This window comes from Streptomyces sp. SID14515 (genome assembly GCF_010548505.1).
Lineage (GTDB): Bacteria > Actinomycetota > Actinomycetes > Streptomycetales > Streptomycetaceae > Streptomyces > Streptomyces caviscabies.
Map to the genome: position 1 here is coordinate 1 of NZ_JAAGMH010000101.1, position 55,915 is coordinate 55,915.

Below are 55,915 nucleotides of genomic sequence, written 5' to 3' on the forward strand. Positions count from 1 at the left end.
GGCCCCGCTCGCCGCGCACACCGCCGCGCTGTACGCCCAGGAGAAGGCGGCCCCGCACCTCGCCGCCGCCGTCGCGCTCGGCGCGGACCGGGCCCACCTGCTGCGCCGCCACGTCCTGCCCGGCGTCCTGCCACCGGTCGCCCGCCACGCCCTGCTCCGCGTCCCCGCCATCGCGCTCGCCCTGGCCTCCCTCGGCTTCCTCGGCCTCGGCACGCAGGCGCCCGCGCCGGAGTGGGGCCGGATGCTGTCGGAGAACATGCCGTACGCGGAACGCGCCCCGTGGGCCGTCCTCGCCCCCGCCGCCGCGCTCGCCGTCCTCGGCGCACTGGCCGTCCTCACCTCGGCCGCTGTGCGTGGGCGCACCCCGGCGGGCCTGAAGTGAACCGGCCCGAGTCCGCGCCGGTGCCCGCGCCCGCACTCGGGTCTGCGCCCGCGCCCGGCGATGCGCCCGCCGAGAGCCGCCGGTTCCGGCCCCGCCTCGCGAGCGCGCCCACCCCCTACCTCCGGCTCCTCACCGCCACCCAGTTCGCCTTCAACATCGGCTTCTACGCCGTCCTGCCCTACCTGGCCACCCACCTCGGCAGCGGTCTCGGCATGGCGGGCTGGCTCGTCGGACTCGTCCTCGGGCTGCGCACCTTCAGCCAGCAGGGCCTGTTCGTCGTCGGCGGCGCGCTCACCGACCGGTACGGCCCGCGCCCGGTCGTGCTGACGGGCTGCGCCCTGCGGATCGCCGGGTTCGGCTGGCTCGCCCTAGCCGGATCCACGGCCACCGTCATCGGTGCCGTCCTCCTCATCGGCTTCGCCGCCGCCCTGTTCTCCCCGGCCGTCGAGTCCGAGGCCGCCCGCGAGGCCGTCCGGCACGAACGGGACACCGGCGCCCCGCGCGCCCACGTCCTCGCCCTGTTCTCCGCCGCCGGACAGGCCGGAGCGTTCCTCGGGCCGCTGCTCGGCTCGCTGCTCCTGCTCCTGGGCGGTGGCTTCCGGGCCGCCTGCCTCGCCGGAGCCCTCGTCTTCGTCGCCGTACTGACCGGGCACGCCCGCCTGATGCCGCGCGCCGACCCCGTACGGGAGCGGAAGCGGGCACCGGCCCCGGACGGCGTCACCCGTACGGCTCAACCGGTGCGGTCGTCCCGGCGCGCGGTCTTCGCCAACCGCCCCTTCCTGCTGCTCTGCCTCACGTACTCCACCTACCTCGTCGCCTACAACCAGCTCTACCTCTCGCTGCCCGTCGAGGTGGAGCGCGCCACCGGGTCACAGGCCGCGCTCGGCTGGCTCTTCGCGCTCTCCTCGCTGCTGGTCGTCGTCGCCCAGCTGCCGCTGACCCGCTTCTCCGCCCGCCGGATCGCCCCGCGCACCGCGCTCGTCACCGGCCTCGTGATCGTCGCCACCGGCTTCGCCGCCGTACCGCTCACGCCTGCGGGCCCCGGCGGCCTGCTGCCCGGCGCCGCGCTCGTCGTCCTGCTCACCCTGGGCCAGATGCTGCTGGTCCCGGCCGCCCGGGGCCTGGTGCCGGACCTGGTCGAGGACCGGCACCTGGGGCTGGCCACCGGAGCGCTGTCCTCCGTCTCCGGGATCGCCGTCCTCGGCGGCAGCGCGGCGACCGGCGCACTGCTGGAGGCGCCCGCGCCCGTACGGTGGGCGGCGCTCGCGGCGGTCCCGCTGGCGGGGGCGGCGCTGGCGTTCACCCTTCCGGCGGGACGCGGCGGGAAGGATCAGGGAACGCGCACGGTTACGGGGTAGAAGCATCGGACCCATCGCCCCGCAGGCACTCAGGAGGACGTACGCCATGACCGCCGCACTCTCCACCGAGCTCAAGAACCTGCTCGACACCCCCGTGTTCGTCAACATCGCCACCATCCAGCCCGACGGCAGCCCCCAGGTCTCACCGGTCTGGGTCAAGCGCGACGGCGACGACGTCCTGATCTCCACCACCGTCGGCCGCCGCAAGGAGAAGAACCTCCGCCGCGACCCGCGCGTCACCGTCGTCGTCCAGCCCTTCGACGCCCCGTACAGCTACGCCGAGATCCGCGGCGAGGCGACGCTGACGACGGACGGCGGGCAGGAACTGATCGACGAGCTCTCGGTGAAGTACACCGGCAAGCCGTACGCGGAGTTCAACCCGAACTCCGGCTCCGACGACCCCCGCGTGGTCGTCCGCATCTCCGCGCGCAAGGTCGTCGGCAGCATCTGAGGCCTGCCCGGGCCCGGAGAGCGCCCCGCGCACACCGGAAACGCAAGCCGGAAACGCACGCCGGAAAACGCTCTCCGGGCCGCTTCGGACCATCCCGGTATCAGAAAGTTGTCCCCGCGATCCCCAAGGGTCGCGGGGCACTGGTGCGGGCCTACTACCCTTGAGACGTGACTATTCGCCTGCACGACACCAGCGCCCGGCAGATCCGTGACTTCGTCCCGCTCACAGCGGGCTGTGTCTCGATCTACCTCTGTGGCGCTACCGTCCAGGCGGCGCCGCACATCGGCCACATCCGCTCGGGCCTGAACTTCGACATCATGCGCCGCTGGTTCACCTACCGCGGCTACGACGTCACGTTCATCCGGAACGTCACCGACATCGACGACAAGATCATCGCGAAGTCCGCCGAACAGGGCCGCCCCTGGTGGTCGATCGGCTACGAGAACGAGCGCGCGTTCAACGACGGCTACGACGTGCTCGGCTGCCTGCCGCCCACCTACGAGCCCCGCGCCACCGGCCACATCCCCGAGATGATCGAGATGATGACCGGCCTGATCGAGCGCGGTCACGCCTACGAGGCCGACGGCAACGTCTACTTCGACGTGCGCTCCCTGCCCAGCTATCTGGAGCTCTCCAACCAGGAGCTGGACGATCTGCGCCAGCCCTCCGGCGAGGGCGAGACCGGCAAGCGCGACCAGCGCGACTTCGCCATGTGGAAGGCCGCGAAACCGGGCGAGCCCAGCTGGGAGACGCCGTGGGGCCGCGGCCGGCCCGGCTGGCACCTGGAGTGCTCCGCGATGGCCCACAAGTACCTGGGCTCCGCCTTCGACATCCACGGCGGCGGCATCGACCTGATCTTCCCGCACCACGAGAACGAGATCGCCCAGGCCAAGGCGTACGGCGACGAGTTCGCCAAGTACTGGGTGCACAACGGCTGGGTCACCATGTCCGGCGAGAAGATGTCGAAGTCGCTGGGCAACTCCGTCCTCGTCAGCGAGATGGTCAAGCACTGGCGCCCGATCGTCCTGCGCTACTACCTCGGCACCCCGCACTACCGGTCGATGATCGAGTACAGCGAGGAGGCCCTGCGCGAGGCCGAGTCCGCGTTCGCGCGGATCGAGGGCTTCGTCCAGCGCGTCACCGAGAAGGTCGGGGAGGTCGTCGCCCCCGCCGCCGAGGTGCCGCCCGCCTTCGCCGAGGCGATGGACGAGGACCTCGGCGTACCGCAGGCGCTGGCGATCATCCACACCACCGTCCGCCAGGGCAACAGCGCGCTCGCCGCCGACGACAAGGAAGCCGCCGCCGCCCGCCTCGCCGAGGTCCGGGCCATGCTCGGCGTCCTCGGCCTGGACCCGCTCGACCCGCACTGGGCGGGCGAGGGCGACCGGGGCGAGGACCTGCACGGTGTCGTCGACACCCTCGTCCGCCTCGTCCTCGACCAGCGGCAGTCGGCCCGTACGCGCAAGGACTGGGCCGCCGCCGACGCCATCCGCGACCAGCTCAACCAGTCCGGCCTCGTCATCGAGGACAGCCCCACCGGCCCCCGGTGGACGCTGGGACCGCGCTGAGCACCCGCTCCGAGCAGTGAGATTGTGCCGCCCGGCGATCCGGGCGGCACACTTTCCTTATACGTACGTACGTCTGAAAGCAACGAAACAGGTAGATCATGGCCGGGAACAGCCAACGCAGGAACCGCCGCACGTCCAACAAGAAGGGCATGCAGGTCGGCAGCGGTGGCCAGCGACGCCGTGGTCTCGAAGGCAAGGGACCGACGCCGCCCGCCTCCGCCCGTAAGGGACACAAGAAGAACCGGATCGCCGGGGCCCAGGCCAAGCAGGCCGCGGCCCGCCGCCCCGCGCCCCGACGCGGCGGCGTCAAGGGCACCTCGGAGATGGTCGTCGGCCGCAACCCGGTCTACGAGGCCCTGCGCGACGGCGTGCCCGCGACCACGCTGTACGTCCAGCAGTACATCGACAACGACGAGCGCGTCCGCGACGCCCTCAAGCTCGCGGGCGAGCGCGGCAACATCAACCTGATGGAGGCCCCGCGCCCCGAGCTGGACCGGATGACGAACGGCCTGAACCACCAGGGCCTCGTCCTCCAGGTCCCGCCGTACGAGTACGCGCACCCGGAGGACCTCACCGCCGCCGCGTACGACAACAACGAGGACCCGCTGATCGTCGCCCTCGACGGGGTGACCGACCCGCGCAACCTCGGCGCGATCGTCCGCTCGGTCTCCGCGTTCGGCGGCCACGGCGTGGTCGTCCCCGAGCGCCGCGCGGCCGGCATGACCGCCGGAGCGTGGAAGTCCTCCGCCGGCACGGCGGCCCGCACGCCCGTCTCCCGGGTCACCAACCTCACCCGCGCGCTGGAGGGCTACCAGAAGGCGGGCCTCACGGTCGTCGGCCTGGCCGCCGACGGCGAGCACACGGTGGAGGACCTGGAGGAGCTGGCCGGTCCGGTCGTCATCGTCATCGGCAGCGAGGGCAAGGGCCTCGGCCGTCTCGTCGGCGAGACCTGCGACTACCGGGTGCGGATCTCGATGCCCGGCGGCGCGGAGTCGCTCAACGCCGGTGTCGCCGCCGGCATCGTGCTGTACGAGGTGGCGCGCCGCCGCGGATAGCCGTACGGCTCCGCACGGCTATCCGCGGCTCCGCACGGCTATCCGCGGCTCCACGCAGCTCCGCGGCTCCACGCAGCTCCACGCGGCTTCACGGCCCCGGCGGATCGATCGCCGGGGCCGCGGTGTGTGCGCGGCGTGCGCGCGGGGGTGTGCGCGGCCCGGTGCGCCGGTGGTGCGCGCCGACAACCGGCGCGTGTGCCGGGCGAGTTGACGCGCGAACGCCGAACAAAGTTCCAGGATGCCCGAGTTTGGCCTGATCTTGACGGGTCTCGGACACATCCGGTGCGGTCAAGGCAGTGTCCTAAACACACATCACTCGGTTAGATGAGTGTGGACACCAGAACGCCTCGGTTCGACGAGCAACCCGCCCTGAGCATGACCAAGGTGGACAGCGACCCCGCGCAGGTCATCGTCAACCACGCCAGCTTCCGGGTGCAGCTCGCCCCGGGCCAGCGCGCACGGCTGCGCGGTGCCCCCGCGGAAACGGCCCGCATCCCCGCCATGAGCGGCGCCGGCGGAGGCCGCAGGCGGGCGCCCGTCGTCTGGAGCGGGAAGTCCGCTCCCGGCGACCCCGGCGCGACAGGCCTCCTCCAGGCCGTGCGCAACTCCACCGCCGGACACCTCGACGCCGGACTCGGCGGGGCCTCCGGAGACGGGCACGGAGCGGGCGCGACACAGGTCATCCCGCTCCTGGAGGAGACGCAGCCCAACCCCGTGATGACCGCGCCCCACCAGCCGGGACGCACCGGACCGCTGCTGCCGCCCATGCGGCAGGCCGTCGGCGCGTACGACGACCCGGTCGACGGGCCCGACGGCCCCGGCCGCCCCGACGGCATCGACGACGACTACGACGAGGCCGAGGACCCCCGCGCCCGGCGGGGCGCGGGCGACCCCGTCCGGCACGCCTACTACCCCGGCCACCGGATGAACCTGGGCGTCGTCCTGCTCCCCATGCGGGTGCTCCTCGGCTTCATCGCCATCTACGCCGGCATGGGCAAGCTGTGCGACCCCGTCTACTTCGACGGCGGCGAGCGCGGCTCGATGGTCAAGTGGCTGACCTCCCTGCACCCGTGGGCGCTGGCCGAGCCGCTGCGCGACTTCGCGCTCTCCCACCCGGTCGGCGCCGGACTGACCGTCGCCTTCCTTCAGGTCGTGGTCGGCGTGCTCACCGTCCTCGGCCTCTGGCAGCGGGTCGCCGCCGCGTTCGGCGCGCTGCTCTCCGCCGCCCTGCTGGTCACGGTCAGCTGGCGCACGGTCGCGGTGTACGACGCCCCCGACATCATCCTGCTCGCCGCCTGGAGCCCGCTGATCATCGCCGGTGCTCCGGTCTACTCCGTGGACGGCCGGCTGGCCGGCGAAGCCTGGCGCAAGCTCGGCCCGCGCTCGGAGATCTGGGACCTGCGCCGCCGGGTCCTGCGCCGGGGCACCGTCGTCGCCACGGTCGTCGTCGGCCTCACCCTGCTCATCGGCTCCATCCTCGGCGGCGCGGTCCGCTCCACCGAGGTCGTCACCGTCCCCGGCCGCAACGACAACCCCACCAACCGCCTTCCCGGCATGCCGCTGCCCCAGGAGTCCACCGGCGAACGCCAGGCCTCCCGTACGCCGGAGCAGCAGCGCCGCCCGGAGCCCACCCGCTCCGGTGCGGCCACCACGCCCGCCACCGGCCAGGTCACGCCGGGCGCGACCCGCGACTCCGGCGGCCAGAGCACCGGTTCGGGCACCCAGCCCAGCGAGACGCAGGGCACCGGCCAGGAACCCCCGCAGCAGTCCACCCCGCAGCAGCCCCCGGCCGCCACCAGCGCCGGACCCACCGCCTCCGGCTCCACCGGCGGCGACGCCTCCTCCGGCGGCGGCGAACCGGCGCCCACCGGCGGCTCGACCTCCTCCGGCGGCGAGGGCTCGACCTCGGGCGGCGGCGGAGGAGGCCGGAACCCGATCGGCGGCCTGCTCGGCTGACCGCTGCGACCGGCAGCACGCAGGGCGGCGCCCACCCGGACGGAACGACCGGGTGGGCGCCGCCCTGTGCGTACGGGTACCTGTGTGTACGGGCTCTGCGCGTGCGGGTACCTGTTCCGGGACGGGCTCTGCGCGTGCCGGTATCTGTCAGGCGGTGTGCGCGGTATCTGTCAGGCGGTGTGCGAGCCGAGCTCGCGGGCCGCCTCGGTCAGGTCCTTGGCGGTGTCGATGGCCCGCCAGTACGCCCCGTTCGGCAGCGGATACCCGGCGAGCCGACGCTCACGGGCGAGGCGCGGGAACGTGGTCCGCTCGTGGTCGCCCCGGTCCGGCAGCAGCTTCGTGAACGCGGGCGAGAACACGTACACGCCGGCGTTGATCAGATACGGCGACGGCGGCGACTCGATGAAGTCGGTGATGTGCCCGAACGCGTCCGTCTCCACGGCGCCCCAAGGGATCCGGGGCCGGGCGAGGGCGAGAGTGGCGGTGGCGTCGCGCTCCGCGTGGAAGGCGGCCATCTCACGCAGGGAGAAGCGCGTCCAGATGTCGCCGTTGGTGGCGTACCAGGGCTGCTCCGGATCGGGCAGCCGCCCGGCCGCGTACTTCAGCCCGCCGCCGCGCCCCAGCGGCTCGGTCTCCACGACGGTGGTGACCCGGAGCGGCAGCACGGCCGCCTCCAGCCACTCCTGGAGCACCTCGGCGAGATGCCCGCAGGAGACCACGGCGTCGGTGACTCCTTCGGCGGCCAGCCAGGACAGCTGATGGCCGATGATCGGAGTCCCGGTTCCGGGGATCTCGACCATCGGCTTGGGGCGGTCGTCGGTGTACGGCCGCAGCCGCGACCCCTGGCCACCGGCAAGGATCACGGCCTGCGTCGGATACGTATGCATGGCAGGCACGATATGCGGTGCCCGCCATCGGAAGGCGGTGCTCGGCGCGAGCGCCTGCCGGGCTCAGCTGAACTGCGCGACGCCGGAGGCGAACGAGGTGTCGCAGACGGGCCGGGAGAAGCGGTGTGCACGGGTCGGGCCGTACTGCTCGACGGCCGCCTTGCCGAGCGCCTTCGCGATCGACATGCAGTGGCGGGCGAGCGAGGGGCGCTGCTCCACGGCGCGCTGGAGGCCCGTGAGCGCGGTGCCAGGGTCCTTCTCCTGAAGCTCCACGAGCAGCTTCTCGCGCAGGACGTCCTGCGGTGCGTGCGGCTTCGCGGGCTTGGACACGGTCTCCGAGGAGGCGGCCAGCAGCTGGGAGTCGCTGTCCGAGTCCGCCCACTGGACGCTGGTGACCGCGAGGGTCCCGGACAGAACCATGACGACGGGCAGGACGAGAGCGAGGGATCGGCCGATGCGGCGCGCGGTATGGGTCACGCAGCGAGCGTAGCGGCCAGTGATGACTTGGCGACATTTCGTCACCCTCTCGGGGGATGGTTCGACGCGCCCTTTCGAATACGAGGTTGACGAACCGAGGTGAAATGCCCTGTGTGCCGGGGTATTTGACACCGCCCGGCACCGAAACCCAAACCCGCCGGGACCACGCAAACGGCCCCGCACCCCTGGTCGTTGCCAGAGATGCGGGGCCGTGCGTACGGCGGGCGGCGGGTCAGTTGGTGAGACGCTCGCCGGTGGAGGTCGCGAAGACGTGCAGCTCGTCCGGGCGCGGCACGACGTGCAGCTCGGTGCCCTTCTCCGGGACGGCGCGGCCGCCGACGCGGACGACCAGGTCCTTGTGCTCCCCGGCCACCTGTGCGGCACCGTAGACGAAGCCGTCGGCGCCGAGCTCCTCGACGACGTTGACGGAGACGGCGAGACCGGCCGGCGCGTCCGAGGTGTCCTTGGTCAGCGACTTCGCGGCGGCGCCACCGTGCTCGACGATGTCGAAGTGCTCGGGGCGGATGCCGACCGTGACGGTGGTGTCACCGCGGTCCGCGGCGGCGGAGAGCGCCTCGCGGGAGACCGGGACGACGCTGTTGCCGAACTTCACGCCGCCGTCGGTGATCGGGACCTCGACGAGGTTCATCGCGGGGGAGCCGATGAAGCCGGCGACGAAGAGGTTCGCGGGGCGGTCGTACATGTTGCGCGGCGAGTCGACCTGCTGGAGCAGCCCGTCCTTCAGCACCGCGACCCGGTCGCCCATGGTGAGGGCCTCGACCTGGTCGTGGGTGACGTACACGGTGGTGATGCCGAGGCGGCGCTGCAGCGAGGCGATCTGCGTACGGGTGGAGACACGGAGCTTGGCGTCGAGGTTCGACAGCGGCTCGTCCATGAGGAAGACCTGCGGCTCACGCACGATGGCCCGGCCCATCGCCACACGCTGACGCTGACCACCGGAGAGCGCCTTCGGCTTGCGGTCCAGGTAGTCGGTGAGGTCCAGCATCTTGGCGGCCTCTTCGACCTTCGCCCGGATCTCGGTCTTGTTCACACCGGCGATCTTGAGCGCGAAGCCCATGTTGTCCGCGACGGACATGTGCGGGTAGAGCGCGTAGTTCTGGAACACCATGGCGATGTCCCGGTCCTTCGGCGGCAGGTGCGTGACGTCGCGGTCACCGATGCGGATCGCGCCGCCGTTGACGTCCTCGAGACCCGCGAGCATGCGCAGGGAGGTCGACTTGCCACAACCGGAAGGACCGACGAGGACGAGGAACTCACCGTCCGCGATGTCGATCTCGAGCTGGTCCACGGCCGGCTTCGTGGAGCCGGGGTAGACGCGGGACGCCTTGTCGAACGTGACACTGGCCATGCTGAATCTTCTCCTCAACCGGCAGGAACGTGCCGGACGATCCGAGTAGGGAGTGGTCTGGTCCACAGACGCGAACCTGCCGTGACGCTACCTGGCGTTCATGTGTCCTGTCAGTACCTCTTGGGTCACGAAAACGCCTAACAGCCCATGGAGGGATGGCAAGAGCACCGCCCTTTTGACCCGCCCCCTTTACTCGGGAACTTCCTGCTTCGGCACCCACTGCCGTCCGGATACCACCCTGAGGGCGACACCCAGCCGGTCTTACACGGACTCCACAGGCATCACGGCCGACGGCCCGTCGGTCCGACACGCACTGTCTTGTGTATCCCTGATCCGCCTACGCCATCAGCACTGCATCCGGCATCTCGGACGCCCTGATCACCGAGGGCATGGCGCGCCCGGGTGGCAGAGCGGACGCCACCAGCCTGTACAACCGCATCCCCTCGTCCCGCAGGTTCCGCGCCGCGTTCACATCCCGGTCGTGCACCGCACCGCATCCGTCACAGGACCAGCCGCGCACGGACAGATCCAGCTTCGGCCCCGTCGCCCCGCATGCGGAACACCGCCGCGTCGAAGGAAAGAACCGGTCCACGACGACCAGCGTCCGTCCGTACCACGCGCACTTGTACTGCAACTGCCGCAGCAGCGTGCCCCACGAGGCATCCAGGATCGCCCGGTTCAGCCCCGCCTTTCGCCGACGGCCCTTCCCTTTCGCGACCGTACGAGGGAGGCGACGGCCAGGTCTTCCACCACGAGCACTTGGTTCTCGCGCACGAGGCGGGTGGTGAGCTGGTCCAACGCGTCCCTGCGGACGTCACCGATCAGGGCGTACAACCGGGCGATCTCCTGCCGCGCCTTCTCTCTGTTCCTCGATCCCCACTTCTTGCGGTGCAGGCTTCGCTGGAGATCCGCGAGCCTCGCCCCCTACTTCTTGAGCAGCCGGGGATGGTCCACCTCCTCGCCGTCGTCCAGCGTGACCAGCGCCGCCAGCCCGAGGTCCAGACCGACCGCCTTGGGCGCACCGCCATCCTGCAGAAACACCGGCGGCAGCGGCTCGATCCGCTCCTCCACCAGCACGGAGACGAAGAAGCGCCCAGCCCGGTCACGGCTCACGGTCAGCTTCACCGGCCGCTCGCCTGCCGGAAGCGGCCGGGACCAGCGGATACGCAGAGGCCCGGACTGCTTGGCCAATGCGATCAGCCCCGTACCGGGCCGATCCGGGTCCTCCACCCAGCGGAAGCCCGTACGGACATAGGTCGCGGAGTCACGGGAACGGCCCTTCCTCTTACGCTTCGGCTGTCTTCCCGAGCCCTTGAAGAACCGCCCGAACGCGGCGTCGAGATGGCGGAGTGCCTGCTGGAGAACCGTCGAGGAGACCTCCTGCAGCCACCGCGACTCCTCGGCATTCCGCCAGCCCGTGAGAGCCCGGCAGGACTCGGCGAACCCGAGCGCCACCCGGTGCTCGCGCCAGGCCTTGTCCCGCAGGGCGAGGCCCTCGTTGTAGGTCCAGCGGCAGGCGCCGAAGGTCTTGATCAGTTGTTCGGCCTGGGCGGTGGTGGGGTAGCAGCGGTACCGGTAGACACGCTGGCGGGCGTCGGCCTCCGGTGTTCTCCGCTGCATCGGCACGGCCACCCGCTGCTGATGCTTGATGCGGTCGGGAACGCCCAGCGCCTCGCGCTTGACGCGCTTGGCCTCCGCGCCGGTGACGCGGATCGGCTTTCCCCTCCCTGCGGCCTCGACCACAGCCCCTCCCCTGTCCGATATTCGGATGGCACTGCAGTGCGTTCAACGAACAGGTGAGTGGGAGGTTACGGCCGTCCGATATGCCTGTCCGTGGAGGAGCGGGGCTGTGTACAGTTGTGACGTCTTTACGCGTGTCTTTGGCACGCGTGCTGCCTCCTTAGCTCAGTCCGGCCCAGAGCGGCTGTCTTGTAAACAGCAGGTCGTCGGTTCGAATCCGACAGGGGGCTCAGCGTGAAGCCCAGGTCGGACGACATCTGACCTGGGCTTCTTTGTTGCGGGCGGTGCATGCCCGTTTATTCCTCGTTTATCGGGTCCTCATCGCGGTGCCCCAGGCTCGCACTGAGCCGACTCCATGGGGGAACCACATGCTCCGCATCCACTTCGACGACGCGGATCTGGCCAGGACCCGACTCGCCCCCGCACCCGACCCCCTGTTCGAGGTCGCCGCGAGCATGCACCGGCTGCAGTCCAGCCGGGGGCGCTGGGCGCATGCCGGGTGGTATCGGACGGCGCGGCGGGAGCTGCGGGAGAAGGGGCTGGAGCGGGCGCTGCGGAGTGTGCTGCTGCCCATGTACCCCAGGGCCGCTTACTTCCCGGACTTTCTTACGCCGTCCACCGGGGTGGACGGCCTGGCGGCGGGGCTGGAGACGCTCCTGGCCACGCCCCGGGAGCGGGTCGCGGAGGAGATCGCTCTCTTCGACCGGCTCATCGGGGCGCCCGAGTGGGCCGGGCGGCTCGCCGAGCTCGAAGCGCGCCGGGAGTTCGTCGGGGTACTGCGCGCGTACTACGCCACCGTCGTCGTCCCTCAGCAGGAGCGCATCCAGGCCCGGATCGAAGCCGAGCGGGCGGTGCGTGGCCGTGGTCTTCTGCACGGTGGGGTGGAGGGGATGCTTGCCGGGCTCGGGCCCATGCTGCGCTGGCGTGCGCCCGTCCTGGAGGTCGCGTATCCCCGGCAGACGGAGGACCGGGATCTGTATCTGAACGGGCGTGGGCTCACTCTCGTACCGTCGTATTTCAACTGGGGCGAGCCCGTCGCGTTCGCCGATCCGGGGCTGCCGCCGGTGCTCTGGTACTCGTTGCTGCACGAGCCCGCGGCCCGTCTCCTGCGGGCCGAGGACCCCGAGCGGTCGCTGGCCGATCTGCTCGGGCGGGCCCGGGCGGTCGCCCTGCGGGTGGCGGCCGGTGGTGCCACCACGGGGGAGATCGCCCGTGCGGCCGGGGTTTCGGCGTCCGCCGCCAGTCGGCATGCCACCGTGCTGCGTGACGCGGGGCTCATCACGACCACCCGCAACGGGCCCGCTGTTCTGCATACGCTCACTCCCACCGGTGCGTCCGTCCTGCGCGCCGCCCAGGCCCGGGCGGGCGAGGACACCGCGGACGCGCCGCGCTGAGCCGAGGCGCTTGGTGTCGTCTCCGGGGCCGGCCACCGTTCTTCGGGTGGTGCCCCCGGTCCGTTGTGGCGGGGGCGAAGAACGGTGGCGGCCGGAATCGTCGGGGAGCGCGGGGTGTGATGCGCGGCCAGTACGACGAGGTCGTCCTCGCGTACCAGGTCGAACCGCAGGGCGAGGGAGACCAGGGTGTCCTTCTTGCCGTTGGTGCGCCGGCCGGGTTCGGCGGCTTCCGGGCCCGGCCGGACCCGCAGTTTCAGGGCGAGGTAGTCGATGTTCCAGTAGACGGCGGAGCGGCTGACCGTCGGCCATGCCGGGCGCAGTCGCCGTACGAGTTGGTCGACGGCGGGGGTCGGGGCGTGCGGTTCGCCGCGCAGGCGGGGCTCGCACAGGGCGGCCAGGACGGCGAAGCAGCGCTTGGTCCGGTCGAGCGTGAAGGCGGGTGCGGTCGCGGAGCCCGGGAGTTCGCGGGCTTCGGCGCCGGCGAAGATCTGGCGCGGCGCCCATACGTCGAAGGTCAGCAGGTCGCCCGCCGCGGGCAGGACGACGCGGGAGAACTCGAACGCCACGGGTGCGTCGACCCGGCCGGGGGGCGACCTTGATGTGCTCGCCCGCGCCTTCCGGGTTCTCCACCACGTAGGTCTGGCCGGCGCTGCGGTTGGTCAGGGGCCAGAAGTCGCGCTCTGCGGAGATCTCCCCGGCGATCCGGTGGACGCCTTCGTGGGCGATGGTGAGGCCGCCGGGTGTCTCGCGTCGGCCGAAGGCCAGACTCTCACCGGAGGCGATCCTGATCCGGCCGTCCGGGCGCGCGCATGCCGGAGGTACGACGATGACGCTGTACATGGACTTGTCCCCTCGTCAAGCCATGAGGGCCACCCTCCCCCGGTCGTGGTGGTGCTGGGCGTCCTCAGGTGCGGGTCGGGGCGCCGATGGTCAGTTCCACCTCGTCCTCCTTCTGTGTGAACTGCTTGATGTTCCAGGTGCTGTCGTCGATGGGGGTGCCGGCCGCGGTGGTGTAGGCGGCGACCGTGAGGGTCGGGCCTGTCGGGGGCTCGGTGCGGAGTTCTGCCGCGGTGGCCGTTCCGTCGGCGAAGCGCAGGTATACGTCGATCGGCTCCGGGGCCGCCGCGAAGGCCTCCGGGTGCGGGAGGCCCTGGACGCGGCAGCGTGCGCCCGGGAACAGGTGGGTGTGGGTGCAGAGGGCCTGGTGGGCGTCGGGGTGGGGCATGCGGGGCCTCTCCGTGGTGGTGCTCGGGCTGGGCGGGTGTCGTGCCGTGCGTGTGGGGCGGGTGTCGTGCCGTGCGTCGTGCCGTGTGTGTGGGGCGTGGCGCTTGGCGTCAGTACATCCGGGTTCGGCGGAGGGGTGGGTGTGCCACGCGGCGGCGTGCGTGCGCCGGTTGGTGCCATGTGGCATCGATGTGGTGCCAGTGTTGGCTGTGCGAGGCGCTTCTTCGGTGCCAATTCGGCGTTGGTGGTGAGGTTCTTGCAGGTCGGCGGCGTTTCTGAGGGGGCTGCGCCAAAGTGGCTCGACGTGGTGCCATTCGTGTGCCATCATGGCGTCATGGACCTCACCCCCTACGTCGACAATCTCCGGCGGGAACTCGCCGTCGCCGCGGAAGCCGGTGGCGACGAAGCCCGGGCCCTCGCCGAGCGGCTCAGCGCCCCGCTGGAGTCCGCCGCCCGGCTGACCCTGCTCAATGTGCTCTCCGCGGCCATGGGCGAGGTCACCCGGGAGCTGGCGCCCGGTTCGGTCGATGTGCGGCTGCGCGGGCTCGATCCGGAGTTCGTGGTGACGTCGCCGCCCGCGCCCGAGCCGGTGCGGGAGGCGCAGGAGGCGGTCGCGGTTCCCGTTGCGGCCGTCCCGCCGACGGCGGAAGCCGACGACGGGACCATGGTGCGGATCAACCTCCGCCTCCCGGCCCATCTCAAGGCGCGCGCCGAGAGCGCCGCGGCGGCGGAGGGCCTGTCGGTCAACGCCTGGCTCGTGCGCGCCGTGTCCGTCTCCCTCGACGGCGGTGGGCTCGCGAGCGCACCGGGGCGCGGCAAGGACGCGGGCGGTCGCGGCGGCTTCACCGGCTGGGTCCGCTAGCACCGGGAGCTGTCGGCTTCACTTCACCGGCTGGGTCCGCCGTCGCCGGGGCCTGCTCGGAACCACTTCACCGGCGGATCGCCGATCCCGCCGGCGTCACCGATCACGCGTCACTCGTCAGTCATCAGTCTTCACTCGTCACTGATCACCCATCACTTACCGGGCCACCGAGCCAAGAGAACGGGACCGTCATGCCTTCTTTCGATACCCCTGAGCCGATCTCCGCCGTCATCGAGCTGGACGCCGGCACCGCCCGGATCACCGCCGGCAAGCGCACCGACACCGTCGTCGAGGTGCTGCCGGGCAACGGATCCGACGAGGACGACGTACGCACCGTGCAGCAGACCCAGGTCTCCTGCACGGGCGGCCGTCTCACCGTCAGGACCCCGAAGAAGCGCTCCCTGTTCGGGAAGCCGGGCACCGTCGTGGTCAGTGTCGAACTGCCCGCCGGGTCCGATGTACGCGGCACCACCGCCCTGGGCGGCTTCTTCTGCGAAGGCCCCCTCGGGGAAGTGAAGCTCACGACCTCGCTCGGCGACCTTCAGGTGGACGAGGCGGCCCGCGCCGAGCTCAGGACCGATCACGGCGACATCCGGCTGGAACGCTCCACCGGGGACGCCGAAGTCGTCGGCTCCGGCCGGATCGAGGTCGGCGCGGTCGCCGGGGCGGCGGTCGTCAAGAACAGCAACGGTACGACCGGGATCGACGAGGTCGGTGGTGAGCTGAAGGTCAACGCGGCCAACGGCGACATCTCCGTGGGCGTCGCGCACGGCGACGTCGTCGCCAAGTCCGCCAACGGGCGGATCGAGATCGGCGTCGCCCGTGCCGGGGTCGACGCGACCTCCTCCAACGGCCGCATCCGGGTCGGCGATGTGACCCGCGGCCGCATCGCTCTGCGCACCTCCGTCGGCGACCTCGAAGTGGGCATCCACGAGGGCACCGCCGCCTGGCTCGACCTGAACCCCAAGTTCGGCACCGTACGCAACGCGCTCGGCGCCGCCGCCGGTCCCGAGGACTCCGACGAGACCGTCGAGGTGCACGCCCGGAGCGGGGCCGGCGACATCATCGTCCGCCGCGCCTGACCACGCCCGCGCCTGATCGCGCCCACACCCGACCCAGCCCATCCCCCGTCCACACCCGACCCCGCCCACGCCCGACCCACCGCTCGCGAAAGGGAACCAGCATGACTGTCATCCGGACCTCCGCGCCGCCCGCCGGCCGGGCCGCGACGCAGGCGATCACCGCCACCGGGCTGCGTAAGTCCTACGGCGACAAGCTCGTGCTCGACGGCATCGACCTGTCGGTGCCCGAGGGCACCGTCTTCTCCCTGCTCGGCCCCAACGGCGCGGGCAAGACCACCGCCGTCAGGATTCTGTCGACTCTCGTCACCGCCGACGCCGGCGAACTGCGGGTCGGTGGACACGATGTCGCCGCCGATCCGCAGGCCGTACGGGCCGCGATCGGCGTCACCGGGCAGTTCTCCGCCGTCGACGGGCTGATCACCGGTGAGGAGAACATGCTGCTGATGGCGGACCTGCACCATCTGCCCCGGCGCGAGGGGCGGCGGGTCGCCGCCGAGCTGCTGGAGCGCTTCGACCTCGTGGAGGCGGCGAAGAAGCCGGCCGCGGGCTATTCCGGCGGGATGAAGCGCCGCCTCGACATCGCCATGACGCTGGTCGGCTCGCCGCGGATCATCTTCCTCGACGAGCCGACCACGGGTCTGGACCCGCGGTCCCGTCACACCATGTGGGGGATCATCCGCGAGCTGGTCGCGGGCGGTGTCACCGTCTTCCTCACCACCCAGTACCTGGAAGAGGCCGACGAGTTGGCCGACCGTATCGCCGTGCTCAACGACGGGAGGATCGCCGCCGAGGGCACCGCGGAGGAGCTGAAGCGGATCGTTCCCGGCGGGCACGTCCGGCTCCGCTTCACCGACCCGGACGCCTACCGGTCCGCGGCCTCGGCCCTGCGCGAGGCCGCGCGCGAGGACCAGGCGCTGGCGTTGCGCCTTCCCAGCGACGGCAGTCAGCGTGAACTGCGCTCGATCCTCGACTGGTTGGACTCGGCCGGGATCGAGGCCGACGAGCTGACCGTCCACACCCCCGACCTCGACGACGTGTTCTTCGCGCTGACCGGCTCCGGCTCCGGCGCGTCCGCCCGTACCGACCAGTCGAAGGAGGCTGTCCGATGAGCTCGCTCGCCCTCGCCGTCCGTGACTCCACCACCATGTTGCGCCGCAACCTGCTGCACGCCCGGCGCTACCCCTCCCTCACCCTGAACCTGCTGCTCACACCTGTCATGCTCCTGCTGCTTTTCGTCTATGTCTTCGGCGATGTGATGAGCGCGGGCATCGGCGGCGGGGGCGCCGACCGCGCCGCCTACATCGCCTACATCGTGCCGGGCCTGCTGCTGATGACCGTCGGTTCCACCGTGGTCGGGACCGCCGTCTCGGTCTCCAACGACATGACCGAGGGCATCATGGCCCGCTTCCGCACCCTGGCGATCCACCGCGGCTCCGTGCTCGTCGGGCATGTCGTCGGCAGTGTGCTGCAGAGCGTGCTGAGCGTGATCCTGGTGGGCGCCGTCGCCGTGGCCATCGGCTTCCGGTCCGTGGACGCCACGGTCGTGGAGTGGCTGGCGGCGTTCGGGCTGCTGGTGCTCTTCGCCACCGCCCTCACCTGGATCGCCGTCGGCATGGGGCTGATCAGCCCGAACGCCGAGGCCGCCAGCAACAACGCCCTGCCGATGATCCTGCTGCCGCTGCTGTCCAGCGCCTTCATCCCGGTGGAGACGATGCCGGGCTGGTTCCGGCCGATCGCCGAGTACCAGCCGTTCACGCCCGCCATCGAGACCCTGCGCGGCCTGCTGCTCGGCAGCGGGATCGGCCACAACGGCTGGCTCGCCGTGGCGTGGAGCCTGGGGCTCGTGGTGCTCGGCTATCTCTGGGCGACCTCGAAGTTCGGCCAGGATCCGCGGTAGTCCGCTCGAAGTGCCTCAGCGGGCTGAGGAGATGCGGTGAGGGCCCGGGCCGATTTCTACCGAGGGGTAGGCGGCCCGGGATCCTTGTTATACCTTGCGTCTAACAAGCGGGTGGAGTGCTCGGGCGGCGGTGCGGGCCGTCGCCCCCGGCTCCGGACGGCCCGTCGCAGCACGGCTGTCGGCGTACGCGCATCACCACGCGGTACGCACCTGTACGCAGACAACCGCCACGATCAAGGATCACCGCACTCGACCCAAGGAGCCGCAGCATGGCCGGCAGCACCGTTCCGTCGAAGGTCCAGGAAAATCCCGAGGGCGACGACGTCGCGCGTCGGCTGCTCGACTCGGCCGCGCAGCTGGCGTACGACCCGGCCACCGAGGTGGACTGGGAGACGCCGCTGGACAAGGAGTTCCACGGCGCGAGCCCGGAGTGGTGCAGCCTCTACGGCACCGCGTACTGGGGCGAGTTGACCGAGGCTCAGCGCAAGGAGCTGACCCGGCAGGAGGCGGCCTCGGTCGCCAGCACCGGGATCTGGTTCGAGATGATCCTCCAGCAGATGGTGCTGCGCGACATCTACATGAAGAACCCGGCGGGCGCGGAGTTCCAGTGGGCGCTCACCGAGATAGCCGAGGAGTGCCGCCACTCGATCATGTTCGCGCGCGGCGCGCAGAAGCTCGGCGCGCCCCACTACCGTCCGCGCCGCGCGGTGATGGAGCTGGGCAGGGCCTTCAAGACGCTGGCGTTCGGCGAGGCGGCGTACGCGGCGATCCTGGTGGCCGAGGAAGTCCTCGACGTGATGCAGCGGGACTGGATGCGCGACGAGCGGGTCGTGCCGTTCGTCCGCACCATCAACAACATCCATGTGGTCGAGGAGTCCCGGCACATGAAGTTCGCCCGGGACGAGACCCTCAAGCGCCTGGAGGGCGCGGGGTGGGCGCGGCGGCAGATCAACGCGTTCGTCGTCGCCGTCGCCTCGTACTTCATCGTGACCAGCATGGTGAACCCGGAGGTCTACCGGAAGGCCGGTCTCGACAAGCGCCGGGCGCTGGCCGCCGCGAAGAGCAACGCGCACCACAAGTCGATGATGCGGTCGAGCTGTTCGGGGCTGATGGACTTCCTGGCCTCCGCCCGGCTGCTCACCAAGCCCGCCCTCGCGTTCTACAAGCGCGCGAACCTGATCTGAGCCGGGGCCATGACCTACGCCATCACCCAGACCTGCTGCAACGACGCCACCTGTGTGGCCGTGTGCCCGGTCAACTGCATCCACCCGACGCCGGAGGAACGTGCCTTCGGCTCCACGGAGATGCTCCACATCGATCCCCGGGCGTGCATCGACTGCGGCGCCTGCGCGGACGCCTGCCCGGTGGACGCGATCTTCCCGGTGGACGCGCTGTCCGCCGGGCAGCGGGAGTACGTGGACATCAACGCCGCCTATTACGAGGGCGAGGAGCGGCCTTCGGCCGGGGACGAGGTCGACGGGCCCAACTTCCATGTCTGGGGCGAGCCGGTCTTCGAGCGCAGTCTGCCGTCCGACTTCGGGCCGCTGCGGGTGGCCGTGGTCGGCACCGGTCCCGCCGGGATGTACGCGGCGCAGGATCTGCTGCTGCACACCGCCGCCGAGGTCACCCTGATCGACCGGCTGCCGGTGGCCGGCGGGCTCGTCCGGTACGGGGTGGCCCCCGACCACCCCGCGACCAAGAAGGTCGGCGACACCTTCTCCCGCTTCCACTCCCACCCCCGGGTCCGGATGCACCTGGGCATCGAGGTGGGCAGGGACGTCACCGCCGAGGAGCTGTCCGCCCATCACGACGCGGTGATCTACGCGGTCGGGGCCTCCGCGGACCGGCGGCTCGGGGTGCCGGGGGAGGAGCTGCCCGGGTGCCTGTCGGCGACCTCGTTCGTCGCCTGGTACAACGCCCATCCGGAGGCCGTCGCGCAGGGCGTCGATCTCTCGGCCGAGCGGGTCGTCGTGGTGGGCAACGGCAACGTCGCCCTGGACGTCGCCCGGATCCTGGTCGCTGACCCGGAGGCGCTCGCGGGCACTGACATCGCGGCCCACGCACTGGAGGCCCTGCGGGCGAGCCGGGTCCGGGAGGTGGTGGTGCTGGGGCGGCGGGGTCCGGAGGACGCCGCGTACACCCGCTCCGAACTCCTCGCGCTGAAGCATCTGCCGGGTGTGGAGCTGGTCGTGGACGACCACGATCCGCGTACGGGGGCGGCGATCGACGCGGCCGGGGCGGGCGACCGGGCCGGGGTGCTGCGGGGGCTGCCCCGGGTCCGGACGGACGCCGCGTCTGAGGGGGCGGGGGTCGGCCGGCGCATCGTGCTCCGCTTCCACTCCGAGCCGGTGGAGATCCTGGGCGACGGCGGGGTGCGTGCCGTACGCGTCACCGACGGCGGTGGCGCGGGCGCGGTGGACCTGGGCGCCGGGCTGTTGCTGCGGGCCATCGGCTACCGGGGGCTGCCGGTCCCCGGGCTGCCGTTCGACGAGGCCTCGGGCACCGTCCCGCACGAGGGCGGCCGGGTCGCCGGGCTGCCCGGCAGCTATGTGGTCGGCTGGATCAAGCGGGGGCCGTCCGGCGGGATCGGCGCCAACCGCACCTGCGCGGCGGAGACGGTCGGCACGCTCCTGGCCGACGCGGTCGCCGGGACGCTGCCCGCCCCGACGGGCGACGCCAAGGCCTTCCGGCGCCTGGCCCGGCAGCGCAACCGCCGGGTCGTGGACGCCCGCGGCCTGGCCGCGATCGACCGTGCCGAACGGGACCGGGGGCGGCGCGACGGGCGGCCCAGGGTGAAGCTCGCCACCGTCGAGGAGCTGGTCGCCACGGCGAGGTCCGGGCGACTGCTGCGGCTGGGCCGCTGACGTACGCCCGTATCGGCGCCGTACGCACGAAACGCGGTCCGGGGCCCGGGGCCCGGCGGTTCACCCCGCCGGACCCCGGACCCCGGACCGCAGTCCGTATTCGTACTTGTACGCGTACCGCTCAGGCCTTCGTCTGCGAAACCTCCGACGCTTCCCGCGTCCCCGCCGGTCCGGTCGCGGCGGCGGGCGGAAGGAGCGCGGTCGCCGGGCGTACGGGGATGAGGGCGGCGACGACCGCCGCCGCGAGGCCCACTCCGCAGCCGATCAGCATCGCGACGCGGAAGCCGTCCTGGGAGGCCAGGGCGAAGCCGCCGAAGTCCGTGGTCATCCGGGCCAGGACCACGCCGATCACCGCCGCCGCGAAGGACGTGCCGATCGAGCGCATCAGGGAGTTGAAGCTGTTCGCCGACGCGGTCTCGGACTGCGGCACCGCGCCCATGATGAGCGCGGGCATCGCCCCGTACGCGAAGCCGACGCCGGAGTTGCAGACGAGGGTGACGACCAGCAGGCTCCACGGCGAGTCCGCGCCGATCAGCGGTACGGACAGGCCGTAGCCGGCCGCGATGAGCAGGCTGCCGACGGCCAGGGTGACCTTCGGGCCCTTGGCGGCGGACAGCTTCGCGCCGACCGGGGACATCGCCATCATCATCAGGCCCGCCGGGGCCATCCACAGGCCCATCGCGAGCATCGACTGCCCCAGGCCGTAGCCGGTGGCCTCGGGCAGCTGGAGCAGCTGGGGCACGACGAGGGACTGGGCGTACATCGCGAAGCCGACCAGGATCGAGGCGGTGTTCGTCATCAGGACCTGGGGGCGGGCGGTGACGCGCAGGTCGACCAGCGGTTCGCTCAGGCGCAGTTCCCACCAGCCCCAGGCGGGCAGCAGCACCAGTACGGCGGCGAAGAGTGTGAGCGTCGTCGCGCTGCCCCAGCCCCAGTCGGCGCCCTTGGAGACGGCGAGCAGCAGGCAGATCAGGGCTGCGCCGAGGCCGACGGCCCCGAGCAGGTCGAAGCTTCCGGACCTGGTGGCCGGGCGGTCCCCGGGGACCAGGGCCAGGATCAGCGCGCCGACCGCCAGGGCCAGCACGGCGACCACCCAGAACAGCACCCGCCAGCTGGTGTTCTCCGCGATGGCGGCGGCGAACGGCAGGCCCAGCGCGCCGCCGACGCCCATCGAGGCGCTCATGATCGCGATGGACGGGCCGAGCTTCTCGGCCGGTACGACATCGCGCAGCAGGCTGATGCCGAGCGGGACGACGCCCATGCCCAGGCCCTGGAGTCCGCGCCCGGCGATCATCGGGACCACCGACGAGGACAGGGCGCAGACCACCGAGCCGAGGACCAGAGGGACGAGCGAGAGCAGCAGCATGCGCCGCTTGCCGTACATGTCGCCGAGCCGGCCGGCGACGGGCGTGGCCACGGCGGCGGCCAGCAGGGTGGCGGTGATGACCCAGGAGGCGTTCGAGGCGGAGGTGTCGAACAGCTTCGGCAGCTCCGCGATCAGCGGCACCACCAGGGTCTGGGTGAGCGCCGCCACGATGCCGGCGAAGGCCAGGATGCCGACCACGCCTCCCGGGCGGGCTGCGGGGGGTGAACTCTCCACGGGTACTGCTCCCTCTTGCCCTTCCGGGCGGTCCTTGCCCTTCCGGGCGAGTCGGCCGATGTGCCTTCGGTGTTCGACTATGCAAGATACATGGAATGTGCATCATGCATAACAGATGCATAATGCACATCTATCGTGATAGTCCTGTTCGACGAAGGAAGAGCGCGTGGACAAGCCCATCGACCGGATCGAGCGCGAGACCATGCTGCTCGGCCGGTACATGCATCTGCTGACCCCGCGCGTGGAGTGGCGGCTCGACCGCAGCGCCTACATTCTGCTGAGCCGGATCCAGGTCGAGGGCCCGATGTCCATCAGCCAGCTCAGCGAGGCCTTCGGCCTGGACGCCTCCACGCTCAACCGGCAGACCGCCGCGATGCTGCGGGCCGGGGTCGTCGAGCGCATCCCGGACCCCGACGGCGGCATCGCCCGCAAGTTCGCCATCACCGACGAGGGCGAACGCCGCCTCGACAACGACCGGACCAGGAATCTGGCGGGCCTCGCGAAGGTCCTCGCGGACTGGACGCCGGAGGAAGCCGAACAGCTCGCCTCCTCCCTCAGCCGGCTGAACCTCTCCATCGAACGCCTCGACGGACGGCCCTGGCCCCGCGACTGATCCCCGGGCGCTCGGGGCGGTGTCCTGGTCTACTGGAAGTGCGGGCCCCGATCCGGGATGGGGATGCTCATGCGACGCCGTCGACTCCGTACCCGTACGTTCCTCCCGGCTGCGGCCTGTGCCGGTGCCGCCGTGCTGCTGACGACCGGCTTCGCCCCGGCCGCCCCGGCCGACCGCACCGACCCGCGTACCGAGGTCGCCGTCCTCGACATCCCCGCCATCGGCGTCGACGACCTGGACGTGGTGCCGTACGAGGGAACCACCGACGACCGGCCCGGCAGCCGGATCCAGGACCGGGGCGTCGCGGCCAGCCCGTACGGGGAGCGGGGCGGCGTCGGGCCCGGGGACGTCGGCAACTACCTCGTCACCGCACACCGGTTGAGCGCCGGAGGGGTGCTGCGCGACCTGCCGGATGCGGAGAAGGGCGATTCTGTGTACGTGACGGAGGGCGGCACCCGCTACACGTACGAGATCACCGGGACCCGGCAGACGTCCTTCCGCAGCGAGCGGTCGCTCGCCGAGCAGCGGGCCGAGGTGCCGGGCCGGCCCGGTGCGGAGCCGACCCGGGCGATGATCACGCTCTCCACCTGCGCGACCCCCGAGGACGACGCGGCCGGGAACTTCTGGCGGGACGGGTTCGGCAACCCCGAGCACCGGATCGACAAGGTGGGGGTGCTGGTGGCGGAGCGCCCCGCGCCGTAGCCCGGCCCCACCCGCTTCGTGGTCCGGCCTCGCCCACGCCGTAGTCCGGCCTCGCCCGCTTCGTGGGTCCGGCCTCAGTGGCGGCCCGCGATGCGGTCCGCCGCCTTCGCGATGCGGTCGGTGCCGGGGCGCGGCGAGGTGGTCTCGCGGCGGTCGGCGGCGCGGTAGGCCGCGTACATGCCGTGCACGCCGAGCCAGCGGAAGGGCTCCGGCTCCCAGCGGCGGACCTTGTGGTTCACCCAGGGCAGGGCGGTGAGATCCGTCGGGCCCGCCTGGCCCGAGTCCTGCTGGATCAGGTCGCGCAGGGTGCGGGCGGCGAGGTTGGCGGTGGCGACGCCCGAGCCGACGTAACCGCCCGCCCAGCCCAGGCCCGTGGAGCGGTCCAGGGTGACCGTGGCGCACCAGTCGCGCGGGACGCCGAGGACGCCGGACCAGGCGTGGTCGACGTGGACGCCCGCCGTGGTGGGGAAGAGCCGGACCATCAGGTCGCGCAGGGCGGCCACCGTCGCGGGCTGGGTGCGGCCGTCGTTGTCGGTGGCCGAGCCGAAGCGGTACGGGTAGCCGCGGCCGCCGAGCGCGATGCGGTCGTCCGCGGTGCGCTGGGCGTAGAAGTAGGCGTGGGCCATGTCGCCGAGGGTCTCGCGGCCCTCCCAGCCGATCGTGTCCCAGACCCGGGCGGGCAGCGGCTCGGTGACGATCATGGAGGAGTTCATCGGGAGCCAGGTGCGCTTCTGGCCCTTGAGGCTCGCGGTGAAGCCCTCGGTGCAGCGCAGGACGTACGGGGCGCGGACCGTGCCGTACGGGGTGACGGCGTGCTTGGGCTTGATCTCGGTGACCGGCGTCGACTCGTGGATGGTGACGCCGAGCGCCTCCACCGCGTCCGCGAGGCCCTTGACCAGCTTGGCCGGGTGCAGCCGGGCCCCGTGCGGGGTCCAGCTGGAGCCGACGGCACCGGTCACATGGACGCGCTCGGCCGTCTCGCGGGCGCCGCGCAGGACCCGGTCCGTCTCCCCGAAGGCGATCTCGACGCTGTGGAAGTCCTTGAGGCGCGCGAGCTGGGCCGGGGTGTGGGCCACCTCCAGGACGCCGCCCTGGTGGATGTCGGCGTCGATCTTCTCCTCGGCGGCGGCCCGGACGACCTCGCCGACCGTCTCGTTCATCGCCTTCTGGAGCCGTACGGCGGCGTCGTGGCCGTGCAGCTTGGCGTACCGGTCGCGGCCCGCGATCCCGTTGTACAGCCAGCCGCCGTTACGGCCGGAGGCCCCGTAACCGCAGAACTTGGCTTCCAGGACGGTGATGTTGAGGAAGGGGACGGCCTTCTTCAGGTAGTACGCCGTCCAGAGTCCGGTGTAGCCGCCGCCGACGATGCAGACGTCGACGCTCGTGTCGCCGGGGAGGGGTTCGCGCGGGGCGGGGGTGCCCTCCTGCGCGTACCAGAACGATATGCCGCCGACGACGGTACTGACGGTGCTCATGATGCCCCTGGTGTCCCTGCCCGGTCCGGTGAGATGCCGAGCGTACGTGTGGCGGGACGTTACTGCGCGCGGGGCCGTTCCGTCTCCCCGCACTTTCGCGACCGCGTTGCCCCCGTCTCCCTAGGATCGGTGGCGTGATCGAGATCCCGGACGAACTGGCCGCCACCCAGTCCGCCTTCAACGGAGCCGCCGGGCGGGCGTTCGTCGCCGCGCTGCCGGACCTCGCCGAGCGGTGCCTGGAGCGGTGGGGGCTGCGGCCGGACGGCCCGTCCCTGTACGGGATGTGCGCGCTGGTCCTGCCGGTGGTGCGGGAGTCGGACGGGCGGCCCGCCGCGCTGAAGCTCCAGGCGGTGGACGAGGAGACGGTGGACGAACCGGTCGCGCTGCGGGCGTGGAGCGTCGCGGGGGCCGGGGCGGTGGAACTGCTCGACCATGACCCGGAGAGCGGCGCGCTGCTGCTGGAACGGCTCGACGAGCGGCGGCCGTTGTCCGGCGAGGCCGATGTGCGGGGCGCGGTGACGGTGCTCGGCGCGGTGCTGGCCCGGCTGGCGGCGGTGCCCGCGCCGGAGGGGCTGCGCACGTTGGGCGATGTGGTGGAGCGGATGCTCGCGGCGGTGCCGGATGCGGTGGGCCTGCTGGCCGACGAGGCGGACCGGCGGCTGCTCGGCGACTGCGCGGCGGCGGTGCGGGAGGTCGCGGGGGAGCCGGGGGACCGGCTGCTGCACTGGGACCTGCACTACGACAACATCCTGGCCGGGCGCGCGGACACGGGGCGGGCGGGGGAGTGGGTGGCGCTCGACCCGAAGCCGCTGGCGGGGGACCCGGGCTTCGAGCTGTTCCCGGCGCTGGACAACCTCTTCGACGCCGAGGAGGTGGTGTGGCGGTTCGACGCGTTGACGGAGGCGCTGGGCCTGGAGCGGGACCGGGAGCGGGCGCGGGCCTGGACGCTGGGGCGGGTGCTCCAGAACGGCCTGTGGGCGGCCCGGGGCGGCGAGGAGCGGATCTCGCCCGACCATGCGGAGATCGCGCGGCGATTGCTGGGGCGGTGAGCGGGGCGGCGGGCTGTCTACGCTGCGCCCATGATTCGTATCGCCACCCCCGACGACATTCCCGTCCTGCACGCCCTCGTGCGTGAACTCGCCGCGTACGAGAAGGCCCTCGACGAGGTCGTCGCCTCCGAGGCGCAGTTGGCCGAGGCCCTGTTCGGCGACCGGCCCGCCGCGTACGCGCATGTGGCGACGGCCGACGACGGCAGCGCCGAGGTCATCGGGTTCGCCCTGTGGTTCCTCAACTTCTCCACCTGGCGCGGTGTGCACGGCATCTACCTGGAGGATCTGTACGTCCGCCCCGAGCGGCGCGGCGGCGGCCACGGCAAGGCGCTGCTGACGGAGCTGGCGCGGATCTGCGTGGAGCGCGGCTACCAGCGGCTGGAGTGGTCGGTGCTCGACTGGAACGCCCCGTCCATCGCCTTCTACGAGTCGCTGGGCGCCCGGCCGCAGGACGAGTGGACGGTGTACCGGCTGACGGACGGGCCGTTGGCGCGGCTGGGCACCGCCTAGGGCCTGTCGTGGGGGTGCCCAGCCGCACACCTTCCGGCCACGCGCCTCCCGGTCACGGCTCCAGGACCACCTTGCCCATCGTGCCCCGGGTCTCCAGTGCCCGGTGGGCGGCGGCGGCCTCGGCCAGCGGGAAGCGCTGCACGGCGGGCCGCAGTCGGCCGGCCGCCGCCTCGGCGAGGGCGCGGGTCTCCAGGGCGCGCAGACCGCCGCCCTGCTCGAACAGTTGCGGGCCGAGGACGGACCCGGAGGTGATGGAGCGTTCGGCCAGTTCCTCGTCGGTGAAGGTGATCGGGCCCCCGTCGGCCCCCTGACCGGACCAGCCGTAGACGACGTGCTGTCCGCCGGGCCCGAGGAGGTCGACGGCGGCGCGGGCGGTGGTTCCGCCGACGGAGTCGTAGACGACGGTGGCGCGCAGGCCGGCCGCTTCGAGGAAGTCGCGGGCGTGGCGCGGCCAGTCGGGGCGGGTGTAGTCGAGCGCGAGATCGGCGCCCTCGGCCTCGGCCCGTGCCACCTTCGCCGGTCCGCCGGCCAGTGCGATCACGGTGGCGCCGGCGTTCTTCGCGTACTGGACGACGAGCGTGCCGATGCCGCCGGCCGCAGCGGTGACGACGACCACGGACTGAGGGGTGAGCGGGGTGAACGCGAGGATGCCGAGCGCGGTGCGGCCGGTGCCGATCATGGCGACGGCCTCGGCGGCGTCGAGCCCTTCGGGAATCTCGTGGAGCCGGTCGGCCTCGGTGACGGTGAGCTCGGCGTATCCGCCCGGCGCCGTGCCGATGTGGGCGACGACGCGCTTGCCGAGCCAGTCGGCGTCGGTGCCTTCGCCCAGCGACTCGACTGTTCCGGCGACCTCGCGGCCGGGAATGGTCGGGAGGTCCGGGGGCGCCGGGTAGGGGCCGGGCTCTCCTTCCCGCAGGACGGTGTCGATGAGGTGCACGCCGGCCGCGGCCACGGCGATCCGGACCTGGCCGGGGCCGGGGACGGGGTCCTCGGTCTTCTCGTGCACGAGGTTCTCGGCGGGGCCGAAGGCGTGGAGGCGTACGGCGTGCATGAAGGCTCCCTGGGGGCGGTGGGCTGGGCTGCGCCCCTCCCCATGGCGGCGGGGCGGGGCTCGTGCGCCCAGCCTCGTACCTCAGGTCCGGTTGAGGTCAACCCCGGATCCGGAGCGCTGTCCGGCCGCCTTCACGGCGAGCATCGCGGCTTCGAGGCCGCTGGTGAAGGAGACCTCGCTGAGGAGCCCGGGGGCGGCGACCTGGTCGCCCGCCAGGAAGATGCCGTCGCCCCGGACCACGGAGGGCCGGTCCCGCCAGGTGGTGCCGGGGCGGTCCACGGCCCCGGTGCGGCCGTCGGCGAGCGCCTCGACGCGCCAGGTGGTGCGCTCCCGCCAGCCGGGGAAGCCGAGGTCGAGAAGGTCCTCGGCGCGGGCGGTCCCCTCCGCCCGGCGCGCGTCGGGGCCGATCGGGAACTGGCCCTGGAGCAGCTGCTCGCCGGCCGGGGCGAGGCCTGGGTCCTGGGCGGTGAACCGTTCCAGCCAGCCGGGCGCGTCCAGGTCCGACACGACGAACGCGTCACCGCGCCGGGTGCGCAGGGCCAGGTCCACCAGGACGGTGCGGCCGCTCTCCCAGCTGAGCGACGGGTCGGCGAGGAGGGCGCGGGCGGCGTCGAGGGAGGTGGCGACGACCACCGGTCCGGTACGGGCCAGCTCGCCGAGCCCCCGGGTGTCGACGCGGGCGCCCGTCTCGACCGCCACTCCCAGGCCGCGGGCGTGCGCGGCCATCCGCTCGACGAGCCGCGCCCAGCCGCCGACCGGGTAGCGGGCCTCGGGCGGCAGCGAGGCGAGGCGGCGGAAGCGCTCCTGGACGAACCGGGCGGAGAGCGCGCCGGGGTCGTGGTGGAAGAGGGCGGTGGCGGCGAAGTTCGCGGCGGCACGGGCGCCCTCCTCGCCGACCCGGGCGGCGGCCCAGTCCAGGAACGTACCGTCCACCGGGGCCGTGCGGGCGCTGTGCCGGGCGAGCCGCAGCAGGGCCACGGGCGGGGTCCGGCGGGCGGCCCCCGCGCGGCGGAACCGGAAGCGGAGCCCTTCGAGGGGCGGTACGGAGACGACGGGGCCGAGCAGACCGCGCCGGGCCAGCCAGGTCCGGTGCGGCCCGCGCCGGTACAGGGCGTGCGGGCCCTCGTTGGCGCGGTGGGGGCCGTCCGCGGTCCTGGCCCGGCCGCCCAGGGTCCGGTGGCCCTCGTGCAGGGTGACCCGGGCGCCGGATTCGGCCGCGGTGATCGCGGCGGTCAGTCCGGCGAGGCCGCCGCCGATGACGTGGATCTGCTCCATGGCTGGAACTCCTTCGCTTCTTTGATGATGCGACGGATCGGGGGCGGCGGCGCGTGACATGGGACGCGGGGGCGTTGTCAGTGGGGTGCGTCACGATGGGGCCATGGCAACGAGTGCGGGCAGGACGGCAGGGGCGGCCAGGTCGGCCAGGGGCAAGAAGGAGACCGTCGCGGCGGCGCGGCGTCCGGAGGTGCGGTTGCCGCCGCTCGTTCCGTACGACGGCGAGGGCCTGGAGCCGGACGGCGACTACGACGGGGTGCGGTTCGACGGGGTGGACCTGACGGACGCCTCGGGGCGCGGTGCGCGGTTCATGGACTGCGCCCTGGACGACTGTGCCCTGGACCGTACGGAGCTGGCGCGGGCCCGCTTCATCGACGCGGTGCTGACGGGCGTACGGGGCGTGGGCACCGACCTCGCGGAGGCGTCGCTGCGGGATGTGGAGGTGGTGGACGCGCGGCTGGGCGGGGTGCAGCTGCACGGTGCGGTGCTGGAGCGGGTGGTGGTGCGCGGCGGCAAGATCGACTACCTGAATCTGCGCAAGGCCCGGCTGAAGGACGTCGTCTTCGAGGGCTGTGTGCTCTCCGAGCCGGACTTCGGGGACGCGCAGCTGGTCCGGGTCGAGTTCCGCGACTGCGTGCTGAAGCGGGCGGACTTCAGCGGCGCCCGGATGGAGTCGGTGGACCTGCGCGCGGTGGCCGAGCTGGACATCGCCCGCGGCGTGGACCGGCTGGCGGGCGCGGTGATCAGCCCGTCGCAGCTGATGGAGCTGGCCCCGGCGTTCGCGGCGCAGATCGGGGTGCGGGTGGAGGCCTGAGCGGCCCCGGGCGCTTCCCGTACGGGCGTGTCACATGCGGGGGAAGCGGGCCTGGAGGTCCCAGATCACGGGGTTGTCGGCCAGGCCGTCGTGCATGTCGGCCAGGTCGGCGATCAGGTCGTGCAGGAAGTCGCGGGCCTCGCGGCGCAGGAGGGAGTGGCTGAAGGTGAGCGGCGGCTCGTCGCCGGGCATCCAGTCCGCCTCGACGTCGACCCAGCCGAAGCGCCGCTCGAAGATCATGACGTCCGAGGATTCGGTGAAGTCCAGCTCCGCGTACTGCCGCCGGTGCGAGCGGTTGCCGCGCGGGTCCTGGTCGATCTGCTCGACGATGTCGCACAGCGCCCACGCGAAGTCGAGCACCGGCACCCATCCCCAGGCTGTGGACACCTCGCGGTCCGCCTTGGTGTCCGCGAGGTAGACGTCGCCGGAGAACAGATCGTGCCGCAGCGCGCGGACGTCCGCGCGGCGGTAGTCGGTCTGCGGGGGGTCGGGGAAGCGACGGGAGAGGGAGTAGCCGATGTCGAGCACGGATCGATGGTGTCATGCCCGTTGGGGGCGGCCCGCCACGATCGGGTGAAGCGCCATGGGTTTGCCGGACGCATATGCAGGTCGGCCTCTAGCGTCCGGCTCATGGTCAGTTCGCCGCATGAGGCTCATCATCGGATCTTCCAGAAGAATCCGGGTCTGTTCACGAGCGCCTTCCGCACCCTGGGCATTCCCTTCCCGGATCCTGTCGCCGTTTCGCTCATGGACACGGACCTCACGGAGATCAGACCGCTGGAACGGCACGTGGACACGCTGATGCGTATCGATGTGGCGGGTGGGGACTCCCTGTTGCTGGCGATCGAGGCACAGAGCAAGAAGGACCCCGACAAGCGCAGCAGTTGGGCCTACTACCTCGCCCATCTCTATGCGAAGTTCCGCTACCCGTGTGTGCTCCTGGTGGTCTGCCGGGACAAGGGGACGGCGGAGTGGGCGGCCGAGCCGATCCGTATCGGCTTGGACAAGCACCCGAGCCTGGTCGTCTTCCCCTTGGTGCTCGGGCCGCACAACGTACCGATGGTCATGGAGGCCGCCAGGGCGGCCGAGGACATCCCGATGGCCGTCTTCTCGGCGATCACCCATAGTAACGATCACGACATCGCTGCCATACTGGAGGCTCTCGCCGAGGCGCTCCGGGCCACGGACGCCGATGCCGCAGCGGTCTTCGCCGAATTCACCGAGGCGGGTCTGGGAGCCACCCCGGCCCGTGAGATCTGGAGGAACCTGATGGGCACTGGTCTCAGCCACTTCCGCGGCTTCGTCGCCGAGAGCTTCCGTGACGAAGGACGTGTCGAGGGGCGTGTGGAGGGGCGCGTCGAGGACATTCTGCGGATTCTTGAGGTGCGCGGCGTGGCGGTGCCGGACGAGGCGCGACAGCGCATCAGCTCCTGCACGGACCTCGCCGTGCTGGATGTGTGGTTCGAGAGGGCTGTCACCGCGGCGACCGCCGACGCGGTGCTCGACGGCGGCTGATACGGCAGACACGGCGGCTACGGCAGCAGGCGCTGCTCCTTGGCCACCGACACCGCGCCCGCGCGGGTGTCGACGCCGAGCTTGTCGTAGATCCGGCCCAGGTGGGTCTTGACCGTGGCCTCGCTGATGAACAGGGCGCGGGCGATGTCGCGGTTGCCGAGGCCCTGGGAGAGCTGGGCCAGGATGTCGCGTTCGCGGTCGGTGAGGCTGGGGCGGGGGCTGCGCATCCGGGCCATCACCCGGCTGGCGACGGGCGCCGAGAGGGTGGTGCGGCCCTGGGCGGCGGAGCGGATCGCGGCGAACAGTTCCTCGGGGCGTTCCGCCTTCAGCAGGTAGCCGGTGGCCCCCGCCTCGATGGCGCGGGTGATGTCGGCGTCGGTGTCGTACGTGGTCAGCACCAGGACGTGGACCGTGCCGTCGGCCGCGATGCGGCGGGTCGCCTCGACGCCGTCGATGCCCTCGCCGAGCTGGAGGTCCATGAGGACGACGTCCGGGGTGAGGCGGGCGGCGAGCACCACGGCCTCCTCGCCGCTGCCGGCCTCGCCGACGACCTCGATGTCCGGTTCGCTGCCGAGGAGGGCGAGCAGCCCGGCGCGGACGACCACGTGGTCGTCGCAGAGGAGGATCCGTACGGGGGTCGTCTGTGGGTCCTGGCCGGTCATGAGGGTTCCTCCGGGGCGGTGAATGTCGGAGTGAGCGGGACCTCGGCCGAGAGCACCGTGCCCTCGCCCGGCGCCGACTCGATCGTGAGCGTTCCGCCGAGCTGGTGCACGCGGGCCCGGATCGCCGGGAGCCCGTGGCCGCGGACGCCGCTCACCGGACGCGGCCCGTCCGGCTCCACGGTGAAGCCGCGGCCGTTGTCGCCGATGTCGAGGACCACCCGGTCGTCCAGGTGGGTCAGGGTCAGCCCGGCGGCGGTGGCCCCGGCGTGCTCGCGCACATTGGCCAGGGCCCCCTGGGCGATGCGCAGCAGGGCGGACTGCACCCGGTCCGGCAGCGGGGCGTGCGGGGTGCCCTCCACATGGCAGTGGACGGTGAGCGCGCCCGCCGCCTGGGCGCTCTCGCGGGCCGCCAGCGCGTGCAGGGCCGCCTCCAGGCCGCCGCCCTCCGCCAGGTCGGCCGGGGCCAGGTCGTGGACGAAGCGGCGGGCCTCGGCGAGGTTGCGTTCCGCGATGCCGGTGGCCGTACGGACATGGCGGCGGGCGGCCTCCGGGTCGGCGCTCCAGGTGCGGTCGGCCGCCTGGAGCAGCATCTGCTGGCTGGACAGGCCCTGCGCCAGGGTGTCGTGGATCTCCATGGAGAGCCGCTGGCGCTCGGCGAGGGTGCCTTCGCGCCGCTCGGTGGCCGCCAGTTCGCGCCGGGTGCGGAGCAGGTCGTCGATCAGCTCGCGCTGACGTGCGGCCAGTTCCCGTTGGCGTACCGCCTGGCGTTGCATATGGACGAAGACGGCGGTCGCCACGGCGGCCACGGCGGGCGGGGCGAGGACCAGGTTCGGGTCGAACCCGGTGGCCAGGCGCAGTTGCGCGGCCACCACGAACGCGGTGAGCAGGGCCACCAGGGCGAGGGCCGCGCGCGGCGGCAGGATGCGCAGCCCGGTGTAGAAGAGCGGCACCGCGCACCACGCGAAGCTCGGCGCGAGGACGACCAGCACCATCCAGACGAGGACGAGCACGCCGAGCCAGGTGAGCCGACGCGGGGTGGGGCGCGAGCCGAGGACGGGGCCGAGGAGGTACAGCACCGCCAGGGTGACCGACAGGGCGATGATCCACGGGGTGCGGGCCTCACCGGGGTGCCGCATCAGGAACCGGGTCAGCGAGGCGCCCAGCAGCAGGAAGAACGCGGCGTGCATGAGGAGCGCGAGCCAGCGGGCGTCCGGGTCGGACCCGGAGATCCCGGAGATCCCGGAGCTCTCGGCCTCGGACCTGGAGATCCTGGAACTCCCAGCCCCGGTACCGGAGCCCTCGGCCGCCTCCGGCGAACCGCTGCGGTGCTCCACCCCGTACCTCACGTTCCGTGCGTTCCGTCGCTGACCTGCGTAAACCTCTCCATGGTGACCCGGTCCGGCCACCCCCGCATCAACCGATCGGCTGATGGGGGCGTCGGCCGACCCGCGCGTCGCTTGCAGCCGGTACGTCGACCGTACGGGGCCGGATCCGCCGGGAGGATCGATACCAGAGCGAAACGCCCGGACACCTCCGGGCCGCCTCGCACCCCGAACCCCCGGGCCGCCCCCGGATCACCAAGGAGCCACCATGAAGAAGCTGTCGCTGCGCACCCGTGTCGTCACCGGCGCCGTCGTCGTCGCCGCCCTCGGGGCCGGCACCTTCGGTGCGATGTCCGCCAGCGCCTCCTCCCCGGCGGCCGCCCCGGCCGCCGCGGTCAAGGCCGACACGAACAACCGCAACCTCCAGCAGTCCACCCACCTCACCGTGGCCGCCGCCACCAAGGCCGCGCAGGCCACGCTGGACGCGGCGAAGAAGGAGAACCAGCGGGTCTCCGTCGCGGTCGTCGACCGCAACGGCAACACCATCGTCACCCTGCGCGGCGACGGCGCGGGCCCGCAGTCCCCCGAGTCCGCGGTGAAGAAGGCGTATACCGCCGTCTCCTGGAACGCCACCACCTCCGAGCTGACCAAGCGCCTGGAGCAGGCCCCGAACCTGAAGGACATCCCCGGCACCCTGTTCCTCGCGGGCGGCGCCCCGGTCCAGGTCAAGGGCGCCCCGGTGGCGGGCATCGGTGTGGCCGGCGCGCCCAGCGGCGACCTCGACGAGAAGTTCGCCCAGGCGGGCGTCGCCGCCCTCGCCCGGTAGTCACGCCCGCTCGCAGCGGAAGCCCCCAGCGGAGCCCTCAGCGGAAGGAAGACCCATGAACGCCCTCGATCACGACCTGCTCACCGCCGCACGCACCGGCGACACCGAAGGTGTGCGCACCGCGATCGAGGGCGGCGCCCGGGTCGACGTCCGCGACGAGGAGTTGCGTACGCCGCTGCTCCTCGCCGTCCACGGCGACCACGTCGAGGCGGCCCGGCTGCTCGTGGCCGCCGGGGCCGACCCGAACGCCCAGGATCTGCGCGAGGACAGCCCGTGGCTGGCCACCGGGGTCACCGGCAGCGTCGCGATGCTGCATGTGCTGCTGCCGGCCGGCCCGGACCTGACCCTGCGCAACCGGTTCGGTGGCGTCTCCCTCATCCCGGCGAGCGAACGCGGCCATGTCGCGTACGTACGGGAGGTGCTGCGGGTCACCGATATCGACGTCGACCATGTCAACCGGCTCGGCTGGACCGCCCTGCTGGAAACGGTGATCCTCGGCGAGGGCGGGCTCGCGCACCAGCAGGTCGTGGAGCTGCTGCTCGCGGCCGGGGCGACCCGGGACCTGCCGGACGGCGACGGGGTCACCGCGCTCGCCCACGCCGAACGACGCGGCTTCGCCGAGCTCGCCGCCCTGCTGCGAGCCGCAGCATGACCGGCGCCCGCGGCCCCCACGCCGTCTCCTGGACCCCGCGCGCCGCCTTCTGGACCCCGCGCGCCGCTTCCTGGAACCCCCGAGCCGTCTCCCGGACCCCGCGAGCCGTCTCCCGGACCCCGCGCGCCGTCTTCCGGAACCCCCGAGCCGGCTCCCGGACCCCCGGCGTCCGCGAGGCCTCCCCGGCCCGCACCCCGCGCCCAGCCCCCCGCGCCCGCCGTCTCACGCTCGGCCTGCTCGCCGCCGCCCTGCTCGCCGGATGCGCGACCGGCACGACGGAGGCGGCACCGGGCGCCTCGGGCGCCCCGGACACCTCCGCCGCGTCCGGAGCGTCCGACGCCGTCGCGACCCCCGACCCTTCCCGCGCCCCCGCCGGCCGCACCCCCGAAGGCACGCTCCTCGTCGCCGACTTCGGCAGCGACACCGTGACCTTCGTCGACCCGGGCCGGGACGGTTCCGGGGAGGGCGGGGCCCCCATCGCCTCGGTGCAGGTCGGTACCGCGCCCTACGGACTCGTCGTCGGCGAGGACGGGCGGGCCTGGGTCGCCACCGCCGAGGGCGTCGCGGTCGTCGACACGCAGCGGCGGACCCGGCTCGCGCTCGTCCCGTACGAGACCGAGTCCGGCCCGGTCACCACCGGCGAGTACCGGGGCGGCGGCATGGGCGTCGCCCTGGCCCCGGACGGGGAACACGTCTACGTCGGGGTCAACGTGCCCGGCGGCAACGGCGCGGTCGAGGTCATCGACACCGCCACCCGCGAGGTCACCGGCACCGCGCCGGTCGGCATGCGCCCCTTCGATGTGGACGTGTCGGCGGACGGCCGCGAGGTGTACGCCACCGGTCACGACTCCTTCGACGTGACGGCGGTGGACGCGGACACGCTGAGGACCCGGCGCATGGAGGTCGCCCCGTACGGCACGGAGGGCGGGCTCGGCTCCTGGCTGAAGCCGCACTACGCCGTCGTACGCCCCGCCGACGGCAAGCTGCTGCTGCCCTTCGAGGGGGAGCGGCTGGCCGTACTCGACCCGCGCACCGGGAAGGTGACGGTCGAGCGGATGACCGCCGACACCCACCAGCACGGCGCGGCCCTCGCCCCCGACGGCACCCTCCTGGTGGTCGGCACCGGCCCGATCGGCCCGGACGACCAGGAGCCCTCGCTCACCGTCCGCACCCCGGACGGCACGGAGCGCATCGTTCCGCTGGACGGGCCGCACGAGGACGTGGCGGTATCCGAGGACGGCCGCACGGCGTACGTCACCGGCGGCTTCACCCGCGACGGGTACTGGAACGGCATCACGGTCGTCGACCTGGACGACGAGGAGAGTGAGCCGGTTCGGCTGACCGCGGGCAACCGGCCGCTCGGTATCGCCGTCCTCTGAGCTGGAGCCGCCCGTTCTTCCCCCGAGGCGGGCGGCTCCTTCGGCCCCGGTCAACGGCCCCGGGCAACGGTCCCGGGCAGCGGCACGACAGGCCCTACGATCGACCGGGTGAATCAGCAGAACCCGGTCCGTCGCCGCACCGCCCACGTCCCCGTGCTCCTCGCCCTCGCTCTTCTCGGCGGGGGCTGTTCGGGCGGGGTCGAGGGCACTCCGGGCGCGGTCGGGCTGCGCGATCCCTACTTCCCCGGGCTCGGCAACGGCGGCTACGACGTCACCCACTACGGTCTGGAGCTCGACGTCGACCCGGCCGCCGACCGGCTGCGCGGCACGGCCACGATCACCGCCCGCGCCACCCAGGACCTGAGCGCCTTCCACCTCGACCTGCTCGGGCTCGACGTCGAGAGCGCCACCGTCGAGGGCCGCCGGGCCGCCGTGAACCGGGCGGGCAAGGAGCTGACGCTGCGTCCGGCGGCCGAGGTCGAGGACCGGCTGCGCAAGGGGCGCACGTTCACCGCCGTCGTGCGCTACTCCGGCTCCCCGCGGACCGTCACCGACCCGGACGGGTCGAAGGAGGGCTGGCTGCGGACGGCGGACGGCGCGGTCGCGCTCGGCGAGCCGACCGGGTCCATGGCCTGGTTCCCCGGCAACCACCACCCGAGCGACAAGGCCGCGTACGACATCGCGATCACGGTCCCCGAAGGGCTCGCCGGGATCTCCAACGGCGAGCTGGTCTCCCGCCGTACGGCGAACGGACGCACCGCCTACCGCTGGCGGACCGCCGAGCCGATGGCGAGCTATCTGGCGACCGTCGCCGTCGGGCGGTTCGTCACCGAGGAGTCGGTGACCCCCGACGGTGTCCGGCTGTTCACCGCCGTGGACCCGGAGTCGGCCGCCGCGAGCGAGGACGTGCTGGCGCGGATGCCGGCCGTACTGAAGTGGTCGGCCGGGAAGTTCGGCCCGTACCCCTTCTCCTCGGCCGGGGCGATCGTCGAGCGGACGGGCGACTCGGCCTACGCCCTGGAGACCCAGAACCGGCCCGTCTACCCCGGCCCGCCCGACACCGGCCTCCTCGTCCACGAGCTGGCCCACCAGTGGTTCGGGAACTCCGTCACCCCGAAGACCTGGCAGGACATGTGGCTGAACGAGGGCTTCGCGACGTACGCGGAGTGGCTCTGGGCCGCGGACCACGAGGACGTACCGGTCGAGGAGAGCTTCGCCGAGGCGTACGAGGACGACGCGAACTGGGCCTTCACGCCCGCCGATCCGCCGTCCGCCGCCGAGCTGTCCGAGCCGCCGGTCTACGGGCGCGGGGCGATGGTCGTGCACCGGATCCGGCTCGCCGTGGACGACGACGCGGAGTTCTTCGCCCTGGTCAGGGGGTGGACGAAGAAGTACCGGCACGGCAACGCCGCCACCGACGACTTCACCGCGTACGTGGAGGAGGAGACCGGGCAGGACCTCACCGAGCTGTGGGACGCCTGGCTGTACGGCGGAAGCCGGCCGCCCGTGAAGGGCTGACCGGCTCCCGTACTTCCTGGTGTGACGCGTTACTTGACGTTGACCCCGGTCCAGGTGGCCGAGACCGCCTTCAGCTCCTCGCTGTCCGCGCCGAACAGGTCGGTCGCCGCCTTCTCGGTCGCGACGCGCGCGCCCGCGTAGTCGGTGGTGGAGGTCATGTAGACGGAGAGGGCCTTGTACCAGATCTGGTAGGCCTTCTCGCGGCCGATGCCCGTCAGCGTCGAGCCGTCGGCGGTCGGGGAGTCGTAGTCGACGCCGTTGATCGTCTTCTTTCCGCTGCCCTCGGCGAGCAGGTAGAAGAAGTGGTTGGCGACACCGGAGGAGTAGTGGACGTCGATGTCGCCGAGGTTCTCGTCCCAGTAGTCCGCCGAGCTGCCGTCCTTGCTCGGCTGGTCCATGTAGCGCAGCGGGGTGCCGTCGCCGTTGATGTCGATCTTCTCGCCGATGAGGTAGTCGCCGGCGTCCGAGGCGTTGTCGGCGAAGAACTCCACCGAGGCGCCGAGGATGTCGCTGGTCGCCTCGTTGAGGCCGCCGGACTCGCCCGCGTAGTCCAGGTTGGCGGTGGCGGAGGTGAGCCCGTGGGTCATCTCGTGGGCCGCGACGTCGATGGAGGTGAGCGCGTTCTTGTTGCCCTCGCCGTCGCCGTACGTCATGCAGAAGCAGCTGTCGTCCCAGAAGGCGTTGACGTAGGACTCGCCGTAGTGGACCCGGGAGTAGGCGGCCTTGCCGTCGCCCGCGATGCCGTCGCGGCCGAGCGCCGTCTTGTAGAAGTCCCAGGTCTTCGCCGCGCCGTAGTGGGCGTCGACGGCGGCGGTCTGCCGGTCCTCGCCGGTGCCGTCGCCCCAGGTGTCGTCGTCGTCCGTGACGAGTTCGCCGGTGCCGGAGGAGCCCTGGTTCAGGTCGTACGTCTTGTGCCCGCCGCGGTCGCCGTCGGTCAGCTCGAAGCCGGAGTCGGACTTTGTGGTGGTGAGCTCGACCTCGCCGCTGTACTGGCTGTTGCCGGTGCCGGTCTCGATCGCCTCGTAGCTGTGCAGCTTCTTGCCGGTCGTGGCGTCGGTGATGGTGTGGACGCGGCTGGGCGTGCCGTCCTTCTGCACACCCGTTTTGACGGTCTCCCAGGCGAGGACGGGCGATCCGCCGCCCGCGTAGATCACCTTGCGGGCGCTGGCCGCGGCCTTCAGCTTCGGCGTCGTCGACGCCACGGCTATCTTCGCCTTCGTCGCCTTGTCCACGCTCTTGAGCGTGCCGTCGGCGGCGGTGTGGGTGACGAGGTCGCCGCCGAGGACGGGCAGGCCGTCGTAGGTGCGCTCGTAGCGGGTGTGGACCGTGCCCGTGGCGTCCTTGACGACGTCGCGGACGATCAGCTTCTCCTGGCCGCCGAGCTTCAGGGCCTTCGCCGCCGAAGAGGCGTCCGCCTGCGCCGACTTGATCGCCGTGGCGCGCTGCGCCGAGGGGTTCACGCCGAGGGCGGCGGCCGTGGAGGGCGTCTTCGCGGTGGTACGGGCGTCGTCGCCGCCGGGTGTGGCGACGGCGGACCCGGCCTGGACACCGGCGACCACCATCGCGGCGACCGCCGCGAGTGCTGCGAGCCGACGGGTGCCGCGCGTGCGGGAGTTGTGGGGGGTGGTGTGGAGGTTCATGTGTGTTCTCCGTTGGTCGTCCTGTGGGGGGACTACGAGCGGAGAGCGTGCCACCAAATGAGCGAAGTTGACGGTGTGCCGACAATTGCCTCACATTTTTTTGACCAGTTCTTGTACGAATGGGGTGCTGTGCTGTCCGGTATTCGGTGAAGTGGCGGGTTTTCTCGGTACTGGGCGCTCGGCCTGACGGTGGCTCACCCACGCCGGAGCCCCCGGCCGCGATCGCGGCCGGGGGCTCCGGTGAAGCTGTTGTGCGCTCGGGTCAGAGGTTGACGCCGAAGTCCTGGGCGATGCCGCGCAGGCCGGAGGCGTACCCCTGGCCGACCGCGCGGAACTTCCACTCGGCGCCGTTGCGGTAGAGCTCGCCGAAGACCATGGCGGTCTCGGTGGCGGCGTCCTCGCTCAGGTCGTAGCGGGCGATCTCGGCGCCGCCGGCCTGGTTGAGGATGCGGATGAACGCGTTGCGGACCTGGCCGAAGTTCTGGCTGCGGTTCTCGGCGTCGTAGATGGAGACCGGGAAGACGATCTTGTCGACGTCGGCCGGCAGGCCCGCGAGGTTGACGTTGATCTGCTCGTCGTCGCCCTCGCCCTCACCCGTGACGTTGTCACCGGTGTGCACGATGGTCTGGTCCGGCGTCGACTTGTTGTTGAAGAAGACGAAGTGGCCGTCCGAGACGACCTTTCCGCCCGGGTTGACCGCGATCGCCGAGGCGTCGAGGTCGAAGTCGGTGCCGGTGGTGGTGCGGACGTCCCAGCCGAGGCCGACCGTGACGGCGGTAAGGCCCGGTGCCTCCTTGGTGAGCGAGACGTTGCCGCCCTTGGACAGGCTTACTGCCATGGGAAGTCCCTTTCCTCGTCGTGTGCGGGCTTCGTGCCATCACGAAAGCTACCGTCACCCGTCATAACGCAAGCAGCAGACCACGAGGTTCCTGGTCGCTTTACTTTCTTTGCCGAACTTCCGGCCTTCCGGTGAGCCGACTCGTACGGCTGTCGCAAAAGAAGGTGACGAAGGGGGCACGGGGAAGGGACCATGGGTGTCATGTCCGGGCCCTATGTCATCCGCGGCTCGGTCTCCCTCCCGGAGGCCGAGCTCATGTGGCGTTTCTCGCGGTCCTCCGGGCCCGGCGGCCAGCACGTCAACACCAGTGACTCCCAGGTGGAGCTGCGCTTCGACCTGGCGGCGACCGACGCGCTGCCCGAGGTGTGGAAGGCGCGGGCGCTGGAGCGGCTCGCGGGCAGGCTGGTGGGCGGGGTGGTCTCCGTACGGGCCTCCGAGCACCGCTCCCAGTGGCGCAACCGCGAGACGGCCGCCGTGCGGCTCGCCGCCCTCCTGGCCGAGGCCACCGCGCCGCCGCCCAAGCCGCGGATCAAGCGGAAGATCCCGCGCGGGATCAACGAGCGCAGGCTGCGCGAGAAGAAGCAGCGCGGCGACACCAAGCGCGGGCGCTCCGGACGCGACTGGTAGGCGTCGGCCCGTGGAGCCGTACCGGTACCGCCGGCGCGCGGAACCGGAACCGGAACGGCCGTCAGCCCAGTTGGCGGTAGCGACCCTTGAAGTACGTCAGCGGTTCGCCCTCCGCGCTCGGCAGGTTCGCCGTGAGCACCCGCCCGATCACCAGGGTGTGGTCCCCGGCCACCACGCGCTGCTCGGTGCGGCACTCCAGCGTCGCCAGCGCCCCGCCGATCAGCGGTGCGTGCGTCACCTCGCCCCGTACGTACGGCACGTCCTCGAACAGCAGCCGGTCGCTGATCCGGCCCTTCATGGCGAACCGGCCCGCGATGTGCCGCTGGCTCGCGGCCAGGACGGAGACCGCCCACAGCGGCTGCTCGTCCAGCAGGTCGTCCATCCGGGAGCCGTTGCGCAGGCTCACCGTCACCAGGGGCGGTTCCAGGGACACGGACATGAAGGCGGTCGCCGTCATGCCCACGTCCTCGCCGCGGCCGTCCTCGTCGAGAGGCGGTTCCTGGGCGGTCACCAGCACCACCCCGGCGGCCAGCCGCGCGAGTGCGGCACGGAACTCGTCGTTGCTCACCCCCTCAGCATGGGGGATGGGATCGGGGCGCGGGGTGGGGGGCTTCGTCTGGAGCACACCCCGACGCTAACCGCGGGGGCCGGGCGGTCGCATCGGGCCAGGGGACCAGGCCGGTCCTAGGACCGGTCGTACGCCCCGGAACGACCACCGTCGCCGGGAGTCACCGGCAAACCGTGATCATCTGTTGTGACTTGAGTCACAGAGTCCATTTTCTGCTGACCCTGTGTACCGGGTGCACAGCTCACTGTGATTCAGTGGCCGTGACACTGCAACAAGTACGTCGATATGAAACCTGGAGTTGCTGTCGAGGTCTCGGGGAGTGCGAGCAATGGAGGCCGAGTCGGAACCGTACGTCCGCCTTGCGACCATGCGGCAGCTGCATCAGGCCGTCGCTGATCTCAATACGGCGCGGAGTCTGGCGGACACGCTGCAGACCGTGGCCGACGGCATCGTCTCGGGCCTCGGTTACGAGCTGGGCTGCGTCAACCTGGTCCGGCCGGACGGCGACCTCGTCATCGCCGCCTTCGCGGGCAACGCCGCCGCCGAGGCGCTGATCACCGGCCGCGTCGGCTCCCGTGCGTCCTGGGAGCGCCGGCTCTCCATGGGCGAGGCCTGGGACAACCTCCGATTCATCCCGCACACCGAGGGCTGGGTCCTCCTCGACGACGACGTACCGCAGTGGCACACCGAGGGGCCCGAGCCCCGGTTCGAGGACGAGTGGCACCCGCTGGACCGGCTCTACGCCCCGATGTACGCCTCCGCGGGCGGCCGGGACCTCCTCGGGGTCATATCCGTCGACCGGCCGCGCAACGGGCGCCGCCCCGGCGCATGGGGGCGCGAGGCGCTCCAGATGTACGCCTCTCAGGCCGCCATCGCGATCAGCAACGCCCGCCTGCGGGCCAACATGCAGCGCGCCCTGGTCCGGCTGGAGCGGGAGCAGCAGGCGCTGCGGGCCAGCGAGGAGTCCTTCCGGCAGGCCTTCGAGTACGCGCCCAGCGGCATGGCCATCGCCGAGATGGGCGGCGACCAGCAGGGCAGGCTGCTGCGCACCAACGACGCCCTGTGCCGGCTGCTCGGCCGCCCGGCCTCCGTCATGCGCCGCTACTCCTTCGCCGACCTGGTCCACCCCGAGGACATCGGCACCCTGCTGCGCACCTCCGCCGAGGGTGGCCGGGCCGAGCTGCGCCTCAGCCGCCGGGACGGCACCTACCTCTGGGTCTCGCTGCGCAACTCCGTCGTCGCGGACACCGCCGACGGGCCGCGCTTCCTGCTCACCCATGTCGAGGACATCGAGGAGCGCAAGCGCCACGAGCTGAACCTCGCCCACCGCGCCTCGCACGACGCGCTGACCGGGCTGCCCAACAGCGCCGAGCTGAAGTCGCGGCTCAGCGCCCGGATCTGCGAGCGGCCGCACTCCCCGGCCGCGACCGCGATCGAGGCGCTGGACGCGGCGTACGGAGACGTCGAGTCGTCCCTGACCCACGGCTACCAGGCCGACGGCTACGAGGGCGAGGCGATTCCCGGCGGCGGGCCCTTCGACCACCATGTGCACGCGGAGGCCCCGGATCCGGCGCACGACGACGGGACGAAGGGGCTCGCGGTCCTCTTCTGCGACCTCGACGGCTTCAAGTCCATCAACGACCGCTTCGGGCACCACACCGGCGACGCCGTGCTGATCGAGGTCGCCCGGCGGCTGAGCACCTGTGTGCGGGACGGCGACACCGTCGCCCGGCTCGGAGGTGACGAATTCGTCGTCCTCGCCGACGGCCTCGGGGCGGCGGACGCCGCTGACCTGGCCGTTCGTCTGCGAAATGCCATTATTCCGCCCATAAGGGTCGACGGCCGGGCGGTCCGGGTCGGAGCGAGTTTCGGCATCGGCTGGGCCGAGTGCGGAATGACCGTGGAAGAGGTCCTGCGCTCCGCCGACCAGCGGATGTATGTGGAAAAGCGGTCCCGGTCGAAGGTTCACCGCAGGGCCGGATGACGTTCACAGCCCGTTTCTCCCCCTACCCCGTACCCGTTCCCCGGCGGCCGTCCGGGTCGATGAGCGCAATTCGGGGCCTGCTCCGTTCGAGGTAGGCTCGGCCGGTCGGCGACGGCTGGCGACATGGTGAGGAGTGACCCAGGGATGACGGCCGGAAACAACGGCGCGAGCAAGCCCGAGGACGACGATCCGTTCGGCTATCTGTACGCGGACGGACAGGCGGCAGGCGCCCAGGCGCCCGGCCAGGGCGGCTACGGCTACCCGGGTCCGGCCGCCCAGCCGGGCGTGCCCAGAACGTCCTACAACCAGGTGCGTGCCGTCGGCGAGCGCCAGTACGGCCAGCAGCAGGTGCCGCAGCAGCAGGGCGGGTACGGCTACCCGCCCCAGCAGCAGTACGGCCAGCCCGCGCAGCAGTACAACCGGCCGAACCCGCAGTACGCGGCCCCCGAGACCTACCCCGGCGGGGCACAGGGCGGGCAGCCTCCGGCGCAGGGCGGCCACGGCGGCGGCCCGGGTCGCGGCGGTCCGAACACGAAGGCGCTCCTGATCGCGGCGGTCGCCGTGGTCGCGGTCGTCCTCATCGGCATCGGCGCCGCCCTGCTCACGGGCGACGACGGCGACAAGGACGACAAGAAGGACGAGGCGTCCTCCTCGCAGGGCTCCGCGGGCCAGGTCGAGGAGTCCAAGAAGCCGGAGAAGAAGCCCGAGGAGACCCCCAAGCCGGTCGAGCTGCCGAAGCAGGACGCGGCGACGCTGACGCTGGGCGGCACCGCGGCCCTGGACTCCACGGTCAAGGGCGCCAAGGGCGCGAACGGCAACTACATCAACCTGAACGAGGTCGGCCGCTCGGCCACCTGGTCGGTGGAGGTGCCCGAGGCCGGGGCGTACACCCTGTACGTGACCTACGGCGTGCCCGGCAAGGACGCGAAGACGACCCTGACGGTCAACGACCAGGAGCCCCGCTCCATCAACATGGAGAACTTCGCGCACGCTCCCGAGGGCGACCTGGAGAAGGGCTGGACGAACACGTTCGCCTACGTCCAGCTCGACAAGGGCGCCAACACCCTCAAGCTGTCCTGCGAGACGGGCGACGAGTGCGACGCCAATCTCGACCAGCTGGAGCTGAAGTCGGGCCACATCAAGAAGAACGGCTGACCGCGAGAAGAACGACAGGCTGGAAGAAGAACGGCTGACCCGGAAGAAGAACGGCCGGCCGCCACGCTCCGTACGTACGCCCTGATCACCGCCCAGGTGGTCAGGGCGTCGGCGTGTGCGGCTCCACGGTGACGCGCGGCAGCAGCTCCGCGTAGGCCGCCGCGTCGAACTCGCCGGCCGTCGGCGCCAGCACGGTCGCCGTCGACAGCGCCACCGCCCGGGCCAGGCGCTCCGGCCAGTCGAGGCCCTCGGCCAGGGCGGAGAGCAGCCCGGCCACCGCGGAGTCGCCCGCGCCGGTCGGGTTGCCGCGTACGGGGGCGGGCGGGGCGGCCCGCCAGACGCCGTCCGGGGTGACGGCGAGCACGCCCTCCGGGCCGAGCGACGCGATCACGGCGTGCGCCCCGCGCCGGCGGGCGTCGCCCGCCGCGCGCAGCGGTTCGCGGGAGCCGGTCAGCTGGGCCAGCTCCTCCGCGTTCGGCTTGACCAGGTCGGGGCGGGCGGCGATGCCCCGGCGCAGCGGTTCGCCGCTGGTGTCCAGGAGGACGGGCACGGCGGCGGCCCGGGCGATCCGGACCAGTTCCGCGTACGCCCCGACATGGATGCCGGGCGGCAGGCTGCCGCAGAGCGCGACCGCGTCGGCCCCGGCGAGCAGCTCCTCGTACGTCCGCAGGAAGGCGGCCCATTCGGCGGGGCTCACCTGCGGTCCGGGCTCGTTGAGCTGGGTGGTGTCGCCGGTCGAGCGGTCGATGATCGCCAGGGTGCGGCGGGTGTTCCCGGCCACGGGCACGAGGGCGTCGCGCGGCGGGAGCGGGGCGAGGAGGCCGCGCAGGACGTCTCCGGTGGCGCCGCCGACGAAACCGGTCACCACGCTTTCGTGGCCCAGCGCGCCGAGCACCCGGGCGACGTTGAGGCCCTTGCCGCCGGGGCGTTCGGTGACCTCGCCGACCCGGTGGCTGCCGTGCGGGACGAGCGCGTCGACGGTGTACGTCACGTCGAGCGCCGTGTTCAGAGTGACGGTCAGGATCACCTGCCGGCCCCTCCCTCGGTGCATGGCCCAGTGGTGCGCGCGTCCGGGCGACGGCACGCGATTCCGATGATCATGTCAAAGCGGTGGCGGTCGGCCCAGTCCCGCGGGCCGACCGCCATCTCTTCGTTACGTGCGTCGCGCGGCCCGGCGGCCGGCCTCAGGCCGTCTTCGGCTCGATGATCCACTCGCCCCGGCGCATGACGCCCTTGAGGACGAAGTCCTCGTCGAGGACCACCAGGTCGGCGTCCTTGCCCGCGTCCAGCGAGCCGACCCGGTCGTAGACGCCGAGCAGCCGGGCCGGGTTGGCGGAGATGGACCGGACGACGTCCTCGACGGGGATCTCGTCGAGGGTGACGGCCCGGCGGAACGCGGTATCCAGGGTGAGCGTGGAGCCGGCGATCGAGCCGCCCTCCACCAGCCGGGCCACCCCGTCGGTGACCTCGACCGCGAGCGGGCCGAGCTGGTACCGGCCGTCGCCGAAGCCGGCGGCGTCCATCGCGTCGGTGATCAGCGCGACGCGGCCCGCGCCCTTGTGGCGGTAGGCGAGCTCCAGGACGGCCGGGTGCAGATGCGTGCCGTCGTTGATCAGCTCGACGGTGATCCGGTCGTCCTCCAGCAGGGCGGCGATCGGGCCGGGCTCGCGGTGGGCGAGCGGCGGCATCGCGTTGAACAGGTGCGTGGCGACGGTCGCGCCCGCGTCGATGGCCTCGACGGTCTGCTCGTACGTCGCGTCCGTGTGGCCGATCGCGGCGATGACCCCGTGCTCGGCGAGCAGCCGTACGGAGTCGATGCCGCCGGGCAGCTCGGTGGCCAGGGTGAACATCCGGGCGGCGCCGCGCGCGGCGTCCAGCAGCTTGCGGACCTCGGCCGGGTCCGGGTCGCGCAGCAGCTCCTCGCTGTGCGCGCCCTTGCGGCACGGCGAGATGAACGGGCCCTCGAAGTGGATCCCGGCCAGGTCGCCCTGCTCGACCAGCTCGGACAGGACGCCCGCGCGCCGGGCGAGGAAGTCCATCTCGCCGGTGACGGTGGAGGCGACCATCGTGGTGGTGCCGTGCTCGCGGTGCGTACGGATGCCGGTGAGGACCTCGTCCACGGTGCCGGAGGTGAAGGACGCCCCGCCGCCGCCGTGGTTGTGCATGTCCACGAAGCCGGGGACCACCCAGTGGCCGCTGAGGTCGATGATCCGGGCGCCCTCCGGTGCGGTACCGGCGATCCGGGTGCCCTCGACGGTCACCCGGCCGTCCTCGACGGTGCCGGTGGGAAGCACCACCCGGGCGCCGGCGAGAACGGTGCTGTCTGCTGCGCGTCCGGCCATCAGGCGGAAACCTCCGTGGAGAGTAGATCCCAGGCGAGCAGCCCCGCGCCCAGGCATCCGGCGGTGTCCCCGAGGGCCGCCGGGACGATGTGGGGCAGCTTCTGGAACGTGACGCGTTCCTCGACGGCCGCACGCAGTGGTGTGAACAAGGTTTCCCCGGCTTCGGCGAGACCGCCACCGATGATGAGCGTGCCCGGGTCGAGGAGGGTGAGCGCGGTGACGAGCCCGGCGGCGAGCGCGTCGATCGCGTCCTGCCAGACCCGGACCGCGGCCGGGTCGCCGGACTCGACGGCCTTCGCGCAGTCCGCGGCGTCCGCCCCGGGATCCCCGGAGGCGGCGGCCCAGGCCCGGGTCACCGCGGCGGCGGAGGCCAGCGTCTCCAGACAGCCGCGCTGGCCGCAGCTGCAGTCGGGGCCGTCCGGGCGGACCACGATGTGGCCGATCTCGCCCGCGTCCCCGTGCGCGCCCGCCTCGATGCCGCCCGCGATGCCGATGGCCCCGGCGATCCCGGTGCCCAGCGGGACGAACAGGAAGCGGTCCGCGCCTCGCCCGGCCCCGATCCGGCCCTCGGCGAGCCCGCCGGTGCGGACGTCGTGGCCGAGGGCGACCGGGACGCCGAGGCGCTCGCCCAGCAGGGCGCGCAGCGGTACGTCGCGCCAGCCCAGGTTCGCGGCGTACACCGCGACGCCCTTCTCGGCGTCGACGATGCCGGGCACGGCGACCCCGGCGGCGACGGCGCTCTCGCCGAGGTGCTCCTCGCCGTGGGCGCGCAGCTCCGCCGCGAACGCGAGGATCGACTCGACGACCGCGTCGGCGCCGCGCTCCCGGCCGGTGGCCCGCCGCGCCTCGTGGAGGAGGGTGCCGTCGGTCCCGACCAGTGCGGCCTTCATTCCGGTGCCGCCCACATCGAGGGCGATGACATGTCTCACGGAAGACAGTTTCGCCCGCCGACCCCCAAAAGGTCTAGTCCACTAGCGCGGTTTGTTGCGGACGCATACAAAATGATGAACGCGTGAAGGTGGACCCTTTTGTGCCGTAAAGCGACTAATGGGCAACCCGGATCGGGGAAATCCGGACCAAAGGTCTGGACCAAGATACGGTGTGGGGGTCTCGACTTCCAGTGTCCGCACGCCAGTTGTGGCTCCCAGGGCCCGTATACGTTGCCGAAGCGATACTCCGGTGGTGTAGACCGCCGGTTCGGCAATGGGGGAAAATCGCAGTTCGTCCGGACGGTGTCGGACAGGGGGCAGTGCCGCGGCCGGACAGGGGGTCGGGGGCGACGCCGACGCACCGTTCGTGAGATGGCTGAATCAATGAGGATGGGCGAGGCTGTGCAGCGGCGCTTTTTGGGTCTGACCGCGGTGGTGGCCGCGCTGGGAATGACGGCAACGTTGTCGGGCTGCGGCGGTGACACCGGCTCGGGCGACGTCACGCTCAAGCTCGTCGCCGCCGACTACGGCACCGGCCCGGAGAACAGCTCCGAGAAGTACTGGAGCGGGGTCGCGTCGGGCTTCGAGAAGGAGCACCCCGGCATCAAGGTCGATGTCACCGTCCTGTCGTGGAAGGACGTCGACCGCGAGGTCGCCGAGATGGTGAAGGCGGGCAACGCCCCGGACATCGCCCAGATCGGCGCGTACGCGGACTACGCCAAGGCGGGCAAGCTCTACACCGCCGACGAGACGCTCGCGATCCGCACCGCGGCGAACTTCCTCCCGTCGCTCACCGACGCGGGCAAGGTCAACGGCACGCTCTACGGCCTGCCCTTCGTCGCCAGCACCCGGCTGCTCTTCTACAACCAGAAGCTCTTCGACCAGGCCGGCCTGGACGCCCCCGAGACCTGGGACGACATCCGGAACGACGCCACCGCGCTCAAGGCGAAGGGCGTCGACTACCCCTTCGCGCTGCCGCTCGGCCAGGAGGAGGCCCAGGCCGAGACCCTGATGTGGCTGCTCAGCGGCAACGGCGGCTACACCGACGACGTCGGCTCCTACGACATCGACTCGGCCGAGAACGTCGCCACGTTCCGCTGGCTGCGGGACAACCTCGTCGGCAAGGGCCTCACCGGGCCGGTCGAGCCGGGCAAGCTGGACCGGGCGAAGGCGTTCGAGGCGTTCACCGCGGGCAAGGTCGGCATGCTCAACGGCCACCCCACCCTGATGGACGAGGCCGAGGCCAAGGGCGTCAAGGTCGGCATGGTTCCGCTGCCCGGCGCCGACGGCCCGACCAAGGGCTCCATGGGCGTCGCCGACTGGATGATGGGCTTCAAGGAGAACGGCCACCGCCAGGAGATCGGCAAGTTCCTCGACTACGCCTACTCCGACGAGAACGTGCTGGAGTTCGCCGAGGAGTACGACCTGCTCCCGGTGACCGGCAGCGCCTCCGCCGCGATGGAGACCGACAAGAAGCACAAGAAGCTGCACGAGTTCCTGGCCGCGCTGCCCAACTCGACGCTGCCCCCGTTCGGCAAGACGTCCTGGGCCACGGTCAGCGACGCGGTCAAGAAGAAGATCGGCGGCGCGGTCGCACCGGGCAGCAACCCCGAGAGCATCCTCGGGGAGATAGCCGCCGAGGCGACACGGGCCGAGGCCGCCGAGTAGCGGTCCGGCGGCCGGTGTCGGGGGTGGGCATTAGGTTGGTTGATATGACCGCCTCCGACCCTGCCCCCGACACCGAGCAGCCCGATTCCCCGGCCGTGGATTCTCCGGCCGGGGATGTCTCCGCCGTGCCTGTGCCCGGTGCGGACGAGCTGTCCGTACGGGACCGGGCGCTGCTGGCCCTGGAGCGGCGGTCCTGGCCGGGGCCCGGGGCGAAGGAACGGACGATCCGCGAGGAGCTCGGGATCTCGCCCGTTCGCTACTACCAGCTGCTGAACGCGCTGATCGAGGACGAGCGGGCGCTGCGGGTGGACGCGGTCACGGTGAACCGGTTGCGGCGGGTGCGGGACGCGCGGCGCGGGCGGCGCTGAGCTCGGGCTTTCGGGGGCTCCGCCCCCGGGCCCCCGCTCCTCAATCGCCGGAGGGGCTTGAACGGCCCCCGGAGCCGCTTGAAGGCCCCCGGAGGGATCACGTTCTACGGGGTGCAGCCGATCACCAGGTCCACCGCTCGGTCCAGACAGCCGCGTTCGTGGTCGGTCAGGTGCGGGTTCGCCCGTTGGCGGGTGCGGGCCAGGGCCAGGTCGGTGGCCGACGTGCCGCCGTCGTCGTCGAGTTCCGCCAGGAGCGCCGCCAGCAGCGGCCGTACGTCCGCCCCGGCCGGGAGCGACGGGTCGAGCGCGATCCGGGCCAGGATCAGCGCCGACATCGCGCGGTCGAGGCCGGGCGGGCCCTCCGCCGCGGTGGACCAGTCGATCACCACCGCGCCCTCCGCCGTCAGCACCACGTTCTCCGGATGCAGGTCCAGGTGGAGCACGCAGTCCTCCGGGTTCGCCGAGACCCGGGGCGGTATGGCGTGCAGGTCACGCAGCAGCCGGGCGAGCAGCGCAGCCGCCTCGGCCGCCTCCAGCCGCCCCGCCAGCAGGGCCTCGGCCAGGGTCGGGCCGCTCAGCCGCTGGAGCACCAGGTCCGTGGGGCGGGCGCCCTCGGCGGGCGGACCGATGCGCGGTACGGGAAACCCGAAGGCGCCCACGTACGACATCACGGCCAGCTCCTCCGTGGTGTCGGTGCGGTCCCGGTAACGGCGAAGGACCCAGGAGCCGTCGAGTGCGTACACGTCGGCGGTGCGTCCCGAGCCCAGAAGTTGCCCTGTGTGCATGAGGGCGAACCTACCCGGGCGCCCCGCCGAAAGGGAGACGGCTTCCGGCTTCGCCCCATAACGCGGAGGGAGGGGGGTGAACGGGATCTCCTGCGCCGGGTGCCGCCGCCGCTACGGTTTCGGCAATTCCCTGGTCCGTACCAACCCCCGCCGGACCCGGACACCCCCTGAACCAAGGAGAGTTACGTGGAGAGAACCACGCTCCGCAGACGCGCCCTCGTCGCCGGCACCGCCACGGTGGCCGTGGGCGCGCTCGCCCTCGCCGGGCTGACCGGCGTGGCGTCCGCCGACCCCGCGGGCACCACCGCCCCGCCGGTCTCCGCCGACAGCCTGTCGCCCGGACTGCTGGCCGCCATGGAACGCGACCTCGGCCTGGGCGCGGACGACGCGCGCGGCCGGATAGCCAACGAGTACCGCGCCGCCGCCGTCGCCGCCGGGCTGGAGAAGTCCCTCGGCGCCAGCTACGCCGGAGCCCGGGTCAGCGGTGCGAAGGCGGCCCTGACCGTCGCCACCACCGACGCCTCCCAGACCGCCCGGATCACCGAGGCCGGGGCGAAGGCCGAGGTCGTCGGCCACAGCCTTGACCGGCTCGAAGGGGTCAAGGAGGCACTCGACAAGGCCGCGCTGCGCAAGGCGCCCAAGGACGTGCCCGTCTGGTACGTCGACGTCGAGGCCAACCGGGTCGTCGTGAACGCCGCGAGCACCACGGCCGGAGCGGCGTTCCTGAAGACGGCCGGCGTCGACAGCGGCCTGGTCACCGTCGCCCGGTCCGCCGAACAGCCGCGCGCCCTCGCGGACCTGCGGGGCGGCGACGCGTACTACATGAACGGCTCCGGCCGCTGTTCCATCGGCTTCTCGGTGAAGCGCGGCACCCAGAACGGCTTCGCCACGGCGGGCCACTGCGGACGGGTCGGCACCACCACCAACGGCTTCAACCAGCAGGCTCAGGGCACCTTCCAGGGCTCCACCTTCCCCGGCCGCGACTACGCCTGGGTCGCCACCAACGCCAACTGGACGCCGCGTCCGCTGGTCAACGGCTACGGGCGGGGCGACGTCACCGTCGCCGGCTCCACCTCGTCCGTCGTCGGCGCCTCGGTCTGCCGCTCCGGCTCCACCACCGGCTGGCACTGCGGCACCATCCAGCAGCTCAACACCAGCGTCACCTACCCGGAGGGCACCATCTCCGGCGTGACCCGCACCAGCGTCTGCGCGGAGCCGGGCGACTCCGGCGGCTCGTACATCTCCGGCAACCAGGCGCAGGGCGTCACCTCCGGCGGCTCGGGCAACTGCTCGTCCGGCGGCACGACGTACTTCCAGCCGCTCAACCCGCTGCTCCAGGCGTACGGGCTGACCCTGGTCACCAGCGGTACGCCCACCGACCCGCCCACCACGCCGCCGACCGACCCGCCCACCGACCCGCCGGGCGGCACCTGGGCGGCCGGCACCGCGTACGCCGTCGGGGCCACGGTGACGTACGGCGGAGCGACCTACCGCTGCCTCCAGGCGCACACGGCCCAGCCCGGCTGGACCCCCGCGGCCGTTCCGGCGCTCTGGCAGCGGATCTGACCGCCGCCGCCCCGGCCACCCGTACGGGTGTCGGTCACCGGCACCCGTACCCGGGCCGGCCACCGACCGTCCCGCGTCACCGAGTCTCCCGAACCTCCTGAACCTCCGCCTTCCGCCTCCCCGCGCCGAGGCCCACCGAGGACTCCGAGGAAACTGTCATGACCCCACAAATGGACAACGCGACCCCTCACGACCCGAACGCGTCCGACGAGGCGTCGGGCGACCGGCGGCGGATCAGCCGCAAAGGCCTCCTGAAGGCCGCGCTCGTCGCGAGCGCCGCGCCCCTGCTCGCCGGAGGGGGCGTCGCCCTCGCCCGGGACGCCGCCTCCACCGGGAACGGGCCGCTGGCCCCCACCCCGGAGTGCGACGACGGCGACGACACGACGCCGCCGCAGATGGAGGGGCCGTACTTCAAGCCCGACTCGCCGCACCGCACCAGCCTGGTGACCCCGGGCACCCCCGGCATACCGCTCACCGTGAGCGGCCATGTCTTCGGCCGGGCCTGCCGGCCCGTCTCCGGGGCGCTGCTCGACTTCTGGCAGGCGGACACCAACGGGGCGTACGACATGGCCCGGTTCGCCTTCCGGGGGCACCAGTTCACCGGACCGGACGGGTCGTTCAGCCTCACCACCGTCGTGCCGGGCCTCTACCCGGGCCGTACGCGCCACCTGCATGTGAAGGCGCAGGCGCCCGGCGGCCGCGTCCTCACCACTCAGCTGTACTTCCCGGACGAGCCGCGCAACAACACCGACGCCCTGTTCGATCCGGAGCTGCTGATGAACGTCCGCAGCGCGGGGAACGGGCGCCAGGGCACCTTCGACTTCGTCCTGGACGTCGCCCAGACGCCGGGCCCGACCGATCCGCCCACCGATCCGCCGACCGAGCCGGGGGCCAGCTGGTCGTCCGGCACCTCCTACCGCGCGGGTGACCGCGTGACCTACGGCGGGGTCGCCTACCGCTGTCTGCAGGCGCACCGGGCCGTTTCGGGCTGGGAGCCGCCGAACGTCCCCGCGTTGTGGGAACGCGGGTAGACGACAGGTACAGCGAGCGCGCACCACCGCCCGCGCCCCGTTCACGCCGTCCGGCGCGTGAACGGGGCGCACTTCTGTGCCGAGAAGTTTCCTCGGTCCGTCCGAAACATTTGCCCGGCCCCGTCGCGTCATACAGGTGGAAGGGCGGAACGGATGGACGGACGGGGGAGGGTATGAAGGCGTCGCGGACCGAGGAGTTCAGAGTGTTCGCGGCCGGCCGGGCCGGCCATCTGTTCCGCTCTGCCTGCCTGTTGACCAGCGGCGATGTACATCTCGCCGAGGATCTGGTGCAGGAGACCCTGAGCCGGATGTACGTGCTGTGGGGCCGGGCCCGCCGGATCGACAACCCGGCGGCGTACGCGCAGACCGTGCTCGTGCGGACCTTCCTGACCCACCGGCGACGGCGCTCCGCGAGCGAACGCCCGCTGGCCGAGCTGCCCGAGGGCGCTCCGGCCGACACCGACGACCCGGCGCTGCGGATGACGCTGCTCCAGGCCCTGTCCCGACTGGCGCCCAAGGACCGCGCGGTCGTGGTGCTGCGGTACTGGGAGGACCGGAGCATCGAGGAGACCGCCGCCGCCCTCCAGGTCAGCCCCGCGGCCGTACGGACCCGCTGTGTGCGGGCGCTCGGGCGGCTGCGTGAGCTGCTCGGCGGCAGCATCGCGGAGTTCGCCGCCCGCTGACTTCGGCGGCCTGACGGCCGCCTGCCCAACCGGCCCCCGCGGGGCCGTCAACTGTCGAGCACCCCGAGCGAGAAGTGGTGGTTCCCCATGCCCAGCGAAGACGAGCTGCCGTTCGAGGACGGCCTCGGCACGGAACTCCGCCGTGCCGGAGAGACCTTCGAACTGTCCGGCCGCGCCGCCCTGGTGGACGGTGCGCTGGAAAAGGGCCGGCGCACCGTGCGCCGCCGCCGGACCGCCGCCGTGGCCGGAAGCGTGCTGACCCTCGCCCTCATCGGCGGCGGGGTCACGTTCGCCACCGGGCAGCTGGGCGCTTCCGGCGACGGGGCGAACGTCGCTAGCAGCGGCCCGATCGCGCAGACGGCCGCCCCCACGGACGCCGCCGCGGACGCCGCCCCGCCCACACCGACGGCAGCGCCCACCGACGCCGCGACGGCCGACCCCTCGCCCTCGGACGCGCCTGCGGCCACCGGCGCCGTCACGGGCGGTTCGCGCACCGGCGAGCCTTCGCCGGACCCGGCCTCGCGCGGAACGCACGACGCCGGGCAGCCGGCTCCGCCGCTCGACTACACGCTGCTGATGCCGACCTTCCGGGCCCTGCTGCCCGAGGGGCTGACCGTGAGCGACGAGACGGACAGCGGCGGCGAGTTCGCCTCGGTCGTCGTCGACGACGGCAAGGGCCGTTCGCTCGTGCAGATCAATGTGCAGCCCGACATGCGGGACGTCGCCGACGATCTGTACGGCGACGCGACCACCCGGCCCGACGGCACCCTGCTCGCCACCTCGAAGTCGCCCGGCGAGAAGGGCGGCGCGGGCGTCGTCATGTGGACGGCCGACACCATGCGCCCCGACGGCATGCGGGTCGTCGTCTCAGCCTTCAACTCCGGCGAGCAGTCGACCGCCGCCACCCGTCCGGAGCCCGCGCTCACCATGGACCAGCTCATCGCCCTGGCGATCAGCCCGGAATGGCCGAAGCTCCAGCAGCGGTAGTTCGCGTCGCGGGTGTCACTTGGCGTCCGCGTACCGCTCCACCACCGCCGTGGTGAAGGGGAAGCGCACCGGCGTCCGTCCGAAGGCGGTCCGCCCGGCCAGCTCGCCCGCCGCGCGGATCGCCTCGGCGACGGCCGCGGTCTCCTCGGCCGGGCAGTGCACGATCACCTCGTCGTGCTGGAAGAACACCAACTGCGCCCGCAGCCCCTGCTCGAAGAGCGTCCGGCGCAGTGCGGCCAGGAGCAGCAGCGCCCAGTCGGCCGCACTGCCCTGCACCACGAAGTTACGGGTGAAGCGCCCCCGGGCCCGTGCCGTACCGCCGCCGGACCCGGACCCGGCCCCGGCGCCCCGGTCGTCCTCCGGATCCTCCTGCGGGATGCCCGCCTCTTCGTCCTGGCCGGCCAGCGCGACCGGCGGGCTGGTCCGGCCCAGCCAGGTCCGCACCACCCGCCCCTCCTCGCCCGCCCGCGCCGCGTCGTCGACATAGGCGACGGCGAGCGGGAAGCGGCGGCGCAGGGCGGCCAGGTTCTTCAGGCCGTCGCCGGACGTCTGGCCGTAGATCGCACCGAGCAGCGCCAGCTTGGCGTGTTCGCGGTCGCCGGAGAACGCCCGGTCGGACAGGGCCTTGTAGAGGTCGCCGTCATGACCGGCCACCTCCATCAGGCCCCGGTCGCGGGAGATCGCCGCCAGCACCCGGGGCTCCATCTGGTCGGCGTCCGCGACGACGAGCCGCCACCCCTCGTCGGCGACGACGGCCTGCCGTATCACCTTGGGGATCTGGAGGGCCCCGCCGCCGTTGGTCGTCCAGCGGCCGCTGACCGTGCCGCCCGGCTGGTACTCCGGGCGGAAACGGCCCTCGCGCACCCAGTCCTGGAGCCAGGACCAGCCGTGCGCCGTCCAGATCCGGTAGAGCTTCTTGTACGCGATCAGCGGCTCGACCGCCGGATGGTCCAGCCCTTCCAGCTCCCACCGCCGGGTCGACTTCACCGGGATCCCGGCCTGCGCGAACGCCTTCACCACATCGGCGGGCAGATCCGGGCGCACGCGCCTGCCGAACGCCGCCGACACCTCGTCCGCCAGCTCGGCGAGTCTGCGGGGCTCGCCGCCGCCCGCGTACCGCTCGCCGAGCAGTCCGTTCAGCAGCTCCCGGTGGACGTCGGCACGCCAGGGCAGCCCGGCCCGGTGCATCTCGGCGGCCACCAGCATCCCCGCCGA

General features: G+C 72.4%; 54 protein-coding genes, 1 tRNA gene and 1 pseudogene (1 of these 56 cut by a window edge). 33 read left to right on the top strand and 23 right to left on the bottom strand.

All coding sequences use genetic code 11. From position 1 onward, the window contains the following. The 6 genes from G3I54_RS22570 to G3I54_RS22595 form a co-directional block, all read left to right on the top strand. Positions 1–382 (top strand): ABC transporter permease subunit (locus G3I54_RS22570; protein ID WP_164616695.1); only part of this gene is annotated, 382 nt, incomplete at its 5' end. Further along, positions 379–1,740 (top strand): MFS transporter, encoded by a 1,362-nt coding sequence (locus tag G3I54_RS22575; RefSeq protein ID WP_343240393.1) that lies wholly within the window; start codon positions 379–381, stop codon positions 1,738–1,740. The genes G3I54_RS22570 and G3I54_RS22575, both read left to right, overlap by 4 nt. A gap of 46 nt (positions 1,741–1,786) precedes the next feature. Beyond that, entirely contained in the window at positions 1,787–2,191 is a 405-nt protein-coding gene (locus G3I54_RS22580; protein ID WP_164616696.1) for a PPOX class F420-dependent oxidoreductase, read from the top strand. Between the two features lie 167 nt (positions 2,192–2,358). Beyond that, a complete protein-coding gene (gene cysS / locus G3I54_RS22585; RefSeq protein WP_164616697.1) occupies positions 2,359–3,759 on the top strand; it encodes a cysteine--tRNA ligase in 1,401 nt (466 codons plus the stop codon). 98 nt (positions 3,760–3,857) lie between these two features. Then, positions 3,858–4,814 (top strand): 23S rRNA (guanosine(2251)-2'-O)-methyltransferase RlmB, encoded by a 957-nt coding sequence (gene rlmB / locus G3I54_RS22590; protein WP_164616698.1) that lies wholly within the window; start codon positions 3,858–3,860, stop codon positions 4,812–4,814. Positions 4,815–5,138: 324 nt separating this feature from the next. Beyond that, positions 5,139–6,770: a DoxX family membrane protein gene (locus tag G3I54_RS22595; protein WP_239144511.1), complete on the top strand. Its 1,632-nt coding sequence runs from the start codon at positions 5,139–5,141 to the stop codon at positions 6,768–6,770. Positions 6,771–6,940: 170 nt separating this feature from the next. Here the strand turns inward: G3I54_RS22595 and G3I54_RS22600 are convergent, their stop codons facing one another. From G3I54_RS22600 to G3I54_RS39670, 6 genes are all read right to left on the bottom strand, one after another. Continuing rightward, on the bottom strand, positions 6,941–7,657 hold the full coding sequence (locus tag G3I54_RS22600; RefSeq protein ID WP_164616699.1) for a nucleotidyltransferase family protein: 717 nt from the start codon (positions 7,655–7,657) through the stop codon (positions 6,941–6,943). A 63-nt stretch (positions 7,658–7,720) separates the two neighbouring features. Continuing rightward, the gene (locus G3I54_RS22605; protein WP_103508076.1) at positions 7,721–8,134 is read right to left on the bottom strand and encodes a hypothetical protein; all 414 of its coding nucleotides are present in this window, start codon (positions 8,132–8,134) and stop codon (positions 7,721–7,723) included. A gap of 232 nt (positions 8,135–8,366) precedes the next feature. Continuing rightward, positions 8,367–9,503 carry a sn-glycerol-3-phosphate ABC transporter ATP-binding protein UgpC gene (gene ugpC, locus G3I54_RS22610; protein WP_164616700.1) on the bottom strand — a complete coding sequence of 379 codons (1,137 nt, stop codon included), beginning with the start codon at positions 9,501–9,503 and terminating at the stop codon, positions 8,367–8,369. A gap of 337 nt (positions 9,504–9,840) precedes the next feature. Next, complete coding sequence (locus G3I54_RS39660) at positions 9,841–10,185, bottom strand: transposase (RefSeq protein ID WP_343240399.1); 345 nt, start codon at positions 10,183–10,185, stop codon at positions 9,841–9,843. Then, entirely contained in the window at positions 10,182–10,397 is a 216-nt protein-coding gene (locus tag G3I54_RS39665; RefSeq protein ID WP_239144515.1) for a transposase, read from the bottom strand. The genes G3I54_RS39660 and G3I54_RS39665 overlap by 4 nt, the downstream gene beginning before the upstream one ends. A gap of 30 nt (positions 10,398–10,427) precedes the next feature. Beyond that, a complete protein-coding gene (locus tag G3I54_RS39670; protein ID WP_343240394.1) occupies positions 10,428–11,246 on the bottom strand; it encodes a transposase in 819 nt (272 codons plus the stop codon). A gap of 151 nt (positions 11,247–11,397) precedes the next feature. On the opposite strand from G3I54_RS39670, the gene G3I54_RS22620 reads away from it, so the two are divergent. Then, positions 11,398–11,473 (top strand) — tRNA-Thr (locus G3I54_RS22620). Positions 11,474–11,611: 138 nt separating this feature from the next. Continuing rightward, a complete protein-coding gene (locus G3I54_RS22625; RefSeq protein WP_164616701.1) occupies positions 11,612–12,637 on the top strand; it encodes a helix-turn-helix domain-containing protein in 1,026 nt (341 codons plus the stop codon). Between the two features lie 122 nt (positions 12,638–12,759). Here G3I54_RS22625 and G3I54_RS39675 read toward each other — a convergent pair. Both G3I54_RS39675 and G3I54_RS22635 read right to left on the bottom strand, forming a co-directional pair. Beyond that, positions 12,760–13,477 (bottom strand): annotated as a pseudogene (locus G3I54_RS39675) (FHA domain-containing protein); the annotation flags it as partial. Between the two features lie 64 nt (positions 13,478–13,541). After that, positions 13,542–13,862: a hypothetical protein gene (locus G3I54_RS22635; RefSeq protein ID WP_164616703.1), complete on the bottom strand. Its 321-nt coding sequence runs from the start codon at positions 13,860–13,862 to the stop codon at positions 13,542–13,544. A gap of 333 nt (positions 13,863–14,195) precedes the next feature. Between G3I54_RS22635 and G3I54_RS22640 the strand changes: the two genes are divergently transcribed. The 6 genes from G3I54_RS22640 (at position 14,196) to G3I54_RS22665 (ending at position 20,566) form a co-directional block, all read left to right on the top strand. Further along, the gene (locus G3I54_RS22640) at positions 14,196–14,723 is read left to right on the top strand and encodes a toxin-antitoxin system HicB family antitoxin (RefSeq protein ID WP_164616704.1); all 528 of its coding nucleotides are present in this window, start codon (positions 14,196–14,198) and stop codon (positions 14,721–14,723) included. A 191-nt stretch (positions 14,724–14,914) separates the two neighbouring features. After that, a complete protein-coding gene (locus G3I54_RS22645) occupies positions 14,915–15,805 on the top strand; it encodes a DUF4097 family beta strand repeat-containing protein (RefSeq protein ID WP_164616705.1) in 891 nt (296 codons plus the stop codon). A 101-nt stretch (positions 15,806–15,906) separates the two neighbouring features. Next, positions 15,907–16,914 carry an ATP-binding cassette domain-containing protein gene (locus G3I54_RS22650; protein WP_164616706.1) on the top strand — a complete coding sequence of 336 codons (1,008 nt, stop codon included), beginning with the start codon at positions 15,907–15,909 and terminating at the stop codon, positions 16,912–16,914. Then, on the top strand, positions 16,911–17,702 hold the full coding sequence (locus tag G3I54_RS22655) for an ABC transporter permease (protein ID WP_164616707.1): 792 nt from the start codon (positions 16,911–16,913) through the stop codon (positions 17,700–17,702). The genes G3I54_RS22650 and G3I54_RS22655 overlap by 4 nt, the downstream gene beginning before the upstream one ends. A gap of 269 nt (positions 17,703–17,971) precedes the next feature. Beyond that, the gene (locus tag G3I54_RS22660) at positions 17,972–18,886 is read left to right on the top strand and encodes a diiron oxygenase (protein WP_164616708.1); all 915 of its coding nucleotides are present in this window, start codon (positions 17,972–17,974) and stop codon (positions 18,884–18,886) included. Positions 18,887–18,895: 9 nt separating this feature from the next. Beyond that, positions 18,896–20,566: an FAD-dependent oxidoreductase gene (locus G3I54_RS22665; protein WP_164616709.1), complete on the top strand. Its 1,671-nt coding sequence runs from the start codon at positions 18,896–18,898 to the stop codon at positions 20,564–20,566. A gap of 121 nt (positions 20,567–20,687) precedes the next feature. Here G3I54_RS22665 and G3I54_RS22670 read toward each other — a convergent pair whose 3' ends face one another. Beyond that, positions 20,688–22,166: an MFS transporter gene (locus G3I54_RS22670; protein ID WP_164616710.1), complete on the bottom strand. Its 1,479-nt coding sequence runs from the start codon at positions 22,164–22,166 to the stop codon at positions 20,688–20,690. 166 nt (positions 22,167–22,332) lie between these two features. Here G3I54_RS22670 and G3I54_RS22675 point away from each other — a divergent pair, with 166 nt between their 5' ends. Next, positions 22,333–22,779 carry a MarR family transcriptional regulator gene (locus G3I54_RS22675; protein ID WP_164616711.1) on the top strand — a complete coding sequence of 149 codons (447 nt, stop codon included), beginning with the start codon at positions 22,333–22,335 and terminating at the stop codon, positions 22,777–22,779. Between the two features lie 69 nt (positions 22,780–22,848). Beyond that, positions 22,849–23,481, top strand: coding sequence for a class E sortase (locus tag G3I54_RS22680; RefSeq protein ID WP_164616712.1), 633 nt, complete (start codon positions 22,849–22,851; stop codon positions 23,479–23,481). Between the two features lie 74 nt (positions 23,482–23,555). Here G3I54_RS22680 and G3I54_RS22685 read toward each other — a convergent pair whose 3' ends face one another. After that, a complete protein-coding gene (locus G3I54_RS22685; RefSeq protein WP_164616713.1) occupies positions 23,556–24,956 on the bottom strand; it encodes an FAD-dependent oxidoreductase in 1,401 nt (466 codons plus the stop codon). A 134-nt stretch (positions 24,957–25,090) separates the two neighbouring features. Here G3I54_RS22685 and G3I54_RS22690 point away from each other — a divergent pair, with 134 nt between their 5' ends. After that, positions 25,091–26,005: an aminoglycoside phosphotransferase family protein gene (locus G3I54_RS22690; RefSeq protein WP_164616714.1), complete on the top strand. Its 915-nt coding sequence runs from the start codon at positions 25,091–25,093 to the stop codon at positions 26,003–26,005. Positions 26,006–26,035: 30 nt separating this feature from the next. Beyond that, positions 26,036–26,515, top strand: a complete 480-nt coding sequence (locus G3I54_RS22695) for a GNAT family N-acetyltransferase (RefSeq protein WP_164616715.1) — start codon at positions 26,036–26,038, stop codon at positions 26,513–26,515. Positions 26,516–26,567: 52 nt separating this feature from the next. On the opposite strand, the gene G3I54_RS22700 is transcribed toward G3I54_RS22695, so the two are convergent. Together G3I54_RS22700 and G3I54_RS22705 are read right to left on the bottom strand one after the other, a co-directional pair. Then, positions 26,568–27,566, bottom strand: a complete 999-nt coding sequence (locus G3I54_RS22700) for a zinc-binding dehydrogenase (RefSeq protein WP_164616716.1) — start codon at positions 27,564–27,566, stop codon at positions 26,568–26,570. An 81-nt stretch (positions 27,567–27,647) separates the two neighbouring features. Continuing rightward, entirely contained in the window at positions 27,648–28,841 is a 1,194-nt protein-coding gene (locus tag G3I54_RS22705; protein WP_164616717.1) for an NAD(P)-binding protein, read from the bottom strand. A gap of 103 nt (positions 28,842–28,944) precedes the next feature. Here G3I54_RS22705 and G3I54_RS22710 point away from each other — a divergent pair, with 103 nt between their 5' ends. Further along, entirely contained in the window at positions 28,945–29,655 is a 711-nt protein-coding gene (locus G3I54_RS22710; protein ID WP_203686993.1) for a pentapeptide repeat-containing protein, read from the top strand. 30 nt (positions 29,656–29,685) lie between these two features. Here G3I54_RS22710 and G3I54_RS22715 read toward each other — a convergent pair whose 3' ends face one another. Continuing rightward, on the bottom strand, positions 29,686–30,183 hold the full coding sequence (locus tag G3I54_RS22715) for a hypothetical protein (protein WP_137234927.1): 498 nt from the start codon (positions 30,181–30,183) through the stop codon (positions 29,686–29,688). Between the two features lie 219 nt (positions 30,184–30,402). Here G3I54_RS22715 and G3I54_RS22720 point away from each other — a divergent pair, with 219 nt between their 5' ends. After that, the gene (locus G3I54_RS22720; protein WP_343240395.1) at positions 30,403–31,170 is read left to right on the top strand and encodes a hypothetical protein; all 768 of its coding nucleotides are present in this window, start codon (positions 30,403–30,405) and stop codon (positions 31,168–31,170) included. 17 nt (positions 31,171–31,187) lie between these two features. Here G3I54_RS22720 and G3I54_RS22725 read toward each other — a convergent pair whose 3' ends face one another. Both G3I54_RS22725 and G3I54_RS22730 read right to left on the bottom strand, forming a co-directional pair. Next, positions 31,188–31,832: a response regulator transcription factor gene (locus tag G3I54_RS22725; protein ID WP_164616719.1), complete on the bottom strand. Its 645-nt coding sequence runs from the start codon at positions 31,830–31,832 to the stop codon at positions 31,188–31,190. Beyond that, on the bottom strand, positions 31,829–33,178 hold the full coding sequence (locus G3I54_RS22730) for a sensor histidine kinase (protein ID WP_343240396.1): 1,350 nt from the start codon (positions 33,176–33,178) through the stop codon (positions 31,829–31,831). The genes G3I54_RS22725 and G3I54_RS22730 overlap by 4 nt, the downstream gene beginning before the upstream one ends. A 244-nt stretch (positions 33,179–33,422) precedes the next feature. Here G3I54_RS22730 and G3I54_RS22735 point away from each other — a divergent pair, with 244 nt between their 5' ends. The 4 genes from G3I54_RS22735 (at position 33,423) to G3I54_RS22750 (ending at position 37,529) form a co-directional block, all read left to right on the top strand. Beyond that, a complete protein-coding gene (locus G3I54_RS22735; protein ID WP_164616720.1) occupies positions 33,423–33,980 on the top strand; it encodes a heme-binding protein in 558 nt (185 codons plus the stop codon). A gap of 55 nt (positions 33,981–34,035) precedes the next feature. Next, positions 34,036–34,632 (top strand): ankyrin repeat domain-containing protein, encoded by a 597-nt coding sequence (locus tag G3I54_RS22740; protein WP_164616721.1) that lies wholly within the window; start codon positions 34,036–34,038, stop codon positions 34,630–34,632. Beyond that, on the top strand, positions 34,629–36,011 hold the full coding sequence (locus G3I54_RS22745) for a hypothetical protein (RefSeq protein WP_239144512.1): 1,383 nt from the start codon (positions 34,629–34,631) through the stop codon (positions 36,009–36,011). Before G3I54_RS22740 ends, G3I54_RS22745 begins: the two co-directional genes overlap by 4 nt. A gap of 108 nt (positions 36,012–36,119) precedes the next feature. Further along, complete coding sequence (locus G3I54_RS22750) at positions 36,120–37,529, top strand: M1 family metallopeptidase (RefSeq protein ID WP_164616722.1); 1,410 nt, start codon at positions 36,120–36,122, stop codon at positions 37,527–37,529. 29 nt (positions 37,530–37,558) lie between these two features. On the opposite strand, the gene G3I54_RS22755 is transcribed toward G3I54_RS22750, so the two are convergent. After that, the gene (locus G3I54_RS22755; protein WP_164616723.1) at positions 37,559–39,169 is read right to left on the bottom strand and encodes a M4 family metallopeptidase; all 1,611 of its coding nucleotides are present in this window, start codon (positions 39,167–39,169) and stop codon (positions 37,559–37,561) included. A 262-nt stretch (positions 39,170–39,431) separates the two neighbouring features. Then, entirely contained in the window at positions 39,432–40,007 is a 576-nt protein-coding gene (locus G3I54_RS22760) for a TerD family protein (RefSeq protein ID WP_007446537.1), read from the bottom strand. A 192-nt stretch (positions 40,008–40,199) separates the two neighbouring features. On the opposite strand from G3I54_RS22760, the gene arfB reads away from it, so the two are divergent. Beyond that, positions 40,200–40,634: an alternative ribosome rescue aminoacyl-tRNA hydrolase ArfB gene (gene arfB, locus G3I54_RS22765; protein WP_030088019.1), complete on the top strand. Its 435-nt coding sequence runs from the start codon at positions 40,200–40,202 to the stop codon at positions 40,632–40,634. A gap of 61 nt (positions 40,635–40,695) precedes the next feature. Here the strand turns inward: arfB and G3I54_RS22770 are convergent, their stop codons facing one another. Beyond that, on the bottom strand, positions 40,696–41,202 hold the full coding sequence (locus tag G3I54_RS22770) for a flavin reductase family protein (RefSeq protein WP_164616724.1): 507 nt from the start codon (positions 41,200–41,202) through the stop codon (positions 40,696–40,698). Positions 41,203–41,530: 328 nt separating this feature from the next. Between G3I54_RS22770 and cdgB the strand changes: the two genes are divergently transcribed. After that, entirely contained in the window at positions 41,531–43,186 is a 1,656-nt protein-coding gene (gene cdgB / locus G3I54_RS22775) for a diguanylate cyclase CdgB (RefSeq protein WP_164616725.1), read from the top strand. A gap of 144 nt (positions 43,187–43,330) precedes the next feature. Then, positions 43,331–44,341 (top strand): carbohydrate-binding protein, encoded by a 1,011-nt coding sequence (locus G3I54_RS22780; RefSeq protein ID WP_164616726.1) that lies wholly within the window; start codon positions 43,331–43,333, stop codon positions 44,339–44,341. 100 nt (positions 44,342–44,441) lie between these two features. Here G3I54_RS22780 and G3I54_RS22785 read toward each other — a convergent pair whose 3' ends face one another. The 3 genes from G3I54_RS22785 to G3I54_RS22795 all read right to left on the bottom strand — a co-directional run bounded on the left by G3I54_RS22785 (position 44,442) and on the right by G3I54_RS22795 (position 47,612). Beyond that, the gene (locus G3I54_RS22785; RefSeq protein WP_164616727.1) at positions 44,442–45,368 is read right to left on the bottom strand and encodes a 1-phosphofructokinase family hexose kinase; all 927 of its coding nucleotides are present in this window, start codon (positions 45,366–45,368) and stop codon (positions 44,442–44,444) included. A gap of 157 nt (positions 45,369–45,525) precedes the next feature. Then, a complete protein-coding gene (gene nagA, locus G3I54_RS22790) occupies positions 45,526–46,683 on the bottom strand; it encodes an N-acetylglucosamine-6-phosphate deacetylase (RefSeq protein ID WP_164616728.1) in 1,158 nt (385 codons plus the stop codon). Next, positions 46,683–47,612 (bottom strand): ROK family protein, encoded by a 930-nt coding sequence (locus G3I54_RS22795; RefSeq protein WP_164616729.1) that lies wholly within the window; start codon positions 47,610–47,612, stop codon positions 46,683–46,685. The genes nagA and G3I54_RS22795 overlap by 1 nt, the downstream gene beginning before the upstream one ends. Before the next feature lie 390 nt (positions 47,613–48,002). Between G3I54_RS22795 and G3I54_RS22800 the strand changes: the two genes are divergently transcribed. Together G3I54_RS22800 and G3I54_RS22805 are read left to right on the top strand one after the other, a co-directional pair. Beyond that, positions 48,003–49,280, top strand: coding sequence for an extracellular solute-binding protein (locus G3I54_RS22800; protein ID WP_164616770.1), 1,278 nt, complete (start codon positions 48,003–48,005; stop codon positions 49,278–49,280). Between the two features lie 44 nt (positions 49,281–49,324). Further along, positions 49,325–49,648 (top strand): DUF3263 domain-containing protein, encoded by a 324-nt coding sequence (locus tag G3I54_RS22805; protein WP_164616730.1) that lies wholly within the window; start codon positions 49,325–49,327, stop codon positions 49,646–49,648. Positions 49,649–49,752: 104 nt separating this feature from the next. Here the strand turns inward: G3I54_RS22805 and G3I54_RS22810 are convergent, their stop codons facing one another. After that, on the bottom strand, positions 49,753–50,433 hold the full coding sequence (locus G3I54_RS22810; RefSeq protein WP_164616731.1) for a phosphotransferase: 681 nt from the start codon (positions 50,431–50,433) through the stop codon (positions 49,753–49,755). Positions 50,434–50,619: 186 nt separating this feature from the next. Here G3I54_RS22810 and G3I54_RS22815 point away from each other — a divergent pair, with 186 nt between their 5' ends. The 4 genes from G3I54_RS22815 to G3I54_RS22830 all read left to right on the top strand — a co-directional run bounded on the left by G3I54_RS22815 (position 50,620) and on the right by G3I54_RS22830 (position 54,700). Beyond that, positions 50,620–51,999, top strand: a complete 1,380-nt coding sequence (locus G3I54_RS22815; RefSeq protein ID WP_164616732.1) for a carbohydrate-binding protein — start codon at positions 50,620–50,622, stop codon at positions 51,997–51,999. A 170-nt stretch (positions 52,000–52,169) separates the two neighbouring features. Beyond that, on the top strand, positions 52,170–53,030 hold the full coding sequence (locus G3I54_RS22820; protein ID WP_164616771.1) for a carbohydrate-binding protein: 861 nt from the start codon (positions 52,170–52,172) through the stop codon (positions 53,028–53,030). Positions 53,031–53,203: 173 nt separating this feature from the next. Continuing rightward, on the top strand, positions 53,204–53,713 hold the full coding sequence (locus G3I54_RS22825) for a SigE family RNA polymerase sigma factor (protein ID WP_164616733.1): 510 nt from the start codon (positions 53,204–53,206) through the stop codon (positions 53,711–53,713). Positions 53,714–53,800: 87 nt separating this feature from the next. Then, positions 53,801–54,700, top strand: a complete 900-nt coding sequence (locus tag G3I54_RS22830; RefSeq protein WP_164616734.1) for a hypothetical protein — start codon at positions 53,801–53,803, stop codon at positions 54,698–54,700. Positions 54,701–54,715: 15 nt separating this feature from the next. Here G3I54_RS22830 and G3I54_RS22835 read toward each other — a convergent pair whose 3' ends face one another. Further along, positions 54,716–55,915, bottom strand: partial view of a bifunctional 3'-5' exonuclease/DNA polymerase gene (locus G3I54_RS22835; RefSeq protein ID WP_164616735.1) — the 3' portion only. The gene runs 492 nt beyond the window's last position; only the last 1,200 of its 1,692 coding nucleotides appear in the window; the start codon falls outside the window, past its right edge; the stop codon is at positions 54,716–54,718.

Coding starts and splice junctions, on each gene's coding strand:
- G3I54_RS22580 (WP_164616696.1), top strand. CDS start 1,787: ATGACCGCCGCACTCTCCACCGAGCTCAAGAACCTGCTCGACACCCCC.
- rlmB (WP_164616698.1), top strand. CDS start 3,858: ATGGCCGGGAACAGCCAACGCAGGAACCGCCGCACGTCCAACAAGAAG.
- G3I54_RS22595 (WP_239144511.1), top strand. CDS start 5,139: ATGAGTGTGGACACCAGAACGCCTCGGTTCGACGAGCAACCCGCCCTG.
- G3I54_RS22600 (WP_164616699.1), bottom strand. CDS start 7,657: ATGCATACGTATCCGACGCAGGCCGTGATCCTTGCCGGTGGCCAGGGG.
- ugpC (WP_164616700.1), bottom strand. CDS start 9,503: ATGGCCAGTGTCACGTTCGACAAGGCGTCCCGCGTCTACCCCGGCTCC.
- G3I54_RS22625 (WP_164616701.1), top strand. CDS start 11,612: ATGCTCCGCATCCACTTCGACGACGCGGATCTGGCCAGGACCCGACTC.
- G3I54_RS22635 (WP_164616703.1), bottom strand. CDS start 13,862: ATGCCCCACCCCGACGCCCACCAGGCCCTCTGCACCCACACCCACCTG.
- G3I54_RS22640 (WP_164616704.1), top strand. CDS start 14,196: ATGGACCTCACCCCCTACGTCGACAATCTCCGGCGGGAACTCGCCGTC.
- G3I54_RS22645 (WP_164616705.1), top strand. CDS start 14,915: ATGCCTTCTTTCGATACCCCTGAGCCGATCTCCGCCGTCATCGAGCTG.
- G3I54_RS22650 (WP_164616706.1), top strand. CDS start 15,907: ATGACTGTCATCCGGACCTCCGCGCCGCCCGCCGGCCGGGCCGCGACG.
- G3I54_RS22655 (WP_164616707.1), top strand. CDS start 16,911: ATGAGCTCGCTCGCCCTCGCCGTCCGTGACTCCACCACCATGTTGCGC.
- G3I54_RS22660 (WP_164616708.1), top strand. CDS start 17,972: ATGGCCGGCAGCACCGTTCCGTCGAAGGTCCAGGAAAATCCCGAGGGC.
- G3I54_RS22665 (WP_164616709.1), top strand. CDS start 18,896: ATGACCTACGCCATCACCCAGACCTGCTGCAACGACGCCACCTGTGTG.
- G3I54_RS22680 (WP_164616712.1), top strand. CDS start 22,849: ATGCGACGCCGTCGACTCCGTACCCGTACGTTCCTCCCGGCTGCGGCC.
- G3I54_RS22685 (WP_164616713.1), bottom strand. CDS start 24,956: ATGAGCACCGTCAGTACCGTCGTCGGCGGCATATCGTTCTGGTACGCG.
- G3I54_RS22695 (WP_164616715.1), top strand. CDS start 26,036: ATGATTCGTATCGCCACCCCCGACGACATTCCCGTCCTGCACGCCCTC.
- G3I54_RS22700 (WP_164616716.1), bottom strand. CDS start 27,566: ATGCACGCCGTACGCCTCCACGCCTTCGGCCCCGCCGAGAACCTCGTG.
- G3I54_RS22705 (WP_164616717.1), bottom strand. CDS start 28,841: ATGGAGCAGATCCACGTCATCGGCGGCGGCCTCGCCGGACTGACCGCC.
- G3I54_RS22710 (WP_203686993.1), top strand. CDS start 28,945: ATGGCAACGAGTGCGGGCAGGACGGCAGGGGCGGCCAGGTCGGCCAGG.
- G3I54_RS22720 (WP_343240395.1), top strand. CDS start 30,403: ATGGACACGGACCTCACGGAGATCAGACCGCTGGAACGGCACGTGGAC.
- G3I54_RS22725 (WP_164616719.1), bottom strand. CDS start 31,832: ATGACCGGCCAGGACCCACAGACGACCCCCGTACGGATCCTCCTCTGC.
- G3I54_RS22735 (WP_164616720.1), top strand. CDS start 33,423: ATGAAGAAGCTGTCGCTGCGCACCCGTGTCGTCACCGGCGCCGTCGTC.
- G3I54_RS22740 (WP_164616721.1), top strand. CDS start 34,036: ATGAACGCCCTCGATCACGACCTGCTCACCGCCGCACGCACCGGCGAC.
- G3I54_RS22745 (WP_239144512.1), top strand. CDS start 34,629: ATGACCGGCGCCCGCGGCCCCCACGCCGTCTCCTGGACCCCGCGCGCC.
- G3I54_RS22755 (WP_164616723.1), bottom strand. CDS start 39,169: ATGAACCTCCACACCACCCCCCACAACTCCCGCACGCGCGGCACCCGT.
- G3I54_RS22760 (WP_007446537.1), bottom strand. CDS start 40,007: ATGGCAGTAAGCCTGTCCAAGGGCGGCAACGTCTCGCTCACCAAGGAG.
- arfB (WP_030088019.1), top strand. CDS start 40,200: ATGGGTGTCATGTCCGGGCCCTATGTCATCCGCGGCTCGGTCTCCCTC.
- cdgB (WP_164616725.1), top strand. CDS start 41,531: ATGGAGGCCGAGTCGGAACCGTACGTCCGCCTTGCGACCATGCGGCAG.
- G3I54_RS22780 (WP_164616726.1), top strand. CDS start 43,331: ATGACGGCCGGAAACAACGGCGCGAGCAAGCCCGAGGACGACGATCCG.
- nagA (WP_164616728.1), bottom strand. CDS start 46,683: ATGGCCGGACGCGCAGCAGACAGCACCGTTCTCGCCGGCGCCCGGGTG.
- G3I54_RS22800 (WP_164616770.1), top strand. CDS start 48,003: ATGGGCGAGGCTGTGCAGCGGCGCTTTTTGGGTCTGACCGCGGTGGTG.
- G3I54_RS22805 (WP_164616730.1), top strand. CDS start 49,325: ATGACCGCCTCCGACCCTGCCCCCGACACCGAGCAGCCCGATTCCCCG.
- G3I54_RS22810 (WP_164616731.1), bottom strand. CDS start 50,433: ATGCACACAGGGCAACTTCTGGGCTCGGGACGCACCGCCGACGTGTAC.
- G3I54_RS22820 (WP_164616771.1), top strand. CDS start 52,170: ATGGACAACGCGACCCCTCACGACCCGAACGCGTCCGACGAGGCGTCG.
- G3I54_RS22825 (WP_164616733.1), top strand. CDS start 53,204: ATGAAGGCGTCGCGGACCGAGGAGTTCAGAGTGTTCGCGGCCGGCCGG.
- G3I54_RS22830 (WP_164616734.1), top strand. CDS start 53,801: ATGCCCAGCGAAGACGAGCTGCCGTTCGAGGACGGCCTCGGCACGGAA.